This window comes from Corynebacterium sp. SCR221107 (genome assembly GCF_027886475.1).
In the GTDB taxonomy this organism is placed as follows: Bacteria; Actinomycetota; Actinomycetes; order Mycobacteriales; family Mycobacteriaceae; genus Corynebacterium.
Map to the genome: position 1 here is coordinate 2,818,641 of NZ_CP115670.1, position 57,671 is coordinate 2,876,311.

Sequence of the window (57,671 nt, forward strand, 5' to 3'; positions counted from 1 at the left end):
AGCGGATCTCGGATCCGAGCTCGAGTTCCTTGTACCAATCGGGCTTGACCCCCACCGGCAATGCCGGACGCCCGGGCAGTCCCGCTGGAGGCTTGGACGACTGACCCTCCGGATAAATCCACAGCTTGGCGTTGGCAATCACCTGGCCTGCCTCGTTGCGCTGCACGCGGGCGCGGGCCACCTGTGGTCCTGGGGTAATCTCGCCGGTGCGCAACTTAGGTCCCGCCAAGTCCATGCTCACCTTGATGCTGGCGCCTGCCTCGGCGGCCGCGGTGTGGACATTGTCGATCATCTTTGCCCACACCGTTTCGTCGTCGTGCGCGCAGTTGATGCGGGCCAATTGCATACCCGACTCGACAAACCCGCGAACGAGATCAAGATCGTCGGCCGCCTCGGAGGGCAAGGTAACCATGATGCGGGAATGTGCCTCCTGGCCACCCGCCCCCAGCAGCGTGGTTGCATGGTGTTCGAGGACTTCGTCGGCAAGCGCAAAAGCGCCTGCTACCTCGGAGTAAGGATAGACGAACCCCTCACCAATGATGGCTCCAAGGATATTGCGTGCGGCTTTCAGGCGTGAGCGGACGTCGGGTTCCGCCGTGGTCAGGCGGGTGGCGCCCAAATCGGACAAACTATCTTGCAGCTCGGAAAGGTCACGGGTGCGCAGGTAGGCGTAGTCGACGAGGTTACGCGCACCAAACGCATGAGACGGGGCAACCTTGGCGATGGCGTCCGCGAACTGTGCCTGCTGCGCGTCTAAGTTGGCCAGCAGCTGGTCAATTTCTGCAGCCAAGACCTTGGCTTGTTCTACTTCAGCCCCAGCCGTGTATGAGGTAGTGCGTGCGTCATCACTCATGGTTTGCCCTCTCCAATATTTATTAGCCATTTCCGTGCTCTGGTGGGCACGCTGCATGCATTTCTTCTCCTGCATTGTGCCCCGTATTGCCCACCTTGGCAGCTCGAGGAACTGCCAAGGTGGGAAAGTTGGGTTCGTCGCGGCCCTATCTTCTGTACTAAAACCGCAGCAAGGCTGTTTCACTTACCTCCTGAGCTGGAATTTTATTCATGAAAGCCCGTCTTAAACCCTCGAGCATACATCCGCTCATAAGACAGTGTCATCAGTCACGTTGCGCCACATCCTTCAAAGTGAACTCACCGACACAACGCAATGCATCGATAGTTCTTTCCCTCGGGGTCCATTGCATGGTTTGTTCACCTAGGTACCGGCAAGCGAAAAAGCGAAAAGGCGCGCAAGCTGCAACAAGATACAGCTCGCGCGCCTTAGAGTCAGGCCTCGCGTGTTAGCGGTTTGTTTGCGCCAATTACTTCTTCTTGGCGAACTCTTCGCGCACGCGAGCACCAAGCTCAGGATCGACGTTGGTCCAGTACTCGTAGACGCGAGCCTCAACGCCCTCGGAGATGCCGGCCATAGCGTTGGTGATGTTGTCTACCAAACGAGCCTTCGCACCGTCATCCATCACCTCGCGATAGAGGATGCCAGCCTGCACAAAGTCATCATCCTCTGCGTGCTTGACATAGGCCGCGCGCACGAGGTCGGTTCCGTGCGGATCCGGGTTGACGTACAGGTCTGCTGCCTGGCCGTAGCTCACGCCGGAGGAAGAGGTCTCGCCGTCATCCAGGTAACCCGCGTCCTTCTCGAAGCGGTTCGGGCTGTAGACCGGGGCGTCGGCCGGGTTGAACTGGTAGGCCATCGGACCCTGGTGCGAGTAGGTGTTGACCGGGTGGATCGGCTGGTTGACCGGCAGCTGGGTGTAGTTCGGTCCGATACGGTAACGCTGTGCGTCGGCGTAGGCGAACACGCGCGCCATCAGCATGCGGTCGGGGCTCAGGCCAACACCTGGGACGATGTTGGATGGGTCGAGCGCGAGCTGCTCGATCTGGGCGAAGAAGTTGCGCGGGTTGCGGTTGAGGACGAAGTATCCGACGTCAACCAGCGGGTAGTCCTTCTGCGACCAGGTCTTGGTCAGATCGAACGGGTTCCACTTGTAGGTCTCAGCATCCTCGAAAGGCATGATCTGCACCTTGACATCCCAGATCGGGAAGTCGCCACGCTCGATGGCGTCGTAAAGATCCTGGCGCTGGTAGTCAGCGTTCTTGCCAGCCATCTCCTGGGCCTCGGCGTCGGTGAAGGTCTCCCATCCCTGGCGGGTCTTGAAGTGGTACTTGATCCACACCGGGGTGCCTTCCTCGTTGATCCACTGGAAGGTGTGGGAGCCGAAGCCGTCCTGATGACGGGAGGTCTTAGGGGTACCGCGGTCACCCATCAGGTAGGTCACCTGGTGTGCGGACTCCGGGGTGCGGGTCCAGAAATCCCACTGAGCATCAGCCGAGCGCAGTCCGGAGGGGCCGACACGCTTCTGTGAGTGAATAAAGTCCGGGAACTTCATACCATCGCGCAGGAAGAAGGTGGGGGTGTTGTTACCGACGATGTCGTAGTTGCCATCCTCTGTGTAGAAACGAACGGCGAATCCGTGAACGTCACGCCAGGTATCCGGGGAACCCTGCTCTCCTGCCACGGTAGAAAAACGCACGGCCATCGGGGTGACGGTACCCGGCTGGAACAGCTTAGCCTTGGTGTACTGGGAAACATCGTTGGTGATGTGCAGCTCGCCGAAGGCTCCGTGGCCCTTTGCGTGTGGGTTGCGCTCCGGCACGCGCTCACGGTTGAAGTGGGCCAGCTTCTCAATCAGATGGATGTCATTGAGGACGTTAGGACCCTGCGGACCTGCGGTGATTGAAATGTTCTCGCTGGCAACGGGGGCGCCGTTGTGTCGGGTGGTGCCGCCGGTGGGGGCTGGAACCTCGCCGTTAGCAAGGATCCGATCGGCCGAGGAAGTCATGCAACTTCTCCTTCTAAAACTCAGTACTTCTGGGCATTCTTGGGTGATAGCCATCACTCTACATTCATTGATCAAACCTTGCAAGTGCTTTTTACAATTAATTATTTCCTTTCAATTGCATTAGCTTAACGACGCCACGGTGTCACACCCTCACCTGAAGGGAAATCCGTTTCCAAGGTGCTAGACTTGTTGCCCATGAGAAGAGGCGAGCACATCGAGGCGCATGACGCACACGTCACCGACCTCGCCCTGCGCGCCGGTCGCGGCGATCGCGCCGCACTGACCGAATTCATCAAGGCCACCCAGAACGACGTCTGGCGCCTGCTCGCCCACCTGGGCGGCGCCGATATTGCCGATGACCTCACTCAGGAGACCTACCTGCGCGTCATCGGGGCACTGCCCCGCTTTGCCGCCCGCTCCTCGGCGCGCACCTGGCTGCTTTCGCTTGCCCGTCGCGTGTGGGTGGACAACATCCGCCACGACATGGCCCGCCCGCGCAAGGCGGCGGCCGAGATCGAGTCGATGGACGCCCCCGCTGAGAGCACGTGGTCAGAGTGGGTTGACATGCGCATCTTGATCGACCAGCTGCCCGCCGAGCGCCGCGAGGCCCTCATCCTCACCCAGGTGCTGGGCTACTCCTACGAAGAAGCCGCCAAGATCGCCGACGTCCGTATCGGCACGATCCGCTCCCGCGTTGCCCGCGCCCGTGCGGACATCCTCGAGGCCTCCCGCGCCCGCAGCGCCGACGACGCAACAGCCGCTTCCTAACACTCTGCTAAGTAACAGAGGCATACCCCTACTGCACCGAGGATCGAAGCGCATTGAAGGCGCCGCCTCAGGAAAAAGAAAACCACCTACCCCGCACACAGACGAGATAGGTGGCAAGTGTCTCCTATGAAAATTTAGACCAACAATTCGGCGATCTGGATTGCGTTAAGCGCTGCGCCCTTGCGCAGGTTGTCGCCGGAGACGACGAAGACCAATCCCTTGTTGTCGGCTACGGTCTGATCCTGGCGGATGCGGCCGACGAGCGACTCATCGCGACCGGCGGCAGCAAGCGGCGTGGGAACGTCGACAAGCAAGACACCCGGTGCGGCCTCCAGGGCGGTCTTTGCCTCATCCACGGTGATGCTGTTTTCAAACTCAGCGTGGACGACCATGGTGTGACCCGTAAAAACCGGAATGCGCACGCAGGTTCCGGCGACCAGGAGGTCCGGCAGACCCAGAATCTTGCGCGACTCGTTGCGCAGCTTCTGCTCTTCGTCGGTCTCCAGCGAGCCATCGTCGACCAGGTTGCCAGCAAATGGCAGCGCATTGTAGGCGATTGGTGCCACATACGGTCCGAGATCAGCGGGCTGGACCACGGAGCCATCGTGGACGAGCTCAACAGCGCGGTCGCCGATCTCAGCGACCTGCTTGATAAGGGTCTCCACACCGGCCAGGCCAGAACCGGAAACAGCCTGGTAAGAAGCGACATGCATCTTCTTCAGGCCAGCCGCGTCGTGCAGTGCCTTCACGGCCGGCATGATCGCCATCGTGGTGCAGTTCGGGTTGGCGATAATGCCCTTGACGGTCTTATCCTTATCGGCCGGGTTGACCTCGGAGACGATCAGCGGGACCTCATCATCCTTGCGCCACGCGGAGGAGTTGTCCACCACGCGCGCGCCCGCGGCCGCGAACAGCGGAGCGTACTGCTTGGAGGTGCCACCACCTGCGGAAAACAGTGCGATGTCGATGTCCTTGAGGGACTCCTCAGTCTGCTGGGCGAGGTCCTCGACCACAATCTGCTCGCCGCGGAACTCCAGGGTGGAGCCTGCGGAACGTGCGGAGGCGAAGAAGCGAACCTTCTCGCAGGGGAAGGAGCGCTGCTCGAGGATGTCGCGCATGACGCGGCCAACCTGTCCGGTAGCGCCAACGACGGCTACGGTAACCATGAATTTTTCTCCTTGTTGATTGCTTTAGCGGCCAGTGCCTGCGTAGACGGTGGCCTCAGTCTCGCCGCCGAGTTCGAATGCCTCGTGGATGGCGCGGGCGGCCTCATCGAGATCGGATTCGCGGATGAGGACGGAGATGCGAATCTCCGAGGTAGAGATCAGCTCGATGTTGATGCCCTTATCGCGCAGCGCCTCGCAGAAGATGGCGGTCACGCCCGGGTGGGACTTCATGCCGGCACCAACCAGGGACACCTTGCCGATCTGGTCGTCGTAGACGATCTTTTCCCAGTCGTTCTTCTCCTTGAGGACCTTCAGCAGCTCAAGGGCGCGCGGGCCGTCGGTGCGCGGGCAGGTGAAGGTGATGTCCGTGCGGCCATCCTCGATCGAGGAGATGTTCTGCAGCACCATGTCGATGTTAATCTCTGCGTCGGCAAGCGCGCGGAACACGGTAGCAGCCGCACCAGGGGAATCCGGGATGCCCAGGACGGTGATCTTTGCTTCGGACTTGTCGGTGGCTACACCGGTCAGGACTGCTTCTTCCACAGGAATATCCTCCATAGAGCCGGCAACCAGGGTGCCGGGGTCATTGCTATAAGACGAACGAACACGCAGCGGCACGCCGAAAGCGCGCGCGTACTCAACACTGCGCAGGACAAGAATTTTCGAACCAACAGCGGCCAGCTCGAGCATTTCCTCAAAGGAGAGCTTTTCCAGCTTCTGCGCGTTAGGGACAATGCGCGGGTCGGCGGTGTACACGCCGTCAACATCCGAGTAGATCTCGCACACGTCTGCCTCAAGGGCGGCCGCCAGCGCAACCGCGGTGGTATCGGATCCACCCCGACCCAAGGTGGTGACGTCCTTGGTCTCACGGTTAACACCCTGGAAGCCGGCTACCAGGCAGATCTTGCCTTCATCAAGAGCCTCGCGCACACGCCCTGGGGTGACATCCACAATGCGAGCATTGCCGTGGCGCTCGGTAGTGAGCACGCCGGCCTGCGAGCCGGTGAAGGACTGCGCCTGTGCACCGAAGGATTCGATGGCCATGGCCACCAGCGCGTTGGAGATGCGCTCGCCTGCAGTAAGCAGCATGTCCATCTCGCGGGCTGGCGGAACTGGGTTGACCTGTGCTGCAAGGTCGAGCAGCTCATCGGTGGTGTCTCCCATTGCGGAGCAGACAACCACCACATCATGGCCTTGCTTCTTAGTGGCAACAATCCGTTCAGCAACACGACGGATGCGTTCTGCGCTTTCTAGCGAAGAACCTCCATATTTCTGTACGATCAGCGCCACGGGCTTCACCCTTTCTTCGACAGGCAGCAATCTTTCAACGCTTGGCAGAAATCTTACGGCACGCTCACTGCCACCGCTCGACTCCGCCAGTCAGTTCATTGTGTTGAACCCCAAAAGCAGGCTGCCTGTGTGATTGTTGTCAGTTGGGTTTTCAGTTTAGCAATACAAATAGCCATACCCCTATTCCGCACACTAAAACGTCATATCTCACATATTGAGATTATGATGGCGCTCTCCCCGCCTTTAACTCTCGCTTTCACCCCGTGCACAAATCCCCGTTACGCTGAAGGGTGTGCATTCGAACCTACTGGCAGCAGCTTTTGCCTTACTCTCCGCGCTGATCATCGCGTGGGGAACGGTGATTCGTCACCGCATTGCCGAACAAGCCCCCGCCGATGGTTCACTTTCCGGTTCCCCTTTTATTTCCGCCTTGTCTCGCCCCATGTGGTGGCTGGGCACCGGCTGCGCCCTGTTTGGTTACGCGCTGCAGGTGGTTGCGCTGGGATTTGGCACGTTGCTTGTGGTTCAGCCCATCCTTGTCTTATCACTGATGTTTACCCTTCCTCTTTCTGCGCGTTACGACGGAAAGAAGATGGCACGCGATGAACTTGGCTGGGCAACGGCACTGACCATCTCAGTCGGCGTCCTGGTCATCATGGGCGACCCCCTGCCAGGAAATCCGCAACCACCACTAGAAAGATGGCTGCCCGCACTGGCTGTGGGCGTCGCAACGCTCGGCATTTTCTACCTGCTATCGCGACGGGCCGAACCCAACAAACGCGCCTTGCTGCTAGGCACGATTACAGGCGGCATTTATGGCTACGTCGCCGTATTATCAAAGGCAACGGTAGATGTTATCGTTCACGAAGGACTTTTTGCCCTCCTCACCACTTGGCAGGGATATTCCCTGCTCGCGGGTGCGATGCTGGGGACGGTTGTACAGCAATACGCCTTTAATGCCGGGCAACTGAAAAACTCCCTTCCGGCCATGACGATCGTCGAACCCATCTTCGCCTTCGCGCTTGGCTACGCCGTTTTAGGTGAGAAATTCCAAGTCAGTGGATGGAATTGGGCATGGATGGCCCTGTCCTTGCTGGTCATGATTTTGTCGACCATCGCCCTGTCAAGCAGGCGCGTGGGTTAACTTTTTGTTTGCTTCCTGTTTTTGTTTAATTTTCCCATTTTTCGACGCTATTGGTATGAAAAATGCCACATTTAAGACTCAAACGGGCATATTCACATACATTCGGGCATAATGGGGTGCAAAGGCACAGCCTCTGTAGCCGGTGCCTGCACACTACTCACACGGCATTTAAAGGCAAATCGCCCGCAGGGAAGGTTCAACATGAAGGAAATCGTCGGAAACAAAGTCGTTCTCATCGGCGCCGGTGACGTCGGAGTCGCCTACGCATTCGCACTGGTCAACCAGGGTACCGTCGACCACCTCGCCATCATCGACATCGACGAAAAGAAGCTCGAAGGCAACGTCAAGGACCTCAACCACGGCGTCGTGTGGGCAGCATCGCGCACCCGCGTCACCAAGGGCACCTACGAGGACTGCCGCGACGCCTCCATGGTCGTCATCTGCGCTGGCGCCGCCCAGAAGCCTGGCGAGACCCGCCTGCAGCTGGTCGACAAGAACATGAAGATCATGAAGTCCATCGTCGACGAGGTCATGGCCAACGGCTTCGACGGCATCTTCCTGGTCGCCTCCAACCCAGTCGACATCCTCACCTACGCCGTCTGGCAGTACTCCGGCCTGGATTGGCACCGCGTCATCGGCTCCGGCACCGTGCTGGACTCCGCACGCTTCCGTTACATGCTCGGCGAGCGCTACGGCGTTGCCCCAAGCTCCATCCACGCCTACATCATCGGCGAGCACGGCGACACCGAGCTGCCGGTCCTATCCTCGGCTACCGTCGCCGGCGTTTCCATGCGCAAGCAGCTGGAAAAGGACCCCTCGCTGGAGCCAGAGCTCGAGCGCATCTTCGAGGAAACCCGCGACGCCGCCTACAACATCATCGAGGCCAAGGGTTCTACTTCCTACGGCATCGGGATGGGTCTGGCTCGCATCACCCGCGCCGTCATCCACAACCAGGACGTCGCCCTGCCGTGCTCCGCCCTGCTGGAGGGCCAGTACGGCCAGGACAACATCTACATCGGCACCCCGGCCATCATCAACCGCGGTGGCATCAACCGTGTCGTTGAGCTCGAGCTCTCCGATCACGAAAAGGAGCGCTTCGACCACTCCGCAGCCACCCTGCGCGCAGTCCAGGAGCAGTTCTTCCCGGCTAAGTAGCCCCTGCTCCTCGCAGCTTACCCACAAGACATAACACAGCTCCCGCGGTTCATCCAGAACTGGCGGGAGCTGTGTCTATTTGGGACAAACTGGCTGTCCCCAACGTCGATCCTGATCGACGCCCGCAATTGTCATCGCCTTGGGGAACACTCAATACAAAACCCGGGCCGCCAGCTATGGGTGGGCTGGCAACCCGGGTTCAATCAGGATCGACTACTTCAGGCCACGGTTGACGGCGGAAGTAATAGCCTTCAGGGATGCGTAGGTAATAGAACCGGCGATGCCCACGCCCCACACCTTGGCACCGTTAACATCGGCCAGGATGTAGGCAGCTGCCTCGGCGTCGTCGCCGGCGGTACGGGCATGCTGCTCGTACTCTTGGACCTCGACGTCGATGCCCAGCTTCTCTAGGGCATTGGCGTAGGCCGCGATCGGGCCGTTACCGTGCCCCTCGACGACCTTTTCCTCACCGTTGAACACCAGAGTGGCAACTACGCGAGCCTCTTCGTTTTGCGTCTGCGCATTTTCGACACGGATCGAAATCTGCTCCAGCGGGCTGGAGACATCCAGGTACTCGCGGGCGAAAATATCCCACATGTTCTTGGAGTTGACCTCGCCGCCCTCGGCGTCGGTGACCGACTGCACCACGCCGGAGAATTCGACCTGCATCGGGCGTGGCAGCGCCATGCCGTGGTCGGTCTTCATGATGTAGGCAACACCGCCCTTGCCAGACTGGGAGTTCACGCGGATCACAGCCTCGTAGTTGCGGCCGACATCCTTCGGGTCGATCGGCAGGTAGGGAACCTCCCAGACTTCATCGCGCAGCTCCTCCCACGCCACGTCGGTGTGGGTAGCTCCTGGGCGCAGGCGGGCGGCCATGGCATCCAGGCCCTTGTTGACGGCATCCTGGTGGGACCCGGAGAAGGCGGTAAAGACCAGGTCGCCGCCATAGGGGTGGCGCTCGGGCACGCGCAGCTGGTTGCAGTACTCCACCGTGCGACGGATCTGTTCGATATCGGAGAAGTCAATCTGCGGGTCCACGCCCTGGGTCAGCATGTTCAGGCCCAGGGTGATCAGGTCCACGTTGCCGGTGCGCTCACCGTTGCCGAACAGGCAGCCTTCGATGCGATCGGCACCGGCCATGTAGCCCAGCTCGGCGGTGGCAACGCCCGTGCCGCGGTCGTTGTGCGGGTGCAGCGACAAGATAATGGAATCGCGACGGTTCAGGTGACGATCCATCCACTCGATGGAGTCAGCGTAGACGTTGGGGGTGATCATCTCCACGGTGGACGGCAGGTTGATGATGATCGGGCTGTCGGGGGTCGGATCCATGACCTCGACCACGGCGTCGACGACCTCCTTGGCGTAGGCAACCTCGGTTCCGGTGTAAGACTCCGGGGAGTACTCCCAGCGCCAGTTGGTGTCCGGGTAATCCTTCGCGATCTCCTTGATCAGCTCAGCGGCGTCGGTAGCCAGCTTCTTGATGGCTTCCTTGTCCTTACGGAATACCACCTTTCGCTGCAGGATGGAGGTGGAATTATAGAAGTGAACGATGACGTTCTTTGCGCCCTCACAGGCCTCGAAGGTGCGGCGGATCAGGTGCTCGCGAGCCTGAACCAGAACCTGGATGGTCACGTCATCCGGGATCATGTTGTTCTCAATGATCTCACGGACGAAATCGAAGTCCGTTTGTGAGGCAGAAGGGAAACCGACCTCGATCTCCTTGTATCCCATTTTGACCAGCAGATTGAACATCCGGCGCTTACGCTCGGGGCTCATCGGGTCGATCAGGGCCTGGTTGCCGTCACGCAGATCCACCGCGCACCACTGCGGGGCAACGGTGATCTTCTTGTCCGGCCAGGTACGATCCGGCAGGCTGAAGTCCTCGACCTCGACGGCATAGGGCTGGTAGCGCTTGACCGGCATGGAGGAGTTACGCTGCTTATTCCACGCAGGCTGGCCCTCACCGAAAGGGCCAGAAGGGGTGGTGATGTCAGCGGGGGCAGAGATAAAGGCGTCGGATGGAGACATGGTGATTTACGTCCTCAGAAAAATAGATAGAAAAACTTCGCAGTGCATGATCGGGGTCTGAGGTGTTCATCAGACAGCGGGACTACTGCCACAACACACATCACACGATGAGGGGGCGGTAATCACGACCGGCGTACACCAAACTCCGCGACGGGATGCCGGCCGAAATTTTAAGCCTGTGACCCGCCGCGGCGAAGAAGGAGAAGTCGTCCGCGGTAATCGTTGAAATCCGCGCGACGCTCGAAACCGCGTTGCATGCGTCACATCATACACCGGGCTAACACAAATCGCCCACTCTACCCAAGCGGGTACCCCCGGCAATCAGGATCGACGACGTCCAATGTGATCTAGACAGCCGTCGGAAAGCTAAGATTTGCACGAGCTTGTAGAGGGGAACCACATGTCCGCAACAGTCACAACCGTAGGCGTCGATAAGCAAAAATGGGCGATCGCAACCGCACTATTCACGCTCACCTCCGCACTGCGGCTTTGGTTTGTCGCGTGGATGAGCGACAAGCCACTTCGCGAGGCCCTACTCAAATGGGACGCATCCATCTACGCCGACATCGCCAATTACGGCTACTTCCGTCACGATGGCACCGCCGCCGCCTCGGCAGAGGTCTGGGAGACCCGACTCGCATTCTTCCCCGGACTGCCCGGCCTCATGCGCGCCATTGGCCAGGTCACAGGGCTTGATGTCACCACCGCCGGATACCTCATCGTCACCGTCGCCGGCATCGCTATGACCGCGGCCGCAATCACGATCGCCGAGGAACTCGGCGCCGACCTCCGCGGGCGCTGGGTGACTGCGATCCTTATCCTCGGCGCACCGATGTCGATCACGTTCAACATGGTCTACACCGAAGCCCCGTTCCTTGCGCTTAGCCTCTGGGCTTTGGTTGCCATGCTGCGCAAGCAATGGGCCTGGGCGGCCTGCGCAGTGTTTTTCGCGAGCTTCTTCCGGCTGACCGCCATCGATTTGTGGCTGACTCTGCTGATCGTGATTGGGATCTACGCCCGCAGCAATATCCGCGCCTGGGCAATGGCGATCGCCTCCAGCCTGCCGCTATTTGCCTACCTCGGCTACGCCTCGTCCTACACCCGCGACGTCGGTGGCTATTTCGGCCTGCAAAAGAAAGGCTGGCATTCGAGCTTCGATTTCGGCGTGGCCACCTGGCGCTGGTCCACAAAGCAGCTGCAAACCACCCACGACGTCGGCTATATCGTGTCGATCCTCATCATCGTCGCCGCCGTAGGCGCCTGCTTTTTTGCTTTCCGACGACTACCGTGGGCGCTGTGGATTTTCGGCACGGGCGTGGTGGCCAACGTCGTGCTTTCCGACGGCATCATGCATTCACGCCCCCGCCTACTCCTGCCCGCCATCGTCTTGCTTCTTCCCGCAGCGCTGAGGGCCGCACGCCTGGCCCGGCGCGACCTTATATTAATTAGCATCGCGTGGTTGCTTTCTGGGGCGTGGATCTCGGCACACATGCTCGTCGTCTTCCAGTGGGCGATCTAGGACAATCGGAAGCGATCCCCATCGGCGAACACCGTCGGACCGCTCGCGTCGATCCCCCGGGCACCTCACTTATCCCCCATGCCTCGGCACGTAGACACTGCGCGCTTGGTCTGCACGAGGGGCAGATGCATGTTCTAATGCCACTATGCGATTGCGCCTGTCACGGAAGGGACGACTCGTCGATTCTCATTGGCTCGCACGGGTGCCGATCAGAGAATCAGAGTCGACTCCCTTGGTCAATCAGCTTCGACGCTTCAATCAGCTTCGACGACTCCATGTGCTTACCCAGCCGCGGTTCGTCCTTTCTCTCGGGCTATTGGTCACCGAGATCACCCCGGGATTACGCCTGCTCCGGCGCGGGCTCCTACCACGCAACTTACGCCCCGGTTTTCTAGGCGCCGAGATCGCAACCTGGGTAGCGCTGTCCCCCTCGCTGCTCCCACGCCCGTGGTGGTCGATCGCGTTGGGTGTCTCCACAGCCCAACTCCTGGGACATGCCACGGGCTCCCTCGTTGCTCACTCGGTCCACAAGACTCACGGCCCCATCACCAGGATTGTCCAATCAGAATCGACCAGCTCAGCTGATATTTTGCTCTCCTGCATGACGGGCGTGTTATGCGCCCGAAGTCTGCAACGTCAGCGTCGGCAAGCAAAAATGGTACAGGGACGCGCAACGGATGTACGGGCGGCACTTTTTGGAATGGGTGCCGGGACGATGGGGTACGGTGCCGGCCTGATCGCGGGAGAAGGCCTGCAATTCCTCTACGGGCAAGGTGCCCGAATGATGCGCACGCCGGTGAAAAGCGTAGCCATCCCAGCATGGGCTGCGAGCATAATCAGTGCAATCACGATCGCCGGCCTCCTCATGACGGTGTCGGACAAGGTCGTTTTTAAGAAAATCATCGAATACCTGACCCAGCGGGCCCAAGCGCTGAACATGCTCGTCTTCCAGGGCACGCGACAGCCCTGGGAACCTGAGCGATCCGGATCGCCGTGGAGCTTCGAGCCATGGACAGCCGTCGGATCCCAAGGGCGCGCGGTGCTTTCTGGTGGGCCACGCGCAAGGCATATCGCAAAGGTCATGAAGCGCAATCGGGTCCATGAGCCAATTAGGATCTACGCCGGTCTCATCCCCGGCCGCAGCATCGAAGCGGCGGTCGAGCAGATCATCCAAGAAATGTTGCGCACTGGGGCGTTGCACCGGGAGGTGATCGTGATCCATACTTCGACTGGAACCGGGTGGGTCAGCGATTGGCATCTCGATCCTGTTGAGTTTTTGACAAAGGGCAATTGCGTCAATATCTCCATGCAGTATTCCTATGTGCCCTCGCCGGTGGCGTATGTGACCGAGCGCGAGCTGCCAATCAGGGCGGCGAAGGCGCTTATCTCGACCATCGTTGATTTATTGGATGGGCTCGAATCGCGTCCGCGGATTTACATCGCTGGAGAATCGCTCGGGGCGTACGGCACCGCTTCCGCCTTCGACTCGCTCGAGGAGCTGCGCCATACAGTCGATGGCTGCGCGTTGTCCGGGCCGCCGTATTTTACGTCGCTTGTGCGTCAGCTCGCCGATTCGCGTGCGCCTGGTTCACCTGAGCGTTTGCCGCTTATCGACGACGGGCGTGCGGTTCGCTTTATTGCGCACCCGAGCCACGTCGATCGTGATTACCAAGGGCGCACCTACGGTGCCGAATGGGAGTTTCCCCGCGTCGCGATCGTCATTCACTCCTCGGATCCGATCGTATGGTGGGATCCGTGGCTGTTTATCCGCCGGCCGGATTGGCTTAAGGAAATCGGCGCCGCCGGGCGTCCCGCGCCGGGGCCGATGCATTCCGACGTCCCCTCAACGATGCATTGGATTCCGATCGTCACGGGCGTTCAGGTGGCATTGGATATGTTGATCGGCACCACTTGCGGCGGTGATCATGGACACAATTACCACCAGACAATGATCCACGTTTGGGCGGCGGTTTTGGGTAAGAAGATGAAGCCGAAGCGTTTTCGTCGGATAGCAAAATGGGTGCGTAACCATTCGGTCCAACGCTAGGCCACTCGTGTAAACAGCACAAATACAGCGAAAAACTACTTTCCAACCAATCAAAATCAAGGCTTTTCAAAAAAGCCCGTTTTGCACATAAAACCACAATAGTGATTCATATCCCCGTAAAAATGCCTATCAAGCTGGCCTTGACAGGTTTGCAAATGTGTAACTTTTGCATTAGCTTGATCTTTAATACCACATGCAAACGATTGCACTCCCTCCGGTTGTGCACGATAGGCAGGAGTGACTAGGAATGCCTCGTTCGACAACCCTCAAAGACGTCGCAGAAGCCGCCGGCGTCTCCATCTCGACCACCTCTCGGGCTTTGGCCGACAACCCGGCCATCTCCGAAGAGACGCGCAGGAGAATCAAAAAGCTGGCGAAACAGCTCAACTACAGGCCCAACGCCCAAGCCCGGGCGCTTCGCAAGGCGAAAACAAACACGATCGGCGTCGCGGTTCCAAGCCTTATCAACCCCTACTACGCGGAAATGGCTACCAGCATCCAGCAGGAAGCCGCTACCCGGGGCTTTGCCACCATCATCTCCAACACCAACGAAAACCCCGATGAGCTTCGCCGCAGCCTCCAGGTGCTGCACAATCAGCGTGTCGACGGAATGATCATCGTCCCCAATGAGGGCACCGAGGATCTCGTCGAAGAGCTACACAACTCGGGCGTACCGATGGTTGCAGTCGACCGTGGCCTCGACATTCCCGGGCTCATCTCGGTCGTCTCGGAGCCATCTCGCGGCATGAACGCCGCTGTGGCGCATCTCGTCGAGCACGGACACACCCCCATCGGCTACCTGTCCGGGCCAATGTCGACCTCCACTGGACGCAAGCGCCTCGACGCCTTCCACGAGGCCTGCAAGCTCGCCGGGCTCCCGCCGCAACCTGTTTACGTCGGCGGCTACAAGCAATCCGAAGGCCGAATGGGTGCAACCGAATTGCTCGGCCAAGGTGTCAAGGCGCTGCTGGCAGGTGACTCCATGATGACCATCGGCGTTATCGAGGCCTGCCAAGCGCGCGGCATCGAAATCGGAGTCGATATCGCCGTCATCGGATTCGACAACTACCCACTGTTCGAGTTGCTGCCGAAACCTATCACGATCATCGATCAGGATGTGGCAGCCATGGCCATTCGCGCCCTCGATCTGGTTCGCCAGCAGATCGAAGAACCTAATCGCCAGCGCCTCGATTCCACTTTCCGCGGCAAAATCGCGACCCCAACTCAGCTCATCATTCGCGCCTCTTCTGACTTCGATGCCAAGTAGCGCACACGACCGGCCAGCCTTTGCATGAGGGCTGGCCTCCTTTTATGACGAAGGGATACCCCATGGGTTTAATTACGATCGTAGGTTCCATCAACGCCGACCTCATTGCCCACGTTCACCGACACCCGACCCCCGGCGAAACGCTGCTTGGCACAACCGCTACCGTATCTGCCGGCGGTAAGGGCGCTAATCAGGCAGTAGCCGCCGCCCTGCTCGGCGCAAAGGTGGCGATGGTGTCCGCGGTCGGTCGCGACGCCTACGCAGGCCCGGCTACCGCTCAATTGCGATCGAGCGGTGTCGATCTGCGCGGCGTCAAGGAGGTCGACGGCCCCACGGGGCTTGCGATCATCACGGTTGCCGACGACGGCGAAAACTCCATTATCGTTATCCCTGGCGCGAATGCCACCGTCGATGCTAATTACGTTCACTCCCAACGGGCCGTCATTGCTGACGCCGACATTGTCGTGTTGCAAGGTGAGATCCCGGCCGACGGCTTCGCCAGCGCCGTGGCTCTTGCGAGTGGACGCGTGGTAATCAACCTGGCGCCGGTAATCGACGTCGATCGTGATCGACTCCTCGTCGCCGACCCCCTGATCGCGAACGAGCACGAGGCCGGCCTCATTCTGGACCAGCTCGGCGTTCCCCACCCCAATGATGCCCCAGCGGTCCTCATCAATCAGCTTCGCGAGGCTGGTTTTAGCAGCGTGGTACTTACTCTCGGAGCCGCGGGGGCATTGGTATCTGATTCCACGGGACTGACCCCCATCCCGACGCCCTCAATTACTCCAGTCGATACCACTGGTGCTGGTGATGCTTTCACTGGGGCGCTCGTCGCTCGGCTTGCTGCTGGCGATTCGCTTGCCGACGCCGCCGCCTTCGCAGCCCGCGTAGGGGCGTTTGCCGCGACAGGCCCCGGCGCGCAAAGTTCCTATCCCCATGCCTCCGATCCGTTGCCCGAGGTGTAGCATCCGCCTCTTGAGGCGACTCTTTCTGCTGCGATTATGATGGCTCTGGTCAGAATCTTGCTCGCCTCACCCGGATGAAGGAGTTGACACCATGACCGCTTCGATCCCTCTTAGCACCGTCGCAACGCTTGACCGTCTGCACGAATTTCGGGGTATCTTGTTCGATCTCGACGGCACCCTCATCGATCACGAGACCGCGGCATGGGTAGGCGCGCAGCGGTTTTCTGCGGAACAAGGCGTCGATCCTGATCCGCAACTGTGGATGGATATCGAAGCAAAGTGGTTCGCGGCCTTCGAACGCGGCGAGGTTGATCACGCGGGGCAGCGTCGCGCGCGCGTACGCGAGTACCTTCGCAAGCCTTCGCTTTCCGACGATGAGGCGATGGCACTTTTCGACGTCTATCGGCGCCATTACGCCGACGCCTGGGAGCGCTACGACGATGCACTCCCCGCCCTGTCCCGTGCCGTGGAGTTCGCGCGCCGCGCCTCAGGTACAGTCGCGGTCTTTACCAACGGCGCCGCTGAGCTTCAAACAGATAAGCTCGTTCGCTGTGGCCTCAACCTCGACGGAATTGTCATGATCGCCGCCGCTGAGCTAGGCGTAGCTAAGCCACAGCCACAGTCCTATCTCCTTGCCAGCCAAGCGATTGGAATCAGAATCGACGAGTGCGTCCTCATCGGCGACAATCCCACCAACGATGTCTCTGGTGCGCGCGAGGTCGGCATGGCGGCGATCTACCTCGACCGCCACCACGACACACCGGACTCCATTACATCCCTCGATGCCTTGCGTTGGCAGCGCTAGCAATTGGCATCGACGGCTACGGTCAACAACGATCACGCCGGCCTGTGGACGTCGGGAAGCTACTTTACGCTTCGGCGATCGACGATAATAGCCGCACCAGCAAACGTAATCCCGATCGTGATTGCGAGGATGAGCGCAGCGGTGCCTCGATCGTGATCGATGCCGGGGAACGAGCCAGATCCCAAGACACTGGCATTGCCCATCGGCAACAGTTCTGTGAGGCGTCGAACCCAATCGGCGCTCGCGAGCCCCAGCATGATTTCGAACACAAACACATCGGCCAACAAAACCATTGCGGAAAAGGTCCCACTGCGCAAGACGTAGGCCAGCAACGCAGCCAAAGGCGCAAATACTCCCCAACGGGCGAGAGCTATATAGATCGGCGTCCACGAAGAAAGATCAACATGCCCACCGAGCGCGGTTACCCCCAGCCAGGCAGCAAGCATGCCCACCACCCCGGCAAGGAGAAAAAACGCCGAACTGATAAAACTCGAGGCGGCGACCACACCAGCGCGGCGGTTGGTGTGAAGGAAGCTCCACGCCTGCGTGCCGCGTGTCATATCCGCGCCGATCGTATTCGCGACGGCGAAGATAATTACCAGCATCGCAAGATCTCCAGCAACGGTGACGGCAGAAGCATCGAACGGCGTATCCATACCTTGCACATAGGCACTGAGGATGGCACCTGCTGCCATCCCGATCGCGATGATCGCGGCATACACCCACGTCGCGCGGATGGATACGAGCTTTCGAATTTCGGAGGAAAAGATATTCATGGAAAAGTCCTTTGGAGTTGGTGCCGATCCGAGGGGCTAGCTTGCTTTGTAAACCACGGAGTTGGCCGTCGTGCTCAAAAACGCGTCCTCAAGGCTGAGGGTGCGCGCCTTCAGTCCAATGACAAGCAGTCGGTGTTCGAAGGCAAGCCTGCCGACGTCCTGCGGTGTCGCACCCCCAACCACCAGCTGCCCGGCGCGGTCGCCATCGGTGACATCAAGCCCTTTTTCGGCTAGTAGTAGCCTGGCGCGATCAGAATCGACAGGCATGACCTCAAGTAGGACCGAGGCTGAGCCGCCGACGAAGTCGGCTACCGTTCCTTCGGCTATCAGGGTTCCCTTTCCCACCACGACGAGACGATCGGCCATGAGCTCCATCTCAGAAAGCAAGTGGGACGATATGAGAACCGCGCAACCGTCGTCGGCAAGCGAACGAATCCGCTCGCGCATCCAGTGCACTCCCTCCGGGTCGAGGCCATTGACCGGTTCGTCTAGCAACACGTGTTTCGGGTTTCCCAGCAACGCGCAGGCCACGCCTAATCTCTGTTTCATGCCGAGCGAAAACCCGCCGACGCGCTTCCCAGCGACCCCTGCAAGTCCGACTGCTTCTAAGCACTCGTCGATCCTGTTTGCAGGAAGCCCCATCAGCGTGGCCTGAATGGCTAGATGCGAATAGGCGGTGCGTCCCGGGTGAAACCACGTGGCGTCCAACAGCGTACCGACCACCCTCCCCGGGTTTTTCAGCGATCGAAATGGCATGCCGTCGAATGTGGCGCTTCCCTCGGTTGGGCGTTCCAGACCGACCACCATGCGCATCGTCGTCGATTTTCCAGCCCCATTGGGCCCGAGGAAGCCAGTTACTTGCCCATCAGGGACGGAAAAGCACAGATTGTTTACTGCCGTTTGACCGCGGTAGGTCTTGGTGAGGTTATGTACTTCAAGCATGCATCCCATCGTCGCTGCTTCTCGCTAGGAAAGCATCGCCCTGCGGGTTGAAGTTTTCTCTCATACCAGGGGCTGACAATCACGATCGACGATAGTCATCGATCACTATTGATGCCCGAGCAATTCCTCGACGCCTACCAGCCCGGTTCGAAAAGCGAACAGCACAGCCTGAACACGATCGCGCGATCCGGTTTTCATAAGTATGTGGCGCACGTGGGTCTTTACCGTAGCCATCGATACGAATTCCGCGGCCGCGATCTCCTCGTTGTTATAGCCTTGTGCGATGAGGCGCAGAATATCTTGTTCGCGTGGTGTGAGTCCTACCTCGTCGTTTTTGCTTAACGACGCCTTCGGTTGCCACATCGCAAGCACCTGCGCGGTTACCTTCGGGGCGAGCACGGCGTCGCCGTTGTAGACCGTTCGCACCGCATGCAGCAGTTCCTCGGGGGTGGCATCTTTTAGCAGGAACCCGCTTGCCCCAGCCTCCAAAGCCCCACGAATGAACTCCGAATCATCGAACGTGGTAAGCATGATGACCTTGACTTGGGAATCAGCTTCGATGAGCTGCTTGGTTGCTGCTATGCCGTCCAAGCGGGCCATTTGCACGTCCATGAGCACGACTGTTGCGGTTGCATTTCGCACTCGTGCGTCCTGTTGCGCGGGAACGACTTCATCACCATCGCTTGCTTCCCATACGACTTCCATGTCCGATTGGGAGCTAATAAGCATCCCGAATCCCGCGCGGACTAATGGCTGGTCATCGGCGAGCCCGACTCGGATAACGTCGCCTTGACTAGGTGAAGTTCGAAAACTGTTCATAGGGGAATCTCTACCTCCACGATGAATACACCGTCTTCGATTCGCTGGTGCATCTTGCCACCATGGGCTTGAGCGCGTTCTCGAATGCCTCTAAGACCAAATCCGACGGATTTCTTCCTATTTCCCGGCTCACTGGGATTCTCGGCGTGGATTCGGATCGACCCATGTAGGGCATCGATCCTAATCATTCCCGGCCCCGAGGCGTATCTAAGCATGTTTGTCAACAGCTCCTGCAATACACGATACGTGGTAAATTGAACCAGCTCAGGAGCTTGTTCTGGGATGTCTTCCAGACCGTCGATCTTTACTTCCAACCCCGCCCTACGGGCTTCGGCGAGCAGTTGTGTCATCTCTTTGACACCAGGCGCTGCGTTGAGAGAACGCCCATTATCTTCTCGAAGGACGCTTAGAAGCCCCCTCATCTGTTTCAATGAGCTTCGCCCTTGGTCAGAAATAGTTTGAAGCGCATCAGTAGCTATCGTGTGGTTTTGCGCTGCGGCGTATCGAGCTCCATCGGCGAGAGCGATGATACCGCTGAGGTTATGGGCAATGATGTCGTGCATCTCGCGGGCGATTCGAGTACGTTCGACGATTCCCGCCATCTCGGCCCGCTCTCGGAGCAGCTCAAGATCTTCGACCCTTCTTCGCTTTTGAATCCCCAACAGCCAAAAGAACCCCACCCCCAGCCAGGAGCTCCCGATAAAAGCCATAACCGTTATCCACGGTGAAGCTTCGGCGGTTCCAACGGTGACTGTTAGCCCCACTCGACGAGCGTCCCAAACTGCCAATACACATACAAGCGCCACGCCAAGCAGCAGTAAAGCCAACCAAACTCGACGCCAAGGTGGTCGCGACCATGCACTAGCTAAGTACGTTGAATAGGCTGTGGGAATTACGACTTCAATCGATGTCCTGGCTATTGTCACTGCCAGGCACATGTACATCACCAAAGCGACGATGAACATTGACGATTCTCGAAAACGAGGATGCACGATCAGCGCGATCGTAATTACGCAACTCGCTATGACGCCGAACCAGCCTTGGTAAACCCCTTCGTCGAACATCCTTGGCAACAAAGAATTTACACAAGCAATCTCGAAGAACACGATCGCCGCTACTCTCCACCGAGAACCGACGATTTCCTCCGGCCATCGGAGTCCACGCAACCAATGCACACCGCGTGATGGTTGCTGTCCACGGTGGGCATGCTTGAGCTGCTGGGGTGTGTCCATCACTCCAGCTTAGAAAAGTGTCGATCGGCGCTCATCATCCCCAAGGATGAAGGCTTTCCACGAGGCGTCGACGCAGTTGTTGATCCCCTGCCTGCTGCTTGCAAAAGAACAATTCAGAATGCGGCGAGATGAACGTCGGCAAGCATCATCGGCGATTCAAGCCAGCAGATCTTCTCCATGGCACGTCCCACAGTGGGAACCAGCCGTCTGTTATTGCCCCGTATCCTTGTCTTCCCCGCATTGGACCTGCGAACTTACGGTGGTGGGACCAGTGACCTTCGATTCCCAACTTTGAACCCTTGACGACTTGTCCTATGGCTTGCCTTAAGGCCACCCCTAAAACCTTTCCGAAGAACTATCCCCTAGCCCGCCAGCCAGAAGCTTTGTTCACAGCAATGCTCACAGCCCATTTCCACAGCCATTCTCACAGCCTCCTTCGCCACAGCAGTGGGTAAGATCGACGTCCTCGGGCACGGTCACCGTTCGGTTGGCGACGATCTGTTCTGCCCAAGGGCCGTAAGGAATGGTGGTGACCTCGGTACCGTCTTGGAGGGTCCAGTAGTCGGTGCCGTTGGGTTTCATGGTGACGCGGATGTAGCCTTTTGTTTTGTTGTTGTGGCAGTGCCGACACAAAAGGTGCAGGTTGTCGAGGGTGGTGGTGCCGCCTTGGTCGTAGGGGATGACGTGGTCAACGTCGCACTTGCTGGCGGCAGCGCCACAGCCTGGGGCGCGGCAGCCGCCGTCGCGTCCGATGACGAGAGCACGCAGTGCCGCAGGGACCGCATATTTGTCGGTGTTAATCGTATCTTCCAGCAGGTCAGTGCTGGTGATGTTGATGCGGTTGAGTTCTTCCTTGCTCAGCCATCCATAGTCGCGGAGGTAGATTTGTCCGCCGGGGTGCTGGTAGAGGTGCAAAATGGCGTTGGGGCGTTCGATGTCGCCGTTGAGGATGGCATAGACCGCTTGTCCTAGACTCCAGCGTCTGGCCTTGGCGGTTTTTCTAATCTTTTCTTGCAACTGGGCGCCCTCGGGCCGAGACACAGTTAAGGTGATGCGGAAGTTGTTGTCTTCGTCGATGCGCATGGCTGCGCGGGGGGTGGATGCACGTTTGATGACAGTTTCCCAGTTTTTCTCGCGTAGGAATTTCTCGAGGCTGTTGCCCAGCGCTTCGGCTTTGACCAGTTCTTGCTTGCCGACGCCCGGACGTAGCAGTTGCGCAAGGTAGCGATCGCCGTGCGGTAGCTGTTCGGAATCGAGGTGGCCAAATAGCCGCCCGATGGCGTAGAGCCGAGACTCGTCGATATGGCCGTACTCAACGGCAAGGCTTACGCTGATGGGCATCTTCGTCATCACAGACAGCCCTCTGAGCAAGTCCCTGACGCTCGATTTATTCACGCTCATCGACGAGGTCCACTTGTCGACGATTTCCTCGAAGTCAACCCCGGCGTCGAGATCCTTTTCCAACGAGGGCATCAACACGGTGAAAAGCTCCTGATTGCGGTGCCTGCGAAACACCGCCGTTGCCTCTTCGTCGACGGTAATCCGGAAGCTCAACTCGGAATCGTCGACCACCGTGGGGCCGACATCGGTCATACTCGTCATGGCACTTGACCCTTCCTGCACCGCACGGTGCCTCCATACCCCGGCCAACCTTGCGGGTGCCCTGCTAAAACGTGTGTTGCCACCGCAGAGTAGGAAGGATGCAAACCTTTGTCATCCCGGCATCAAAAAAAGGCCCGAAATCTGTGGACAACTTCGCGACTTCGCGACTTATCCACAGTTCTGGGCCTTACCACCAGCAGGCGGTTGCGCAGACACAACAAAGCCTGTAGCCTGTTTGGCTTTTCTAAAAAGGCGACGATGGGGGACGAGAAGCCTGTAAGCGTCGGTAAGCAAAAATCGACGAAGGCTAGGCGGAGGGGATCCCGCACGCCACGCCGGTGGAGTGGTGCGGGCAATAGCCACCAGGATTTTTGTGCAGATACTGCTGGTGATAGTCCTCGGCCCGGTAGTAGATGCCGGCGGGAGTAGTCGCGAGGGTGCGCACCTCGGTGGTGATCGATCCCAATCCAACGGCGTGAAGCTTGGGCTGATAGAACGCGATGAGCTCCCGAACGCGATCGGCCTCCTCTTCGGTGTGGGTGTAAAACGCCGATCGGTATTGGGTGCCAACGTCGTTGCCCTGACGGAAGCCCTGGGTCGGGTCGTGAGCCTCCAATGCCTTCACCACAATCTCGTCGAAGCTAATTTGATTAGGATCGAAGACCACTTCGACGACCTCCGTGTGATTGGTAAGTCCAGTGCAGACCTCATCGTAGGTCGGGTTTGGGGTCACACCCCCGGCGTAGCCCACCGATGTCGACTCCACCCCCGGAGTCTCCCAAAACATCTTCTCCGCGCCCCAGAAGCATCCGATCCCTATGTAGACACTGGCCTGCCCCGGCTTCCAAGGGCCTGTAATTGGTGTTTCCAAAACCGTGTGGGGGCGGGGGTTGCTCAACACCGGCTCGTCTCTGCCAGGCAGTGCTTGATCAGGATCGACGAGTGTGGGATTTTGGAAAATCCAGCCCATTGTTTGCTCCATTCAATTAGATATCAATTAGATTCGCGCGCCCTAGCACGGGTGTCGTCGTGGAATCAGGTTCGACGAAATCTGCCAGTACTAGCCGCCACTGCATTCTGCAGCCAACCGCGATCGACGTGGACAGACGTACCCTCTTTCGTGGTCGATCGTAATCGCCGAGGGCCTGAGCTCCCAGAACGCGATCACACCAAACCATTTTGTTGATTTATCACATAAACCCACTGGTAATCATATCCCCGCCGACCACAATCGATGCCTACACACCCCCGAACAAAACAACTTGCCTATAAAATCCCGCGTACTCCATTAGCGAAATTTATAAAGAAAACGAAGGTTAGCCCTTGCTACTTTTCGTTTTTCCCCTATCATGGGTGCCAGTGCGTTAGATCGATTTTTCCGGCGCAATGAATTTCCTACGAAAGGACACAATATGGCTAAGTACGTTCTTCCTGAGCTCGACTACGCTTACGATGCCCTCGAGCCGCACATCTCGGCTGAGATTATGGAGCTGCACCACTCCAAGCATCACCAGAACTACGTCAACGGTGCCAACGCCGCTCTGGAGAAGCTTGAGGATGCACGCAAGAACGGCTACGTCGGCGTCGCAGTGACCGCCTTGTCCAAGGATCTGGCATTCAACCTCGGTGGCCACACCAACCACTCCATTTTCTGGAAGAATCTCTCCCCTAACGGCGGCGGCGAGCCGACCGGCGCTTTGGCTGAGGCCATCAACCGCGACTTCGGTTCTTTCGAGGCCTTCAAGGAGCACTTCTCCGCTGCTGCCCTCGGCCTGCAGGGTTCCGGTTGGGCTGTTCTTGGTTACGACAAGATCGGTGAGCGCCTCGTCATCGAGCAGATGACCGACCAGCAGGGCAACCTCTCCATCGACCTCGAGCCGCTGCTGCTTCTCGACATGTGGGAGCACGCTTTCTACCTTCAGTACAAGAACGTCAAGGCTGACTACGTCAAGGCAGTCTGGAACGTCTTCAACTGGGAGGACGTCGCAGCCCGTTACGAGGCCGCTACCAAGTAAGCACCCCTTTTAGCTTGAGCATCTCAAGCGATCCTCATTAGACCTGGCGCACTGTCGGCATTATGCCTTCTGGTTCGCCAGGTTTTTGCTTTCCGACGCCTACCGTCGCATCACTTGCGGTCGTCGATCACGATCACCCATGTCCGTCAGCAAGCACTACTCGCTCTTACACCCCGATAACGTGGCAGGCCCCACTGCCACCGATCACGACCGAACTATGTCTGATACCGCTTCCCGGCCCTCCGGATCACACGAATTACCTTCCGGTCTGCGCAAAGGTGAGCCCGCGTATAAAAGGGCCGTTATTGCGACCCTGATCGCGGGTCTCGCCACTTTCAATGCACTGTATAACACGCAGGCGATCTTGCCGACGCTCGTCGCCGACTTCCACATCGATGCAGCCACCGCCGCCCTCACCATTTCGGCGGCCACAGGAGCACTCGCGATCGCAATCGTGCCAGCCTCAATCCTGTCCGAAAAATTCGGGCGCGGCCGAGTCCTCATTATCTCCGCCCTCCTAGCCACCCTATGCGGACTCGCGATTCCCTTCTCGCCGTCGATCGGGATTCTTATCGCCATGCGCGCGCTCCAAGGTGGATTCTTGGCTGGGGTGCCCGCCGTTGCGATGACCTACCTTTCAGAGGAAATCGACGCTCGTGATCTCACGGCCGCAATGGGAATCTACATCGCGGGCAATAGCGTGGGAGGAATTACCGGTCGCCTCATCCCCGCCGTCGGACTCGAGTTCTTCGACTGGCGCATCGCGTTGATGTTATCTGCTGTCCCCGCTTTGGTCTTCGCGATCGTCATGGCGTTGATCCTCCCGAAACAGCGTCGCTTCCGACCACGCCCTATCAGTCCCAAGCGCGAGTTTCGCGCGATGACCACTCATTGGCGCAATCCGTCTCTTGCCGCCTGCTTTGTCACCGGCTTCGTGGCTCTGGGCGCCTTCGTTTCGCTGTACAACTACATGGGTTTCCGGCTCATCCATGATTTTGGCTTGTCGTCGGCCCTGGTTGGGGTCTTGTTTCTCATGTATTTCGCCGGCACCTGGTCGGCCGCGCGGGCTGGCCGCTGGACCACGCGCGTCGGCCGAGGGAATCTGATTGTCGCCGCAGCGTTATCAATGACGATCGGCGCATTGCTATTGCTGTGGCATAGCTTGCCGCTGACCCTTATTGGCTTATTCGTCTTCACGGCCGGTTTTTTCCTTCTCCATTCGCTTGCATCTAGCTGGGTGGGCATGCTCGCCGCCGATAATCGGGCAGAGGGATCGAGCATGTACCTGTTTTGCTACTACGTGGGTTCTTCCGTGGTCGGTTGGCTGTCCGGCTTGGTATTCACCCACGTCGGATGGCATGGGTTTGTCTGGTGGGATGTGGCTTGGACGATCCTTCTGATCGGGCTGGCCCTGTTTCTTCGCTCCCGCGCATCACGAAGCTAATTCACCTCGTCCAATGGCGATCGACCAGGTTGCCCTATGCTTTCCGACGCCCATCGGCTCCCTCACTCACCGCCTGCCACCCCGTAGCGGTGGCAGGAAAAGGCGATCGATGCCCAAAGCCGTCGATCGTAATGAGGTTTCCAGGGATCAAACGTCGGCAAGCATGGCTCCCGCCAGCACACCTGCTGCCTTAATGAGACAATTTTTGGAGGTGCACGAAAGCCAGAAAACCAAAAGAGTGATTGTGGATTCGGACATCCATCCGTTACCGTAAGAAAGTATGACTACCCCTCCGCCTTTAGGTGAACCTAGCCAATCAGGATCGACGAAGGAATTTCCCCTGGGCCACGGGCGAAGCTCGAGAGCCCGGATGTCGTGGCATCGAAAGGCGGGGAAGCCTGTCAGGGTGTGGATCGGAATCCTCATCGCGTTCAGCTTCGTGCATTTCCTCGTGCCGGATTATCGCTGGATCCTCATCCACATGTTCACGCTCGGCGTCGTGACGAACGCTATCATGCTGTGGTCACAACACTTCACGGAGAAGTTCCTTCACAATAAGCTTCCCGATTCTGATCGCGTGTGGCAGCTTCGTCGATTCTGGATCCTCAATGCTGGCATCGTCATCACGATCGCCGGTCAGGTATTGGGAAGCTGGTGGAGCTCACACTGGATAGTCACTACCTTCGGTGCGGCGGTGGTTGGCGGCTCCTTGGCCTTTCATGCTTTTTACCTCGGTAGGCAATTCCGCGCTCATTCCAAAGGCCAGCGGTTCGCACCCAGCGTAGCCGCCTACATTGCCTCGGCAGCGTGTCTTCCATTCGGAGCTCTGTTCGGTGCAATTGCTTCGGCACCCATCGATTCTGATTGGGAGACTCGTTTGCGCGTCGCGCACCTTGCAGTCAACATCTTGGGCTTCGTTGGCTTTGCGACGATCGGTTCGCTGGTCGTGTTGTTCGCAGCGGTGTTCCGCACTCAGTCCGGCAACGTTCGAATAGGATCGACGATTTCACTCATGGGCATCGGCGTCGTTGCTTCCGTGGCCGGTGGTCTCCTAGCGTCGAACGTGATTGTCGGCGCCGGCCTCGTCTTTTATCTGGCGGGTTTGTTGATGACTAGCGGATCCTGGATTCATTCGCTGCGCTTAGTGGCAGCCGACCCGCGCGATCGGATCACGTTCGCCTCAGCCAGCGTTGCCGCAAGTCTGGTCTGGCTTTTTGGCTCGTTGGCCGTCCTCACCGCACGAGTGTTCACCGTCGCCGATTTTGATGCCGTTCGCTTGCCGACGATGGCACTCCTGATCGGTTTTGCCGCCCAACTTTTGGCCGGAATGATGAGCTACCTTTTGCCTTCGACGATCGGCGGTGGCCCCGCGGCGACCCGCACGGGGATGGCCATTATGAACAAGGCTGGCTTGTTCCGCTTCGGTTTGGTCAACCTTGGTCTCGCGATCTGGCTCTACACTGACAATTCGTGGCTACGGGTTGGCACCTCAGTGTTATCTATGGGCGCAATAGCTGTCATCTTCTTCCTTATCCCTATGTCGGCCAAGGCACAGGTGGCAGTCATCCGCGGCAACCGAGAGCCCATCGCCCTAGCGCCGTCCCCATCATGGGGTCAGCTCACTGCGTCGGTAGCCGTTTTATCCCTCCTGCTCGCCTCCACCGGCGGGCTGGGAGCAACGGGCACCGCAGGCAATACCCAACTTGCTTCGAGCGCTCAATCAGAATCGACAGCCACTGGGGAGACCACTGAAGTCTCGATTGAGATGAAAGACATGCGTTTTAGCCCTGATGCGGTGTCGGTCCCGGTGGGCAATCAGCTCCGGATCACTCTGACAAACTCTGACGATCAGGCCCACGATCTAGTACTCGCGAACGGGGTCAGCAGCGGTCGAATCCAACCGGGCGAAACTGCGATCGTCGAGGCAGGAATCATCACCTCTGATGTGGAAGGTTGGTGTTCCATCGCTGGTCACAAGATTCAGGGGATGGTCATGCATGTACAAGCCGAGGGCGCCACACAGGATTCGTCGGCAAGCGAAAACGCCCATTCGTCCCACTCAAGCATGCAAGCTAGCGATTCCGATTCAATGGCGCTCGCCGACCCTAGCGATCTCAATCGCGATCTGTTCGTCGATCCGGTCCTCGCCCCGGCCGAGGAGTCAACCACTCACGCAATCACGATCGACATCTCCGAGCTGGATTTGCCGATTGCGAACGCCTCCGATCCCAATGCGGCAGGAACCATCCGTGGCCGCTGGACCTTTAACGGTGGCGTCCAAGGGCCTGCATTGCGGGGCAAAATTGGCGACAATTTTGAGGTGACGCTCGTCAATAACGGCACCATCGCGCACTCCATTGATTTCCACGCGGGAATGGTTTCTCCGGATGCAGTCATGCGATCGATCAATCCTGGCGAGTCGCTGCGCTACGTTTTCCGAGCCGAACACGCCGGCGCTTGGTTGTATCACTGTGGTACGGCGCCGGTGAGCATGCACATCGCTTCCGGCATGTTTGGTGCGGTGATTATCGATCCCCCTGCGCTTGCCGACGTCGATCATGAGTATCTCCTCGTCCAATCCGAGGTTTATGGATTGGAATCGACGAAGGAAATGCCTGTCGATGCTAATCGCCTCGCCGCCGGAACCCCATCAGCGACGGTCTTCAATGGGATCGAAAATCAGTACGTTGCCGCCCCGATCGAGATGAAGGCCGGTGATACCGCCCGTTTCTGGTTGGTCAATGCCGGTCCGAACCTGTCGGAGAGTTTCCATATCGTCGGCACGCAATTCCACACCACATACAAAGAAGGCGCCTACCTCCTTAAAGACGCCCAGGATGGCGGCGGTGCGCAAGCGCTCGATCTGTTGGCTGCCCAGGGCGGGTTTGTGGAGGCGTCCTTCCCCGAAGCCGGCACATACACTATGGTCAATCATCAGTTCATCGATGCCGAGCGCGGGGCGAAGGGCAAGATTGTCGTCAATTAGAATCGCCGCCTCTTACGGCTTCTTTTCGCGTTGGATTGTGCTTGCCGACGCCGCCAGCCTGTTCGCCGACCAGACCACGGTGCCCGGCACCGCAGTCCTCGATCCTGATTGACTAGCCGTCGCGATCAGTCTTGAGCAAAGGTGCACCGGGGGCTTGCTGGTCGAGCCACTCGCGCACGGCCCTGGTGGCCTTGCAGTCGTCGGCGTTGTAGCCCAGTAGCAGCCGGCGGGCGGTGGCAACATCGGCGGTTGTGTCTAGTCCGATTGCCTCCCGGTACAAAGTGATCGATTCCTCACCGTCGATCTCTTCCGACATCCAATGAAACCCAGCGGCGGGTCCGACCTGTTTGAGGCCGAGGCCGGCCGTGCCAATCACGTTCTTTTTGACAAGGGCGAAAACATCCACCCAGTGCCCCGAATTGATGAACTCCTGAATCTCTTCGGGACTTGGAGCACCTTCGATGCGACGGTAGAAGCGTTGTGCGCTGGAGCGGAGCCAATGGTTTTCACCGTGGGCGGAATAGCAGTACACTCCGAAACTCTTCCCCTCGGCGGCGGCTTGCTGACGACTCTCGCTCAACCATTTCCACATTCGGGCGAAGTTTTCTCCTTCACCGGACACCCCTTCTTGGTCGATACCGTCGAAGGTCACAAACGGCCGGTAGGTCTCCCCGTCGAATGTTCCCCACAGGTAGGCGCCCTGGTCAAGGTAGGCTTCGACGTCGAGGTCGATCTCGACGTCGAAACGGGGAATCACGATCGACGGTGACTTTTTAAGGAAAAGTATCCCCTTCCGCCAGGCGTCAGCCAGCCGCGAGGCCTCTCCGAGGTCAGCTTCGACGAGCCCCTCGACGGTGTCGATCCCCTTGGCACGAAAGGCAGCTGCGCGATCGCCGGGTAGATATAGGGAGATGTCATCACGTTCGACCAGCTCAGGCTCGCACACCTGCCAGAATCGGCAGCCGGCGCATTCTTTAATGCGCCGGGCTTCGTGTTGCGTCGGTACTGCAAGCGCTCGATCGAGACCTTGCTGGAGCATGTCGGTATCAAGCAGGAAGGTCAGTTGTCGATCCTGACCGATGAGCCCACCACGCTGACAGCCAAGGCCTAGGCTGTCGAGGCTGCGCGCCGCCAATGCGAGCGAATAGGAATCGATGGCGTGGCTCTTGAGCCTGAAGTTGGCCCAGCCGGAATTGCCGAGCCCGAGCCGAGAGGTGCCCACGACCTTGACCCGGCGCGTCGAATCGGGCCGCGCTACACGGTGGTTGGTCACCAGCACCGGATAGTAGGTTCCATTCTTGCGCCGTACCAGCGCATCCACGCGAACGTACCAGTTCACCCAGCGGACATCGCTGAGATTGCTTTCCGACGCCTCCAAGCCCGCAGTCGTCGATCCTAATTGCGTTCGCCCACCGTGGTCGTCGGAAAGCGTGCCAGAACCGGCGTCGATCATGATTGCACTGCGGCCCTGGAGCACAGCATTGTGGATGAAGTGCGCACCCGCCGCGAGTGCCTCCAGCGTTTCAAGCCAAGCTCGATCGATGTCATCGGGGTCAGTTTCGTCGACTGCTAAGAGGTCGATGCGGAAGAAGTGGCGATTGTCGCCAAGCTGCGGGTGGGAGGGAAACAGTGACGCAACCAATTCGCGGGCGGATTCAAGGCGCCGGCGTCGGTTGATGGCAGCCGCGGTCAATTCCAGCCCGGGATACCGACGTTTTTGAACCTGCCGATACCGGCAGCCAACAAGGTCGGACGGCGAAAGAAGTTGATCAGTTTCCACAAGTAATAAAGCCTATTTCAGTTTCCCAGGTAGTGTGGAATCTAGCAGATCGTCGATTGAAGAGGTTGAAAACAAACAATGGGTATCTGGAAGTCCATCCGCAAGGCTCGTACTCAGCGAAAGGCCGAGATCAAGGCCGCCAAGGCTCGTGCGAGGCAGGAGGTGAAGTCGGCTGCAAAGCTGGAGCTAAAGAAGGATCAATTGCTGGCTCGCCAGGAATCCCGCCTCTTGAAGGAGGAGAAGAAGGCGCAAAAGATTCAGCGCAAGCACGAGCTGGCTTTGGCGAAGACGGAGTTGGCACGGCGCCAGGCCGGCAAGTTCAATAAGGATCGAGTGCTGCGCTATGCCGCCGCTACTCGTGCCTTGGCACCGGTGGTGGTGCCACTGATCTATCGCGGCGTGACGACGGTTCGTGAACAGCTCAACGCACAGCGCGCGGCCAAGCTCGGGGTCAGCAGCGACGAACTTGCTTCCTTTTCCGGTTATGGTGCCCCCTTGCAGGCCCGGATCGCCGGCATGCGAAAGTCGGTGAGCGTGTCGTCGTTGCCGAAGGGTTTTATCACCGATTGCCAGGAGCGCCTCGACGAGCTTTCTGAGGCCGTCAACAATGCCGAGTTCATGGGCCCTGAGCAGCGCGTGCGGGCGCACCGTAGCATCGCTAAGGACTTGGATGCGCTTGGCCAGCAAATCCAGGAAAAAATTGAGAACTAGGGTTTGACCACCGCGTTCACGCATCGAAGCTTAGAAGCGATCCTCATTGCGATCCGCCTGCGCCGTTTGCCGGCCGGGCGGATCGTTTCTTACACACTCTCGGCTTTGCTCGCTTTCCGACGTCTACAGTATGTGGCCTTAATTATCGGGGCTGGTCGTCGATTCTGATTACATGGGCTAAAGGGCTAGCCGATTCCCGTAGAATTCTAAGCCACCAACCCACATAGAAACTTACTACTCCGATATTCCCGAGCGATTACCGCAGGCTCCCGCCCCGGATAACGCGCAAACCCTCGAACGGACAATATAGGCCGACTTCCATGCGCACCCCTTGGCCACGGCCTCAATGCCGATAATGTCTCCACGCGCTCGCCGGTGGCGAATTTATCCCCCAGAAAGGCTACCACCCCTTTTCCCAGGCATGCTGTACGCACACTCCCACATAAAGACTGCTCCACCTCTTTTATTCCCCTTTTCTCGCCAACTTCCCGCAGATCAGCACAGCAATTCCCCCAGCCCCTTTTTCGCGCTTTAATTAATATGTTCATTAATGGGCGTCATTTTTCATTCGAATTGGACGAGGCATTCATTTACCTCCTTTTTCTTAGCAATAATTCAGTGACGTTAATCCCAGGACGCCACAAAGACAGAGGAAACTTCAACTTTTAATCCCCACAAATGGGAAAAATTGAATATACTTCAAAAAGAATTCAAAATTCGCCGTTAACAGAGCCTAAAAGTTGAGAAATTGATAGTTCGCTTTTCTTCCAACTTCCACTTAATTGCGAGCATTGTCCAAGTTGCCCCCCCCTTATTTCTGGGGCATTAGAAAACTTCAGTTAATCAACCAATAGGATGGTACGAGCGATTCGATTTTCAATATTTATAACTATAAAACGAGTTTGTTGGCTGCAGAATAGAAAATTAGGTAGTACATAATGGCACGACGTGAAGTAACCCAAATCTTTGATGACCTCGACAACAAGCCTCTTGACGAGGCCGAAGTTCGAGTTATTCGTTTCGCCGTCAACGGCACCGACTACGTCCTCGATGTCTCGGAGAAAAACGCCAACCGCTTCTACGAAGTCATCGGTCCCTATGTTGAGGCAGCCCGCAAGGTACCGAGCATCCGAACCCATAAAGGTGGCGCGGTGGCCGCATATGATCCTAAACAGGTTCGCGAGTGGGCCACCCGCAATGGCTACGCCGTTGCGCGGCGTGGCAAGATTTCTCAGGAAATCATCGACGCCTACCTCGCAGTCAACAGCTAAGACCGCCAACGCCAAAGCTGTCCTCAATCCAGACCCAAGTGCAAGCCAATCCGGTATCCAATCAGATTCGACCAGCTAGACCCTGGTCGTCGGAAAGCATCCCCCACGTAAAACCACCGCACGCAAGTCCGTTAATGGAAGCACGTGCGGCGGCGTCGATCCTAATCGAGACGCACCCTTTATAAGACCCCTTGTTCACGGGCAGCAGCAACCGCCGACGTCCGCGAGCGCACACCCAGCTTGTCGTAGATGTGGACAAGGTGCGATTTCACGGTAGCCTCAGACAACAACAGCAGACGTCCAATATCTCGGTTGGATGACCCACCTGCAACGAGCTTGAGGACCTCGAGCTCGCGCGGGGTTAGGCTGGTGCGCGGGGTGCGTACGCGAGTCATAAGCCGGTTGGCAACGGTTGGCGACAGCGTGGAGTCCCCTTCCGCTGCCGAGCGCACGGCGGCGAGTAACTCATCCGGCGGGGCATCTTTGAGCAGGTATCCTAAGGCACCGGCTTCGATTGCGCCAAGAATGTCGGCATCAGTGTCATAGTTGGTGACTACGAGCACGTGTGGCGGCTTGTCCATGGTGCGCTTGATCTCAGCGGTGGCATCAGCGCCCGTGGCCAGTCGCGTGCCCTCCACGCCCGCACCAAAGCGCAGATCCATGAGGATGACGTCGATTCCCCCTGCTTGGGCCGCTGCGATGGCTGCCTCAGCGGTGGCGACTTCGCCAATGACTTCGATATCCTCGGCAGATTCAAGGACTGCGCGCAAGCCCATGCGGACGATCTCGTGGTCGTCGGCCAGCAACACTCTGATCATAGGACCCCGGTTTAGCCTTTCATGTCGATTCTCAACCCCACCCAGTCTAGCCTGATTCATACCTCAGATTGATAATCTCCTAACCTTTCGGAGGAAAATACCCCTCCCCTTTGAATAAAATCGATCAGGATCGAGTCCCGGCACATTCATCGTCACCGCTGGCGCGGTGCCTGGTGCTTACCGACGCCCCCAGCGCCGCACGCAGTCCCGGTTCTCCTGCCAGTCGCCGCTTCTTTGGCTTCCGCGCCATTGACCCAGCAGTTTCTAATAAGGATCGCCCGCAACTATTTTCCCTGCTCCGCGGTATTCACTTGAGCCGCGTAAGACGGTGCAGCGTTGGCTTGTTGATCGTCGATCGGGATTGAGATCGACAAGGCGGTCCCCTCTCCCGGGGCTGATTCGACCACGAGGATTCCCCCCTGCTCTTTGGCGCGTTGCCGCATGGCGTTGAGCCCGATATGGCCGAGACCGGCGGGGCGTTCGTCGATTTCCTTGGGATCGAAGCCATCGCCATTGTCGACGACATCGAGGCGGACCTCATCGTCCGCATAGGTCAAGGTGACATGGCAGCGTGTCGCGTTGGCGTGCTTGGACACGTTGCCGAGTGCGCCCTGGCCGATCCGCAGCAGTGCCGCTTCGGTGCGCATGGGCAGCTGACGTTCTTCGCCTTCGACCTCGATCGTAACTTCGGGCCCCACGATGTTTTCGGCCACGCGGTGGAAGGCTCCTTCGAGCGAGGTCTTCGACAACGCCGCGGGTTGCAGGGCGGCGATCATCGCTCGGGCTTCTTGGAGGTTATCCGCCGCTGTCTTGCGGGCAAGTTCCATGTGATTAAGGGGGCCTTGCTTTTCTTCCTCGCTAAGCCCCGTTTTTTCCACTTCTGATTCGGCCACTCGCAGCAGCATTTGGATGCTAGACAGACCTTGGGCCAAAGTGTCGTGGATTTCGTGTGCGATACGTTGGCGTTCAGCGGTCACGCCTGCCGCACGCTCGGTTTCGGCGAGCTGCTGCCGGGTTTCAATGAGCTCATTGATGACCTTCTCGCGGTCTGCGCTGGCCCGCCATAGGGCAAGGAAGGTCAGGTGGATGCCCACGCATACCATCGCAGAGACGGTTGGCCCCATGACCGATCCCATAGTGAAGTGCCCCCATTGACTACCTATGACAACGGCGTTGGCCACCAGTACGCCAACGATGCCCCAGGCCCCCGGCAGCACGCGCATGAACAAGAAGAACATGGAGAATACGAGGTAGAGGGAGACTGGCAGCATAACTACCAGCAGCACCCAGACGAAAAAGACCACGGCGAGGCTGGCGAGTTGCTGGAATCGTGGGGCTGAGAGCACCACACAGTTGCTGTATGCCGCAGCAAAGGATGCGAGCAGTAAGACCACCAGCAGCGCCGTGCGGCGTTCCATCCCGACGATGCCCCCGAGGCAGGTGAGAAGCAGCACGGCAGTAAAGACGTTGACGGCGGTGCGAAACGCGGCAGCGCCCGGTTGATTCTCATAGGCGCGGGATCCCGCAGGTACAATTGGCCTGAGATTTCGCAAAATTGTCTGAAGATCTAGGCTGAAATTCATGAGTCGTACCTTACCGTTTCGCCGTGTCCGTGTGGTCGTGGCCACTGTCATTGCCGGTGTGATCCTTACAGCATGTGGTTCCGGCAGCGAGGATGTCGCCTCCGATGCCACCGATGCCATTACAACCGATGCCACCGGCACGGGCGAGGCACCCGTAAGAGATTCCGGCCTGCCTTTTGATGCTATGCCGGAGGTTCCTGAGGGTAAAAATGGTTTCGTTGAGTGCCCCTATCTGGATAGCACCTTTGTCGCCGACACCAATGGTCAGCGCATGACCGCTCAAGGCATTGACACGCGCTTTGACACCCCGGCATGCGTGTTCTGGTCGTATCCCGATGATCCGCAGGCGACTGTGATCGTGCGCCACATGCCTTCGACCGAGGACGCGATCAAGGTCGTCGATTGGGCCGCCCCGATCAACTCGACCGAGCCAGCCGAAGAGCCCGCTGGCTGGTCCGGGGGTCGCATCGGCAACGAGCAAGGCGCGATCTATGCCGTGCAGAAGGACTCCGTGGCCGTGGTCGTATTCTCCAATCAGGAGCAGTCGCTGAAGGCCGAGTTGCTGGCCAAGCAGGTCATTGCCAATTTGGGCCTGTAGATCCTGATTACTACTCGCTTTCCGACGCCCGCCGGCGCACTTATCCGGCCATATTCTTAGCCGTTGCGGCCGCCGTACTTGAGACGTCGGCAAGCACGATCGACGCCCCTCCCCAGACAACCGTTACGGTTCAAAAGGGGCGCCGATCCTCATTGACCAGCCGCGCTAGACGGCGACCTCGTTGTACGGCATCAGCGCCGATACCCAGGGAAAAACAACCTCCATGAGCAGGAAGAACACCGCTACAAAAAGCGCCAAGAACACCATGGTCTTGACATACCACGGGCCGGGTATTGCCCGCCAAAGAAGTCCATACATTAGCTTTCCTCCAATACTGCCGGGCGGGTATTGCTGCCATCTTTAGGAATCTGTTCTGTGAGCATGCCGTGGACGATCATTCTCTCCGCGTTGGAGAACTGTGGGTGGCAGGTGGTGAGCGTAATAAGCTGCTGCCAGGTAGGATCCGGCGTTTGGTCGGTCTCTTGCCACAGGTCAGTTCCGGGGATAGCGGAGATGGTCGATACGTCACCTGGGGTGGTGATATACCTGCCGGCGACGTTCGCATACGCCCCCGTGGTCACCATTTCTTGCTGTTCTGGGCTTAGACACGAGGCGTCCGCGCGCCGCTGCTCGCCCGTGGAGTCGATCGGCAGGATTCGGTACACGTTCCACGAGGTTTGCGTTTCGACGACAATCGCGTCGCAGGTATGCAGGTTGCCCAGATCGTTAAACGGCGCCCCCTTTCCCACGCGGTGGCCGGCGACAGCAAAGTTGCCTGGCACCCCCGGCATCGGCGTATTGGTGTAGTGACCAGGTCCGATCTCAAGGTTGGCGTCTTCTACCCCCTCTACGATGGCGAATTGGAAATCCGAACCGAAGCTGGGAAAATACATGCGTGCGAACGCATCACCAAGCTCCGGGGTGATCTTCTGCCTAGGGTTGACCCGCTGCTGCCACTGTTCGTCGAGTTTTTCGTCAGCCTGGGCCTGCATCTTCCCGGATTCGATGTTGGTCCAATAGGACTCGTAGAAGGCAAACAGGAACACGATCACGCCGAGGGTCAAAAGCAGCTCGCCGAGAACCTGGAGAAAATCCGGCCGCCGACGCGTGGCCGTTCCGCCAGTAGGCGCGGCGCGCTTCGGGCCGCTGTCCGGTGCGCTATCAGTCAAAGTAGGTGTCCTTACCAATCATTTTCTTAAGTATTCCTCATCTATGGCTCTCCCCAAATCTTAGTCACAAGACCATTAATCACCACATCGATTCCAATTGCCAGGTGCTTCCCCACCGCGCGTAGCTCACCTTGTATGCCCTTGCTTGCCGACGCCGCCTAGGCTGCTGCCACTCCCATCTTCGGGCCCGTCACCGCTTCTTTATGTCTAGTGGCATGCTCATTCACTCACGCAGTCCTTTTCCTGTGTCTGCTGCGGGTTGGGAGGTCTCCTACCCCATTGGCTACGATTTCATTCGAGTGGTCGATCAATCAGGATCGACGACGATCACCAGTCATCGCACTGTTGCAAGTTGTATCCACGAGCCCCGCGCGAAAGGCGGCCTTACTGCCATGCTCGAGTTATTCATTTATCCCGTTTCTGCGGTGATGAAGGTCTGGCACCTTCTGCTGCACAACGCATTCGGCGTAGAGGAATCCATGGCATGGACGCTCTCACTATTTGGGCTCGTTATCACCGTTCGCGGCATTATCGCACCTTTTAGCTGGATGCAGGCAAAAACTGGCCGCTTAAGTGTCCTTATGCGCCCTAAGTTGCGGCAATTTGAGGAGGAGTACAACGCCAACCCCACGGCTGAGACGCTTGCGCACTATAACAATCGCAAGAAAGAACTTCGGGAGGAATACGGCTATAACGTGGCCGCCGGATGTGTCCCGGCACTGATTCAAATCCCCGTCTTCCTCGGCCTTTATCAGGTGCTGTTGCGCATTGCGCGACCAGCCGAAGGGCTCAACGCCGCCACCCACGAACCCATCGGGATGCTTTCTTCCCAGGATGTCACCTCGTTTACTGCCTCGCGCTTCGGCGACATCCCGCTGGCTGCTTATGCTTCGCTTGGCAACGAGCAACTCGCCCACATGGGAACGACTGCCGCCGCCGTCCAGGACTTCGTCCATCCGCTCGTCCTTGCAGCTTGCCTGTTCACGTTCACCAATATGGTGATCTCGGTGTGGCGCAACTTTTATTCCATCGATCACGATTCACCGTCGGCGATCCACATCAACCGGTTCCTCATTGTCAGCATCTTCCTGGCACCGTGGGCGATTTATTCGGCGGGCACCAGCGGTCCTATCCCGGTGGCGATCATCCTTTATTGGGTGGCCGGCAACCTGTGGACGCTGGTGCAGAACTCGATCGTGTTTGCTGGTATCCGCATGAAGTACCCCTACGATGACGAATACATGGCCTTTCACGCCGAGCGCCGCAGCGCCATGAAGCAATCACGATCGCTTCGTTTTAAGACTACATGGCGTAAGCGCATACTTCGCCTCACCAGCGCATTTAGTAGTTCAGCCCGGGAGCAACTGCTTGAACTCAATGAGCAACGTCGCGAAGAAAAACAGGCCGCACGCGACTTGCAGAAAAAAAAGTCTAAGGCACAGCGCGAGTATTCACGGCAGCTTCGTGACAAGCGCAAGCAGGAACGATTAGCCGTCGATCCTGATTCCACCCCGGGCCCTGCCAGCGACGAAACCGACGCCTCAGCGAAAGCAGCGCCCGGCGAAAAGCCGGAAAGCGCAGGGCAGGGGGATGCTCATCACGAGAATACGGGTACGGGGCAATTAGAATCGACGAACGATGACCTTGAGCAATACAAGGGTAAACACGCTACCGAATAGAGCGAAAACGCCGATGGGGATCGAGCAGTATCTAGATGGAATAGTCGGCAGGCGGTGCAGAAAGCAGCTGCACCGCCAGTTGGCGGGCGGTTTTCAGCGATTCGATCGAGCGGTTGAGTCGCCCACCTGCCAGACCGCCGTCGAGGAAAATCATTAACTGCTGAGCCTGCGTGTTTCCTGGGTAGCCATTCTTTTCCTCCAGCAAAGCGGTCAGCGTATCCAAACACCATTTGCGGTGTGCTAAGACTGCAGCGACAATTCCCCGCTCGGAATCGGTTTCCGGCCGTGGGTATTCGCTGGCAGCATTTTGAAAATGCGAGCCTCGGAAGTCCTTTTTGGGTTCTTCCTCAATACACTGATCAAAAAAGGCGAGGATCTTATCCGCCGGATCGTTCATCCCAGCGGTGCGAGCCGCGTAGTCCTCGCGCCACTTAGAATCGAGCGCCTCAAGATAGGCAATGACTAGCGCGTCCTTGCTCCCAAAGAGCGAATACAGGGATGCTTTCGCCACATCGGCTTCCCGTAGAATGCGATCGATGCCCACGACACGAATCCCTTCGGTGGTGAACAGCCTGGTCGCGCTTTCCAGAAGACGCTGGCGGGGGCTTGGACGGTTTCGCCTCTTCGTCGCGGTTTTCGCCGATTTGTTCGCCTTGTCCTCTGCCACAGTGCCCGATCCTTTCTTCAAATGACGCCCGCATTCGCGCGTGCTGCGCGCTGTCCTAAGCTGCACACTCCACTATATACAAACCGGTTGGTCTATTTCATCTCCACCAGTTTGCGCAAAAGAAATCCACCCCATTCGTGGATGGTGATCGCGATCGGCGCCCGTAGTCCCCGAGCGCCCAGCGAAACCGCTTGTGCTTCCCGACGCCCACAGGTTAGAAACACATTGAAGGGCCGTAGCCATCGATCCCGATCGCTACGGCCCTTACGACGCGTTAAAGCTTACTTCTTTCTGCCGCTTATCAGCTGCAGCAACCACAAGAAGATCACTGCACCGAACAGGCAGGTCAAGAAGCTGAAGAAGAACCCGCCGCCTTCGACGTCAAAGCCGAAAAGCTGCAGAACCCATCCGCCCAGCAGGCCACCAACGATACCCACCACCACGTTCGCCAGAATGCCCATTTGAGCATCTTTGCCGCGAATCTTGGAGGCGATCCAGCCGGCGAGCCCACCGATGATGATCCAGCCAATTATTCCAATAGATAGCATGTCATTCGCTCCACTCGTCGATTCTGATTGAATGCCCTGCGCGGGCAGCCATTATTTATCGGCGCCCGGGCGCACGACAACCATCGGGCACGGCGCGGACTGCAATAGTGCGCGCGAGGTCGATCCTAGCAGCATGCCGCGGAACCCGCCGCGACCGTGGGAACCGACCACGAGGAGCTGCGCCTCCTTGGAATTGTCGACAAGTGCACGGATGGGACGATCGCGGGTGATAACCATCTCAACCTCTACGTCCGGGTACTGCTCGAGTAGCGGTGCCAGACGCTGCTGCAGCAGTTCAGTTTGTTCACGCTCGATTTCGGTCCACTCCTGTTGCGCAGCAGCAAGTCCCGCTAGGGACGCTTGGACCTGCATATCCATCCACGTGTGCACGGCAACGACCTTCGCGCCGCGAGCCGCAGCTTCCGCGAAGGCGAACTCGGTCGCCTTTTGAGAGATGTCGGATCCGTCCACGCCCACGACCACAGGGCCATACTTGTTGGCCTCGGTGACGTGATTATCTTCGCGAACTACAACCACCGGGCAATGCGCGTGGCTGACCACTGCACCGGAGACCGAACCCATTACCATACCGGACAGGCCACCCAGTCCTCGCGATCCCATAACCAGCATGGTGACGTTGTCGCTCATCTCAAGCAACATGTCGATAGGGGAGCCTTCCGCGATGGTGTAGCCGATCTTGATATCCGGGGCTATTTCGTGGGCGATTGTGCGCGCCTCTTCGATCTTCTCCATTGTCTCGTTCTGGAGTTCATCGAAAAGCTCCTGCGGAGGCACCATTCCTTCGGCGTAGAGGAATTGTGGCATGGTGTAGGCTGCGGCGAGACGAAGCGGAACACCTCGCTTGAGTGCGGTGTTAGCCGCCCAACGCACTGCATTCTTGGAGGCGCTGGACCCATCGACAGCAACAACAACGATGTCTTCGACAGTCATTATTCGACCTTTCTTGTGTGCACCAGGCAGCGGCCCGAAGCAGAAACCCGCTTCGTTGGCCATGCCCGAACAGCGGGGGCGGAGACCGGGAGTAGAAGCCCCCGGCTAACTAGCACCTTCCATTGTATCGCCATATTTCCACCCATCCAGTCTGGTTATGACCAATTAGGGTATGTTCATACCAATTGCGGTTTTCTTTGCCCTTTGCTTCGCTGCTTACCGACGTCCATAGGCCGCAGGTTCCCCGAGCCCTTCACCCCCACCTGCGCCCAACCACGCAGGGGCCAGAACGCACTTGGGCGCCCATTCAGGATCGACGCCCTCCATGTCGGCGATCCTGATTGAGCGGCCCAGCGAAAGAACGAGACCCGTGCGTATTCTTATGCGCCCGGAGTCAACGAGGCAGCCTCTGCGTTGGCCGGGTACAGCAGGGCATAGACGACCTTCAAGAAGTCCGCAATCATGGCTCCAACGCCGGTGCTAAAGAATTCGAGGATGGGGTTCAAGATAGCATTAATGTCCATGAGCAAAAGGGTAGTACAGATTGCACGCGAACACCCACCTTTACCCATTAAGAATGGGCTCAATCCTTCGCGCGCGCGGGTTCCCGAGGAATTTGATGGGATCCCTGCATTGGATTTCCTGTGGCATTTGATCTCTACCCAACGCCGTCGCAACCCCAGCGATGATATTTCCGCGGCTCGATCGCGATTCAACGCCGATGAGGTGCTAGTGACCTCTGGGCACAGAGGGTGGATTATCGGCCCGACAACACCGCTCGAGGCCGGGCAGGACTTATGGTTTTATCGCACTCCTCTGGAAGAACCAGAAGTACCCTTTAGCTGCTCGATCCTATTCGAAAACGACCGCATTCTCGTAGTTAACAAGCCTCCGTTCCTTGCCACTATGCCCAGGGGCAAGCACATCACCCAGACGGCAACGGTGCAAATGCGCCGCTCGACCGGGATTGAGGATCTTGCCCCAGCGCATCGCCTCGACAGGCTCACCTCAGGCATCCTCGTGTTCACCAAGGAACGCAAGTACCGGGGCGCCTACCAAACGCTTTTCGCGGAGCGAAAGGCAAAGAAGACCTATGAGGCCATAGCACAATCAGATTCGACGCTTGTACCAGGCACCCACTGGCGTCACCGTATGGAAAAGATCGCAGGCGTCATGCAGGCCAGCATCATCGATGGCGAACCAAACGCCGAAACAGTCCTCGTCGATCAGCAACTTCTTTCCCCATCCGATCAGAAACGACTACAGAAGGCACACGGCGTCGATTACGATCTAGCGCGCTATACGCTTGCACCTTTGACCGGCAAGACGCACCAATTGCGCCTCCATATGTTCACCGCCGGAGTTCCCATTCTCGGCGACCCAGCGTACCCGATCCTTCTTCCGGACGTTCCCGACGATTTCACCAAGCGCATGCATCTGCATGCGTGTTCCTTGACGTTCATCGATCCTTATTCAGACGAGCCAGTTGAGTTTTGTGCTGGGGATGTTTGGTAGTGGGGTGGGGCCCGACCCCCGGATAGTAGACACAGAGGATTTAATCAGGAAGCAGATTTCAGGATAGCAGGGCCGCGTTCCTCAAACACTGCAGGAGTGAGATATTTACACCAGGAATGCCGGCGAGTGGTGTTATACCTGGTGCACCAGCGGAAGACATCCCGGCGGCAGATCAACTGGTTGGCAAAGGTCCTGGAATCTTGAAGGACTTCTCTCTTCAGGGCCGCGTTGAACGACTCCGCCAACGCGTTATCTGCACTGGTACCAACTGATCCCATCGACTGCCTGATCCCCAACTTTTTGCAGGTGTCCTGGAACGCGTTCGACGTATAAACACTGCCGTGGTCCGAGTGGAAAATCGAACCCGCAAGGCTCCCGCGCTGGCCCTTAGCCATGGTCAGCGCATCCTGGACCAAGCTCGTGCGCATGTGGTCCGCGATAGAAAACCCCACCAGCCTGCGGGAATAGCAGTCAATGACCGTGGCCAGGTACATATTCGACCCATCCGCGATCGGCAGATAGGTAATGTCGCCGACATAGAGCTGGTTAGGCTTGTCGGCGGTGAATTTCCGGCCCACCAGGTCAGGAAACACCGGGGTCTTTTGATTCGAGACGGTGGTGGTGACCTTGCGTTTCTTCGTGTATCCGAAAAGCTTCAAGGACTTCATGATCCGTGCGATCCGCTTGTGGTTCACAGGAGTCTGATCATCCTGGTCTTTGAGTTCAGCCGTGATCCGTTTCGCACCATAACAACCGCGTTCGGCGGTGAAGACCGTCTTGACCCGAGCACCGAGGATCGCATCGGACATGAGACGTTTTCTACGAGTTGAACTGCTGTTTTTCCATTTGTAATACGAGGACCTGTTGAGCTCCAGGACCTCACATAACCGCTTGACCGAATGGTTTTTCTGGGCGTCATCAACGAACCGGAAGCGGATCACCAGTTCGTCTCTTCCGCGAAATATTCCGCAGCTTTCCGCAGGATGTCACGTTCTTCTTGCAAGCGTTTAACTTGGCGTTCCAGCTGTCTGATCCGTTCGGCTTCGGTCACCGACATCGACATGGATGCCTTCGTGGTGGCTTTGCTCCGGACTCCCGTCCCGTACTTCTTCAGCCAGTTATGTAGGGTAGCGCGGTTGATCCCGAGATCTGCGGCGATGGTTTGAATCGAGGCGCCCGGGGAGTTCTCGTAGAGCGCGACGGCGTCGCGTTTGAACTCCTCTGTGTAGGTCTTGCTTGGCATGGTGTGGAGATTACCTTTCAGTCCCAGATTGTTGGGATGTTAGGTGTCTACCAAACGGGGGTCAGGTCCGTGTTTGCTTTCCGACGGTTCAAGTCACCGGTCACCATGGTGTTGTGGGTCTAGGTGGGTTTGTTGGTGCCTGGGGTGGATAAGTCGTGGGTTGTGGAAGTTGGGAGGGGTCAACAACGTTTACGTGGTTGATTCTTGGGCTTGCATTTTTGGCTGGGGGGTGTGCGGGTGGGTATGCGAAAAAAAGGGCCCTCACCGAGTTGTGTTCGGTGGGGGCCCTTTTTTTGCTTTTTTGAAGTTTTAGTGTCGGCGGTGACTTACTCTCCCACACCCTCCCGGGTGCAGTACCATCAGCGTGATTGGGCTTAGCTTCCGGGTTCGGAATGGGACCGGGCGTGTCCCCAATGCTATGACCACCGACACGTGTTGTTGGAACTATAGGTTGTTTGTTGGTGTTGGTGTTGTGTTAGATACTGCATAGTGGACGCGGTGTTTTTGTTGTTGTTTTGTTTTTAGCAGGATGTTTGTTGTTTGTTGGTAAATTAGTACCAGTCGTCTGCACATCTTGCGATGCTTCCAACTCTGGCCTATCAACCCCATAGTCTGTGGGGTACCTCGAGTGAAACCTCATCTTAGAACAGGCTTCCCGCTTAGATGCTTTCAGCGGTTATCCCTTCCGTACGTAGCCAACCAGCGCTGCTACTGGCGTAACAACTGGCACACTAGAGGTACGTCCGTCCCGGTCCTCTCGTACTAGGGACAGCCTTCTTCAAGTTTCAACGCGCGCGGCGGATAGAGACCGAACTGTCTCACGACGTTCTAAACCCAGCTCGCGTGCCGCTTTAATGGGCGAACAGCCCAACCCTTGGGACCTACTCCAGCCCCAGGATGCGACGAGCCGACATCGAGGTGCCAAACCATCCCGTCGATATGGACTCTTGGGGAAGATCAGCCTGTTATCCCCGGGGTACCTTTTATCCGTTGAGCGACACCACTTCCACACGTAGGTGCCGGATCACTAGTCCCTACTTTCGTACCTGCTTGAGCTGTCACTCTCACAGTCAAGCTCCCTTGTGCACTTACACTCAACACCTGATTGCCAACCAGGCTGAGGGAACCTTTGGGCGCCTCCGTTACATTTTAGGAGGCAACCGCCCCAGTTAAACTACCCACCAGGCACTGTCCCCAACCCAGATCATGGGCCAAGGTTGAGGTGCTCAATCCGATCAGAGTGGTATTTCAACTTGCGACTCCACACCACCTAGCGATGATGCATCAACGTCTCCCACCTATCCTACACAAACCGAACCAAACACCAATACCAAGCTATAGTGAAGGTCCCGGGGTCTTTTCGTCCTGCCGCGCGTAACGAGCATCTTTACTCGTACTGCAATTTCACCGGGCCTGTGGTTGAGACAGCAGGGAAGTCGTTACGCCATTCGTGCAGGTCGGAACTTACCCGACAAGGAATTTCGCTACCTTAGGATGGTTATAGTTACCACCGCCGTTTACTGGGGCTTAAATTCTCCGCTTCGCACACCGCAAGGGTGTGCTAACAGGTCCTCTTAACCTTCCAGCACCGGGCAGGCGTCAGTCCGTATACATCAACTTCCACGTTTTCGCACGGACCTGTGTTTTTAATAAACAGTCGCTTCCCTCTATTCTCTGCGACCACCACCAGCTCAATCAGTCTGTCACCAGCAGTGGTCCCCCTTCTCCCGAAGTTACGGGGGCATTTTGCCGAGTTCCTTAACCACAGTTCACCCGAACGCCTTAGTATTCTCTACCTGACCACCTGTGTCGGTTATGGGTACGGGCCATGTACACACTCGCTAGAGGCTTTTCTCGACAGTATAGGATCACCAACATCCCCAACAATGGGTACGCATCACGCCTTACCCTTATATGTGATACGGATTTACCTATATCACGGGCCACACGCTTACACCACAATCCAATAAGTGGCTTGGCTACCAACCTGTGTCACCCCATCACTTGGCTACTACCAGATCAGGTCCCACGCACGCCCACCACAGATACAACAAGTTGCATATTGTGATGCTTGTGGGTGGTTAGTATCCCCGATTCACCATTGGGCGCGTATACACGGGTACCAGAATATCAACTGGTTGTCCATCGACTACGCCTGTCGGCCTCGCCTTAGGTCCCGACTCACCCTGGGAAGATTAGCTTAACCCAGGAACCCTTAGTCATCCGGCGGATATGTTTTCCACATATCATTCGTTACTCATGCCTGCATTCTCACTCGCACACACTCCACACCATCAAGTTACCCAGGTGCTTCATCGTCGTGCACGACGCTCCCCTACCCAACCAACAAACAAATGTTGATTGCCGCGGTTTCGGCGGTGTACTTGAGCCCCACTACATTGTCGGCGCAGAACCACTCGACCAGTGAGCTATTACGCACTCTTTCAAGGATGGCTGCTTCTAAGCCAACCTCCTGGCTGTCTTCGCGATCCCACATCCTTTCCCACTTAGTACACGCTTAGGGGCCTTAACCGGCGATCTGGGCTGTTTCCCTCTCGACCAACGGAGCTTATCCCCCGCAGTCTCACTGCCGTATTCTGACTTCACTGGCATTCGGAGTTTGGCTGACATTGCTAAGATTGTGGTCCCGCTCAACCAACCAGTAGCTCTACCTCCAGGAAGAAACACACGACGCTGCACCTAAATGCATTTCGGGGAGAACCAGCTATCACGGAGTTTGATTGGCCTTTCACCCCTACCCACAGCTCATCCCCTCAGTTTTCAACCTAAGTGGGTTCGCGCCTCCACAGCATCTTACTGCTGCTTCACACTGGCCATGGGTAGATCACCCCGCTTCGGGTCCAGAACATGCCACTAAAAACACCCTCGTTAGGATTCGCTTTCGCTACGACTACCCCACACGGGTTAACCTCGCGACATGCCGCTGACTCGCAGGCTCATTCTTCAAAAGGCACGCCATCACCCCACAAAAGAGGCTCTGACGGATTGTAAGCACACGGTTTCAGGTACTATTTCACTCCCCTCCCGGGGTACTTTTCACCATTCCCTCACGGTACTATTCCGCTATCGGTCAACTTGAGTATTTAGGCTTACCGGGTGGTCCCGGCAGATTCACAGCAGATTCCACGAGCCCGCTGCTACTCGGGGACACCAACAACACAACCAACACCACCTTCACGTACGGGACTCTCACCCTCTACGGCAGGTCATCCCAAACCACTTCCGCTAACAGCATTGACATTGCGCACCCAGCTGGCAGACCAGGAACAGTTGAACCCCACAACACCACACACACAACCCCTGCCAGGTATCACATGCACATGGTTTAGCCTCATCCACGTTCGCTCGCCACTACTAGCAGAATCACAATTGTTTTCTTCTCCTACGGGTACTGAGATGTTTCACTTCCCCGCGTAACCCCCACACCAGCTATGAATTCACCAGTGGGTAACCGCACATAACCACGGCCAGGTTTCCCCATTCGGACATCCTCGGATCAACGCTTTATTGGCAACTCCCCGAGGCTTAACGCAGCCTTACACGTCCTTCATCAGCTCAAGCTGCCAAGGCATCCACCGTGTGCCCTTAACCAAACAACACACACACAAAAAATTGCCAAAGACAAAAAATACTAAAAACAAAGAACAAGAAAAAAAAATTAATTCTCACCCCACCCACACAACACACAGTCATGCAGGCACAATGAAATTACATCGCGTCCACTATACAGTTCTCACACAACACACCCCACCACCACCAACCACCCACACCCCACAAAAAAAGAGGCACAAAAAAAGGCAGCAGTAGCAGCAAGGCCACCAGAAACACACACATGCATGTTCCAGACACCCAACAGCACACCAACACACACAGTTTGAGAAACACAAAAAACCAGGACTGCAACACACAAGGTGGTGCGTATCATCCAGTCGATGCCACAAACCCCAACACCAGCCACACCCACCGTGTGGCACACATTCGTGTCGGGGTGGCGTGTTCCACCCGGATTAGAAAAAACAAATGGTGACTAACCAGCCACCAACACAAAAAAATATATGCTCCTTAGAAAGGAGGTGATCCAGCCGCACCTTCCGGTACGGCTACCTTGTTACGACTTCGTCCCAATCGCCGATCCCACCTTCGACCACTCCCTCCCCACAAAGGGGTTAGGCCATGGGCTTCGGGTGTTACCAACTTTCATGACGTGACGGGCGGTGTGTACAAGGCCCGGGAACGTATTCACCGCAGCGTTGCTGATCTGCGATTACTAGCGACTCCGACTTCATGGGGTCGAGTTGCAGACCCCAATCCGAACTGAGGCCGGCTTTCAGCGATTCGCTCACCCTCACAGGCTCGCAGCGCGTTGTACCGACCATTGTAGCATGTGTGAAGCCCTGGACATAAGGGGCATGATGATTTGACGTCATCCCCACCTTCCTCCGAGTTAACCCCGGCAGTCTCTCATGAGTCCCCGGCCGAACCGCTGGCAACATAAGACAAGGGTTGCGCTCGTTGCGGGACTTAACCCAACATCTCACGACACGAGCTGACGACAACCATGCACCACCTGTATACAAGCCACAAAGGGAAAGACCATCTCTGGCCCAGTCCTGTATATGTCAAGCCCAGGTAAGGTTCTTCGCGTTGCATCGAATTAATCCACATGCTCCGCCGCTTGTGCGGGCCCCCGTCAATTCCTTTGAGTTTTAGCCTTGCGGCCGTACTCCCCAGGCGGGGCGCTTAATGCGTTAGCTACGGCACAGAAGTCGTGGAAGACCCCTACACCTAGCGCCCACCGTTTACGGCATGGACTACCAGGGTATCTAATCCTGTTCGCTCCCCATGCTTTCGCTCCTCAGCGTCAGTTACTGCCCAGAGACCTGCCTTCGCCATCGGTGTTCCTCCTGATATCTGCGCATTCCACCGCTACACCAGGAATTCCAGTCTCCCCTACAGCACTCAAGTTATGCCCGTATCGCCTGCACGCCCGAAGTTAAGCCCCGGAATTTCACAGACGACGCGACAAACCACCTACGAGCTCTTTACGCCCAGTAATTCCGGACAACGCTCGCACCCTACGTATTACCGCGGCTGCTGGCACGTAGTTAGCCGGTGCTTCTTATACAGGTACCGTCACCAAAGCTTCGTCCCTGTCGAAAGAGGTTTACAACCCGAAGGCCGTCATCCCCCACGCGGCGTCGCTGCATCAGGCTTGCGCCCATTGTGCAATATTCCCCACTGCTGCCTCCCGTAGGAGTCTGGGCCGTATCTCAGTCCCAATGTGGCCGTCCACCCTCTCAGGCCGGCTACCCGTCGACGCCTTGGTAGGCCATTACCCCACCAACAAGCTGATAGGCCGCGGGCTCATCCCTAACCGAAAAAACTTTCCACAACCGACACTAAACGATTGTCCTATCCGGTATTAGACCCAGTTTCCCAAGCTTATCCCGAAGTTAGGGGCAGATCACCCACGTGTTACTCACCCGTTCGCCACTCGAGCACCCAGCAAGCTGGGCCTTTCCGTTCGACTTGCATGTGTTAAGCACGCCGCCAGCGTTCGTCCTGAGCCAGGATCAAACTCTCCACAAAAAACAAGAAAAAACATTCTCATTCAAAAAAGGTCAGGAAAGCCTGAAACCAGACAAAAAACAAACAACCAGCCCACAACACAACAAAATGTGTCGCAAAAATGATTGTCCAAAAAAATAGATGAAAAAACATGTGTGCCGCCATCCGACGAGGAAAAACACGACACACAAACACGTCAAAGAAACAAAAACCATTCCCCAACATGCATCATCAACCAGCATTAATATTTCACAAGCAAGCAACTACTCGCCGGCCACACCAACACCAACCAACAACACACACCACAAGAAACAATCCCTGCTCCCCAAACAAAGCAAACCACAAAAAAGTGATTCACCAGTGCATTGGTACACTATTGAGTTCTCAAACAACATGAACACACGACAAACACGAAACAAAAACTCATTGAAACCCGTTTGAACGCGGTAAGAAAAAACCTTACACAAAACAGCTTCACACTGTCAAACACTGTGCTAAGGAACTTTCCTCGACCTTACGGTCATCCATCCCTACCAGCGCCTTCCCGGCTGCCGTAGCGACTCGCACTAAGTTACACACCACCACGAAACTTCGCAAACCCCCAGCTCACACTCCACAATGCATAGCACGCCACCCTCACCCCACACGTCGGAAAGCAAAAAGACCGCTATCGATACAACCCGCGCGACTCAGCAACCCGATCAAGTAACTCATGAATATCTGCACGCGGAAGCTCCAATCGAACGGCTTCATCGACAAGTGGCACCAGAAAATGCTGCGTAAATTCTTCGCGGCGGCGCCCCTGAATCTTGGATGCAGCATCTTTTGCCACGAACATTCCGATCCCTCGGCGCGGTTCGAGGGTCCCCTCGGCCACAAGGAGTGCTAGACCTTTGCGCGCGGTGGCGGGATTGATGGAATGGAAGCGAGCAAGCTCGTTGGTCGATGGTGCCCGTTGGCCAGCTTTCAGTTCTTGACTGACAATCGCATCCTCAACAAGGGAGGCGATCTGCCTATACAAGGGTGCTTCTATAACTACCGGTGACACTTGACTGTTCCTTCACTTGTCCGAGCACTCTTTTCACCACGCCGGACATGCGGGTGCCATGTCATCTCATCGCCTATCGACACGGCAGGGACCTCCACATCCTGGAAGGAGTTTTCTAGCGGTCTAACACCTATCTGGGTTGGTTAGTTACAAGTGTAACTAACCCTGCTCAACCTCGGAGCACCTCCTTCTAAGTCAATATTTCGACGGTCCTGCTTGAGTACTGGCGGAAGGCAATCCGTATTTTGCCTATCCGTGCCATGAATCCCATGAGTGTGCACGGCAATCACGAAGCATTGTCTCCTCCGTTTTTCGCCCCTCACCTTGACGCCGCATTTTGACAGCTAGCGCCCGCGGATTCTTACACCCGTCCATTCCCCTTAATTGTTCTCCATTTGCCTCACAGTACTTCGTTGAGCTGGGAGTTTGCTAAGCCTATCGACGTAGGCCACCTAAATAGGGCATGCTAGAAAGCGCATAAACCTACTTTATTTTTAGATTTTGAAACGGAATATCAGGAGCCATGCTTGAACGCACACAGATTTTTGTGGATACCAGTTATCTACTCGCTAGCTTTTACAACTCATGGGAGATTGGCGCCCGCGCGCAATTAGAAATTGACCTACCCGAGGTCGTGGCCACCTTGGGATTAATGGTCACCAACCAGCTCGGCCAGCCGGTACATCGTCAGCTTTGGTATGACGGCATTCCTGATTCTGGTCCGCACCGCTATCAGCGCGCGCTTCGCACCTGCGAGGGTGTGCAATTGCGTGCGGGTCAGCTTATTGAATGGGGGGATCGTCGTACGCAAAAGGCGGTCGACACCCGCCTCGTTGCGGACATGGTTCTTGCCGGTGTGCGCCGCGATTTCACCGATCTCGTTCTAGTCTCGGGCGATGCCGACATGATTCCTGGGGTGCAGGAGGCCGTCAACGCCGGCGTCCGGGTCCATCTTTATGGCTTCGGCTGGGATTCGATGTCTTCGGCGCTTCGTCACGCGTGCGATTCAACGACGATCCTGGATCCGCGCGAGGACTTTGCCGAATGCATGCAGCTTGAGGTACTCGAAGGCCCGCTGCCACCGGTTATTCGAATGCCGGACAACGAAGGCCCCCAAGACAATTGCGAAGCGAAGGATTCCGAAGAAAGCCCTGCAGAGCGAGCTGCGGATCTTGGTTCGCAGCGTCCGGCCGACACCAGCGAGCCGGCCGGGGCACCCAGCCCCGGCGTTATCAAGGTGGCCGCCGAAAAGCCTACGCTTTCCGACGTTAACCTGTCCGAAGACGAACTGATTTCTGCCGCCCGCCCGGTCGCACCGCGTCCTGGTGAGGAGGCATTGAGCGCGGAAGACTGCACGGCCGAGCGCCAACAAACCGCGCCTTCTTCGGTGCCGAAGCCGGGTGCACACCGCACCATCACGGTGACGTCGACGCGGGAAGAGTCCCTCGAGGTCTCCGTCGAGACCGAGACCGGTGATGCAGACCCCTCTGCTTCTGGTCAGCAACCAGGCGAAACCCATTCCGGCGAGGATTCCACGGAACACGCACCCGCCGAACAGGCCAAGCCGACACCACCGAGCAAGCCCACGCCCAACCCATCGATGATGGCTCCTCGGCGCAAACTCCGCTCACGCTATGTCCCGCTGCCCAACGAAGTGTGGTCATCTGCCGGTTTTCAGACACCTTTCGACGTCGGGCAGCAATATGCGGTGTGGTGGTATGAAAACGCCGCTACCAGTGAGCAGCGCGATTCCGCTCATCTTTTATCCGGTGGCGGCCTCCCGCCGGAGATCGATCGCCCGTTGCTGCAGTTTGCCTGCGAGACCCTTCACGAGTACACGCTTACCGAGAGTCAGCGCGTGAGCCTGCGCGACGGCTTCCACTCCGGCATCCGCGGGGTGCTGCTTAGCGGTCGCTAAGTCATAAGCCAACACCAAACCCCCAGTTCTCTAGACATCAAAACGGGTGTCGAATCGGGGTTTTTGGTTTGCTTGGCCACCTGTTACTTCTTGTCTTCCTCGACCGGCTGCGCCTCGATAACATGTTCGTCGGCATCGGGATCGGCTGGCTTGTCGAGGGCTGGTGCGTCCTTCTTACCTTCGAGGGCCTGGCCGCCAGCGGTCTCGTTGCGCATCGCTGCACGGATCTCCTCGAGGCGACTGGCTGCCTTGAAGTCTGCACCGCTTGCTTCGATTTCGGCCATGCGTCCATCCATTGTGTGCTGCGTCAGTTCTTGGGCACCGAGCGCGTTGGAATAGCGACGCTCGATCTTTTCGCGAACGGCATCGAGGGTGGGGACGTCATCGTCGGGTGCGAGGGCGTCCATCTGGTTCATGGCCTTATTTGTGGTCTCTTGCATCTTGGTCTGCTGGACTTGTTGGGTCAGCTGGTCGATCTGCGCCATATGCTCTGCCAGGCGGGCCTCGGATTGCTTGACCTGTTCGCTAGCCTGCTTCGCGGCCTGGACAGCCTGGCCGTGCAAAGTCTTGGTTTCTTCAAGCTGCTGTTCGACATTAACCAGCTGGCTGGCATAGATCTCTGCGGCATTGCCGAACTCGGCAGCCTTGGCGGCATCACCCTCGAGGTTGGCTTTGTCGGCTAGCTGGAGGGCTTGGCGGGTGCGGTCGGTAATACTCTTTTGCTCCTCGAGAAGGCGATTGAGCTTCATCTCGAGTTGGTTGCGGTTTCCGATCACAGCCGAGGCCTGCTGTGCAATCTGCGCATGCTGCTCTTTAGCGGCGTCCGCTGCTTGCTTAATCTGGATGAGCGGATCCGCGTTCTCATCGATCTTCTGATCAAGGGAAGCGGTCAGATATTTCCAGCCTTTGGTAAATGGGTTTGCCATGGTGAGCCGTCCTTGAGGTGTTGGTGCCGTTTTGTTGGGCTTCGCCAGTTGAAGCAAGTCAAAACCAGGCGTCGCTGTAACAACCAAGCTTAATGACTTATGAGCATAGATGTCGGAAAGCAAGAAAATTATGTGTGCCTAAAACCGGCCAGCCGCTGGCCTCGTGCACCCCCAGTTGGCCAGATTGATAATGCTCCCCCACCTTGGCGTCGGAAAGCGAAGCAAAGCGCAACCCCGGTGCCACCGCAAACAACGACGGTGACACCGGGGTAAAGGAAGGCCTTTTTATGCCTGGTTCTGCTCAGCAACCTTCGCGCGAACCTCATCCATATCCAGGGCCTTGACCTGGGAAATCAGATCCTCAAGTGCCGCCGGGGGAAGGGCGCCGGCCTCGCGGTAGACGAGGATGCCATCGCGGAAGGCCATCAAAGTAGGGATGGACTGGATCTGCAATGCCGCAGCCAGACCCTGATTTGCCTCGGTGTCCAACTTTGCAAATACCGCGTCCGGGTGGTTTTCCGAGGACTTCTCAAAGGTCGGTGCGAATGCGCGGCACGGGCCGCACCACGATGCCCAGGCATCAACGAGGACGATGCCGTCCTGGGTCACGGTGTTTTCAAAGGTGTCCTCTGTAACAGCAATGGTTGCCACGAATTTGCTCCCTTGGGTTGTAGTAGTTGGGCCTATTGGTCCGTTCTATAGAAGCCTAACCATACAAGACTGAAACTTATTCCCCACCTCTTTTCCTCGTATTTCGCGGTCGTGTGCTTCGCCGCCGCATGCCGGAGTGGCCATACGCGAGGAGCCTATGCAACGCAGCTCTACTACCTGGTTCGATTTTTGGTCGGGTGTGGCGAAGATGACGTTTAAAGACCCCCGGACACCACGCGATAATAGGTATGCGCGCTAAGCTGTTGTGGTTATTAACCTATGAGTTAACCCCGTGAAAGGACCTCACATCATGACCAAGAATTACTACGTGGAGGGCATGACCTGCGAACACTGTGTCGCAGCTGTTACTGAGGAGCTGGAAAACGTCGCTGGCGCCCAGGGTGTAGAGGTCGATCTTGCCAGTGGCCGCGTTACCGTCACCGGCGAGGACTTCTCCGATGCTGATGTCGCGGCAGCCGTCGCGGAGGCCGGATACGCGCTCAAAGAGTGAGCGAGCTTTCTTATTGTTTATTTCAGCCACGATCGGTTCCCGCCGGTCGTGGCTTTTTGCTTTCCGACGCACACCGCCCCAGACCGACCCAGCGCGTGCCAGGCGGATAGCTCCACCTTGCTGCTACCCCCGAGTCTTAGGATGAACATGTGATGAGCTCACCAAATCTAACTGGGCGCAGCGCGCGCCTGGATAACCTCCCCCTCACCCCTAAACACAAGCGCATGCTATTTGGATCCGGCCTCGGCTGGGCGCTGGATGCGATGGATGTCGGCCTTATTTCCTTCATCATGGCTGCCTTAGCCAAGCACTGGGGACTAACCGCCACCGATACCTCCTGGCTAGCCTCAGTCGGTTTCATCGGCATGGCCATCGGCGCGACGTTCGGCGGCCTGCTTGCTGATCGCTTCGGCCGCCGCCGCATCTTCGCCCTCACCTTGTTGACCTACGGCATCGCAACTGGTGCTTCGGCCCTATCGACGGGCCTAGCGATGCTTATCGTCTTAAGGTTTATCGTGGGCTTGGGGCTCGGTGCTGAGCTCCCCGTTGCCTCAACTCTGATCTCTGAATTCGCTCCGGTTAAAGTACGCGGCCGCATGGTCGTGGCATTGGAGGCTTTTTGGGCACTGGGCTGGATTGCGGCCGCTGCCATCGGCGCCTTCGTGGTCTCTGCCAGCGACAACGGCTGGCGCTGGGCCTTAGCGCTAGGTTGCGTGCCTGCGCTGTATGCCCTCTACGTGCGCCTGGGCTTGCCGGAATCCGTGCGCTTTCTGGAATCCCGCGGCAGGCTCGCCGAGGCCGAGCAGGTCGTACGTTCTTTCGAGGAACAGGTCCCCGTAGAAGAACTGAAACGCATCCGCGCGCAGGCAAACGGCCTAGACAAGAGCGCGCCTGTGAGCGTCGGGAAGCACGATGACTCAGAGGCGGAAACCGCGACCTCGATCTGGGCACCCGCGCTGCGCGGACGCACCGCCGCACTGTGGACGGTTTGGTTTTGCATCAACCTCAGCTACTACGGCGCCTTCATCTGGATCCCTTCCCTGCTCGTGCAAGACGGCTTCAGCCTCGTCAAATCCTTCCAATTCACCCTCATCATCACTTTGGCGCAGCTGCCCGGTTACGCAGCGGCGGCGTGGCTCATTGAGGTGTGGGGAAGGCGCACAACGCTGGCGGTGTTTTTGGCTGGCTCCGCGATCGCCGCGGGTCTTTACGGCTTCGTCGACACCACGGCGATGATCATCGTCGCCGGATGCTTGCTCAGCTTCTTCAACTTAGGCGCCTGGGGTGCGCTGTATGCCATCGGACCGGAGCTGTATCCCACCAAGGTGCGCGGGGCCGGCACCGGGGCGGCTGCGGGATTCGGACGCATCGCCTCGATCATCGCCCCGCTCATCGTGCCGCTGATCATCGGCGCCGCCGGCCGCAACGCCTTGTTCCTACTCTTCGGCGCGGCCTTCGTCATCGCTGCGATTGCTGCCTGGACCTTGCCGGAGCAAAAGGGCAAGGTCTTGCACTAGCGTTAAGCTGCTGAAACTAGCCGCGAGCCATGTCCACGAAGCGCGAGTAGTGCAACTGGTGTGCCACCTGCACGGTGTCGATGGGTCCGCCGCGGTGCTTGGCTAGGATAATGTCCGCCTCACCGGCACGCTCGTTGTCCTTGTCCTGAGAGTCAGGGCGGTACAAGAGCATGACCATGTCGGCGTCCTGCTCCAGCGAGCCGGATTCACGCAGGTCGGCGATCTGCGGGCGCTTGTCGGTACGGGATTCCGGACCACGGTTGAGCTGCGAGATGGCAATCAGCGGGACATCGAGTTCCTTGGCCAAAAGCTTGAGCTGGCGGGAGAACTCGGAGACTTCCTGCTGGCGCGATTCCACGCGCTTGCCTGAGCTCATCAGCTGCAGGTAGTCGATCACGATCATCTGCAGATCATGCTTCTGCTTGAGCTGGCGAGCCTTCGAGCGAATCTCCATCATGGTGAGGTTGGCTGAGTCGTCAATAAACAGCGGGGCGTTTTCGATTTGTCCCACCCGCGTGGCCAGCTTGGCCCATGCCTCATCGTTGAGGCGGCCCGCGCGCATGTCGGAGAGCTTGACCTCGGTCTCAGCGGACAACAGGCGCATGACGATCTCTGACTTCGACATTTCCAAGGAGAAGACGACAGCGGTCTTGCCGTGCTTGATGGAGCACGACCGCACAAAGTCCAAAGCCAGGGTGGACTTGCCCACGCCGGGTCGGGCGGCCACGATGATCATCTGACCGCCGTGCAGGCCGTTGGTCAAGTTATCCAAGTCGATGAAGCCGGTTGGAATACCCATCGCCAGGCCACCGTTGGTGGTGATCTCATCGAGCTCATCCATCGTCGGCTGCAGCAGATCCATGAGCACGGAATAGTCTTCCGTCTTTGACTTCTTGGCGATATCGAAGACCTGTTGCTGCGCCATGTCGATCACGGCGTCGATCTCCGCGCCTTCGGTTCCCTCATAGCCGAGCTGGACGACGCGAGTGCCTGCGTCGACAAGCTTGCGCAGCAGCGCCTTTTCGGCAACGATTTCTGCATAATAGCGGGCGTTAGCGGCTGTCGGCACGCTCGAGATAAGCGTGTGCAGATACGGCGCACCGCCAGCGCGCTCAAGATCGTTATTGCGATCGAGGCGCGCGGCGACGATCACCGCGTCGATCTCCTTGTTATCCGCAAACAGGTCAATGATGGCCTGATAGATCAGCACATGCGCCGGACGGTAGAAGTCCTCGGGGCTGAGCAGCTCGATGATGTCGACCACCGTGGACGGGGACATGAGCATAGCACCCAACACGCCCTGCTCAGCCTCATTATCATGCGGTGGCTGACGAAACTCGCCGAAAGGATTGAGATTGGCATTCCGGTTGGCGCCACCGCGCTTGCGATCCCCGCCCCGCCACTGTTGACGCGGACGCGATTGGGCAAACGCCGGGGTGAGCTCAGTGCCAAAATCCGGTGGGTAGTCCAAATCATCGGGCACTGGGGGCTCATCATTGACGATTGGTGGTACGAAGTCATCGTCAAAGCTTGCATTGCTTGCGCCATCTAAACCTGCGGACACAATACCCCACGCCTTCCATGTATCGTTTTCACCCCGTTGCGCCAACGCACAACGAATAAAGACGCGCCCCGAAAGGCGCCCTACTGATTGTAGGACTAAATGCGGCGCGGGTGGGTTCCCTCTCCCCGCAACAAGGTGATCACCACGAAACGGCAGGGCTCCACCCGCAAGGATGCGCCTGCGACCTCTGGTCTTTGTAGTTAGCTGGCCTGCTCTTTTTCCTTCCGGGCGATGGCATCGGCGGCGCGAATAAGCGCAAGGTGGGAAAAGGCCTGCGGGAAGTTTCCCGCCAGGCGCTTATTGATGGGATCGTATTCCTCGGCCAGCAGGCCGACATCATTAGCAACGCCTGCGACCAACTGCATCTTCTCTTTAGCCTCCGCCAGCCTCCCGGAGGCGGCGTACTGCTCGATGAGCCAGAACGTGCAGATCAAAAACGGACTCTCGTCGCCGGCAAGCCCGTCGACACCGCCCTCGGTGCGGTAGCGGAAAACGAACCCGTGCTCGTCCACGAGCTCCTTTTCAATCACCGCCACGGTAGCCAGCATCCGCGGATCCGATGCCTCGATAAACCTGGTATGCG

General features: G+C 57.7%; 46 protein-coding genes and 3 rRNA genes (2 of these 49 cut by a window edge). 20 read left to right on the plus strand and 29 right to left on the minus strand.

Going from position 1 to position 57,671, the window contains the following annotated elements:
* A protein-coding gene (locus PAB09_RS12300; protein WP_271033924.1) for a pyruvate kinase crosses the window boundary here: on the minus strand, positions 1 to 853 show its 5' portion. The gene continues 1,010 nt to the left of window position 1, outside the view; 853 of the gene's 1,863 nt are visible here — the first part of the coding sequence; it begins with the start codon at positions 851 to 853; its stop codon lies beyond the left edge, outside the window.
* 466 nt (positions 854 to 1,319) lie between these two features.
* Positions 1,320 to 2,858 (minus strand): catalase, encoded by a 1,539-nt coding sequence (locus PAB09_RS12305; RefSeq protein WP_271033925.1) that lies wholly within the window; start codon positions 2,856 to 2,858, stop codon positions 1,320 to 1,322.
* 195 nt (positions 2,859 to 3,053) lie between these two features.
* Between PAB09_RS12305 and PAB09_RS12310 the strand changes: the two genes are divergently transcribed.
* A complete protein-coding gene (locus tag PAB09_RS12310; protein WP_271033926.1) occupies positions 3,054 to 3,626 on the plus strand; it encodes an RNA polymerase sigma factor in 573 nt (190 codons plus the stop codon).
* 134 nt (positions 3,627 to 3,760) lie between these two features.
* On the opposite strand, the gene PAB09_RS12315 is transcribed toward PAB09_RS12310, so the two are convergent.
* Both PAB09_RS12315 and PAB09_RS12320 read right to left on the minus strand, forming a co-directional pair.
* A complete protein-coding gene (locus PAB09_RS12315) occupies positions 3,761 to 4,792 on the minus strand; it encodes an aspartate-semialdehyde dehydrogenase (protein ID WP_271033927.1) in 1,032 nt (343 codons plus the stop codon).
* Positions 4,793 to 4,816: 24 nt separating this feature from the next.
* Positions 4,817 to 6,082, minus strand: a complete 1,266-nt coding sequence (locus tag PAB09_RS12320; protein ID WP_271033928.1) for an aspartate kinase — start codon at positions 6,080 to 6,082, stop codon at positions 4,817 to 4,819.
* A gap of 292 nt (positions 6,083 to 6,374) precedes the next feature.
* On the opposite strand from PAB09_RS12320, the gene PAB09_RS12325 reads away from it, so the two are divergent.
* Both PAB09_RS12325 and PAB09_RS12330 read left to right on the plus strand, forming a co-directional pair.
* On the plus strand, positions 6,375 to 7,226 hold the full coding sequence (locus PAB09_RS12325) for a DMT family transporter (RefSeq protein ID WP_271033929.1): 852 nt from the start codon (positions 6,375 to 6,377) through the stop codon (positions 7,224 to 7,226).
* A gap of 201 nt (positions 7,227 to 7,427) precedes the next feature.
* Positions 7,428 to 8,381, plus strand: coding sequence for an L-lactate dehydrogenase (locus PAB09_RS12330; protein WP_271033930.1), 954 nt, complete (start codon positions 7,428 to 7,430; stop codon positions 8,379 to 8,381).
* A gap of 213 nt (positions 8,382 to 8,594) precedes the next feature.
* Here PAB09_RS12330 and leuA read toward each other — a convergent pair whose 3' ends face one another.
* Entirely contained in the window at positions 8,595 to 10,412 is a 1,818-nt protein-coding gene (gene leuA / locus PAB09_RS12335; RefSeq protein ID WP_271033931.1) for a 2-isopropylmalate synthase, read from the minus strand.
* 400 nt (positions 10,413 to 10,812) lie between these two features.
* Here leuA and PAB09_RS12340 point away from each other — a divergent pair, with 400 nt between their 5' ends.
* The 5 genes from PAB09_RS12340 to PAB09_RS12360 all read left to right on the plus strand — a co-directional run bounded on the left by PAB09_RS12340 (position 10,813) and on the right by PAB09_RS12360 (position 17,015).
* On the plus strand, positions 10,813 to 11,931 hold the full coding sequence (locus PAB09_RS12340) for a hypothetical protein (protein ID WP_271033932.1): 1,119 nt from the start codon (positions 10,813 to 10,815) through the stop codon (positions 11,929 to 11,931).
* A 232-nt stretch (positions 11,932 to 12,163) separates the two neighbouring features.
* The gene (locus tag PAB09_RS12345) at positions 12,164 to 13,978 is read left to right on the plus strand and encodes an alpha/beta-hydrolase family protein (RefSeq protein WP_271033933.1); all 1,815 of its coding nucleotides are present in this window, start codon (positions 12,164 to 12,166) and stop codon (positions 13,976 to 13,978) included.
* A 247-nt stretch (positions 13,979 to 14,225) separates the two neighbouring features.
* The gene (locus PAB09_RS12350) at positions 14,226 to 15,245 is read left to right on the plus strand and encodes a LacI family DNA-binding transcriptional regulator (RefSeq protein WP_271033934.1); all 1,020 of its coding nucleotides are present in this window, start codon (positions 14,226 to 14,228) and stop codon (positions 15,243 to 15,245) included.
* A 62-nt stretch (positions 15,246 to 15,307) separates the two neighbouring features.
* A complete protein-coding gene (locus PAB09_RS12355; protein ID WP_271033935.1) occupies positions 15,308 to 16,210 on the plus strand; it encodes a ribokinase in 903 nt (300 codons plus the stop codon).
* 91 nt (positions 16,211 to 16,301) lie between these two features.
* Entirely contained in the window at positions 16,302 to 17,015 is a 714-nt protein-coding gene (locus PAB09_RS12360; protein WP_271033936.1) for an HAD family hydrolase, read from the plus strand.
* Positions 17,016 to 17,074: 59 nt separating this feature from the next.
* Here PAB09_RS12360 and PAB09_RS12365 read toward each other — a convergent pair whose 3' ends face one another.
* The 6 genes from PAB09_RS12365 to msrA all read right to left on the minus strand — a co-directional run bounded on the left by PAB09_RS12365 (position 17,075) and on the right by msrA (position 23,356).
* Positions 17,075 to 17,791: an ABC transporter permease gene (locus PAB09_RS12365; protein ID WP_271033937.1), complete on the minus strand. Its 717-nt coding sequence runs from the start codon at positions 17,789 to 17,791 to the stop codon at positions 17,075 to 17,077.
* Positions 17,792 to 17,827: 36 nt separating this feature from the next.
* Positions 17,828 to 18,733 carry an ABC transporter ATP-binding protein gene (locus PAB09_RS12370; protein ID WP_271033938.1) on the minus strand — a complete coding sequence of 302 codons (906 nt, stop codon included), beginning with the start codon at positions 18,731 to 18,733 and terminating at the stop codon, positions 17,828 to 17,830.
* A gap of 105 nt (positions 18,734 to 18,838) precedes the next feature.
* The gene (locus PAB09_RS12375; protein WP_271033939.1) at positions 18,839 to 19,552 is read right to left on the minus strand and encodes a response regulator transcription factor; all 714 of its coding nucleotides are present in this window, start codon (positions 19,550 to 19,552) and stop codon (positions 18,839 to 18,841) included.
* Positions 19,549 to 20,658 carry a sensor histidine kinase gene (locus tag PAB09_RS12380; RefSeq protein ID WP_271033940.1) on the minus strand — a complete coding sequence of 370 codons (1,110 nt, stop codon included), beginning with the start codon at positions 20,656 to 20,658 and terminating at the stop codon, positions 19,549 to 19,551. The genes PAB09_RS12375 and PAB09_RS12380 overlap by 4 nt, the downstream gene beginning before the upstream one ends.
* 525 nt (positions 20,659 to 21,183) lie before the next feature.
* Positions 21,184 to 22,386 carry an HNH endonuclease signature motif containing protein gene (locus PAB09_RS12385; RefSeq protein ID WP_271033941.1) on the minus strand — a complete coding sequence of 401 codons (1,203 nt, stop codon included), beginning with the start codon at positions 22,384 to 22,386 and terminating at the stop codon, positions 21,184 to 21,186.
* 307 nt (positions 22,387 to 22,693) lie between these two features.
* Entirely contained in the window at positions 22,694 to 23,356 is a 663-nt protein-coding gene (gene msrA / locus PAB09_RS12390; protein WP_271033942.1) for a peptide-methionine (S)-S-oxide reductase MsrA, read from the minus strand.
* Positions 23,357 to 23,798: 442 nt separating this feature from the next.
* On the opposite strand from msrA, the gene PAB09_RS12395 reads away from it, so the two are divergent.
* The 4 genes from PAB09_RS12395 to PAB09_RS12410 all read left to right on the plus strand — a co-directional run bounded on the left by PAB09_RS12395 (position 23,799) and on the right by PAB09_RS12410 (position 28,943).
* Entirely contained in the window at positions 23,799 to 24,401 is a 603-nt protein-coding gene (locus tag PAB09_RS12395) for a superoxide dismutase (protein ID WP_271033943.1), read from the plus strand.
* A 217-nt stretch (positions 24,402 to 24,618) separates the two neighbouring features.
* Positions 24,619 to 25,845 (plus strand): MFS transporter, encoded by a 1,227-nt coding sequence (locus tag PAB09_RS12400; RefSeq protein ID WP_333780199.1) that lies wholly within the window; start codon positions 24,619 to 24,621, stop codon positions 25,843 to 25,845.
* Between the two features lie 406 nt (positions 25,846 to 26,251).
* Positions 26,252 to 28,831 carry a cupredoxin domain-containing protein gene (locus PAB09_RS12405; protein WP_271033945.1) on the plus strand — a complete coding sequence of 860 codons (2,580 nt, stop codon included), beginning with the start codon at positions 26,252 to 26,254 and terminating at the stop codon, positions 28,829 to 28,831.
* Positions 28,818 to 28,943 carry a hypothetical protein gene (locus PAB09_RS12410; protein ID WP_271033946.1) on the plus strand — a complete coding sequence of 42 codons (126 nt, stop codon included), beginning with the start codon at positions 28,818 to 28,820 and terminating at the stop codon, positions 28,941 to 28,943. The genes PAB09_RS12405 and PAB09_RS12410 overlap by 14 nt, the downstream gene beginning before the upstream one ends.
* Here PAB09_RS12410 and PAB09_RS12415 read toward each other — a convergent pair whose 3' ends face one another.
* Entirely contained in the window at positions 28,944 to 30,611 is a 1,668-nt protein-coding gene (locus PAB09_RS12415) for a TM0106 family RecB-like putative nuclease (RefSeq protein WP_271033947.1), read from the minus strand. It abuts the gene before it with no gap.
* Between the two features lie 78 nt (positions 30,612 to 30,689).
* On the opposite strand from PAB09_RS12415, the gene PAB09_RS12420 reads away from it, so the two are divergent.
* On the plus strand, positions 30,690 to 31,322 hold the full coding sequence (locus PAB09_RS12420) for a DUF6474 family protein (protein WP_271033948.1): 633 nt from the start codon (positions 30,690 to 30,692) through the stop codon (positions 31,320 to 31,322).
* Positions 31,323 to 32,260: 938 nt separating this feature from the next.
* Positions 32,261 to 32,593 (plus strand): histone-like nucleoid-structuring protein Lsr2, encoded by a 333-nt coding sequence (locus PAB09_RS12425; protein ID WP_271033949.1) that lies wholly within the window; start codon positions 32,261 to 32,263, stop codon positions 32,591 to 32,593.
* A gap of 179 nt (positions 32,594 to 32,772) precedes the next feature.
* Here the strand turns inward: PAB09_RS12425 and PAB09_RS12430 are convergent, their stop codons facing one another.
* Together PAB09_RS12430 and PAB09_RS12435 are read right to left on the minus strand one after the other, a co-directional pair.
* Positions 32,773 to 33,411 (minus strand): response regulator, encoded by a 639-nt coding sequence (locus PAB09_RS12430; RefSeq protein ID WP_271033950.1) that lies wholly within the window; start codon positions 33,409 to 33,411, stop codon positions 32,773 to 32,775.
* A gap of 284 nt (positions 33,412 to 33,695) precedes the next feature.
* Complete coding sequence (locus PAB09_RS12435; protein ID WP_271033951.1) at positions 33,696 to 34,994, minus strand: sensor histidine kinase; 1,299 nt, start codon at positions 34,992 to 34,994, stop codon at positions 33,696 to 33,698.
* On the opposite strand from PAB09_RS12435, the gene PAB09_RS12440 reads away from it, so the two are divergent.
* On the plus strand, positions 34,993 to 35,592 hold the full coding sequence (locus PAB09_RS12440; RefSeq protein ID WP_271033952.1) for a DUF2020 domain-containing protein: 600 nt from the start codon (positions 34,993 to 34,995) through the stop codon (positions 35,590 to 35,592). The two genes, PAB09_RS12435 and PAB09_RS12440, sit on opposite strands and share 2 nt — an antisense overlap.
* Before the next feature lie 165 nt (positions 35,593 to 35,757).
* Here the strand turns inward: PAB09_RS12440 and PAB09_RS12445 are convergent, their stop codons facing one another.
* Both PAB09_RS12445 and PAB09_RS12450 read right to left on the minus strand, forming a co-directional pair.
* Entirely contained in the window at positions 35,758 to 35,910 is a 153-nt protein-coding gene (locus PAB09_RS12445) for a hypothetical protein (protein ID WP_271033953.1), read from the minus strand.
* Positions 35,910 to 36,761, minus strand: a complete 852-nt coding sequence (locus PAB09_RS12450) for a class E sortase (RefSeq protein ID WP_442873675.1) — start codon at positions 36,759 to 36,761, stop codon at positions 35,910 to 35,912. The genes PAB09_RS12445 and PAB09_RS12450 overlap by 1 nt, the downstream gene beginning before the upstream one ends.
* A gap of 245 nt (positions 36,762 to 37,006) precedes the next feature.
* Between PAB09_RS12450 and yidC the strand changes: the two genes are divergently transcribed.
* Complete coding sequence (gene yidC, locus PAB09_RS12455; protein ID WP_271033954.1) at positions 37,007 to 38,440, plus strand: membrane protein insertase YidC; 1,434 nt, start codon at positions 37,007 to 37,009, stop codon at positions 38,438 to 38,440.
* Between the two features lie 31 nt (positions 38,441 to 38,471).
* Here yidC and PAB09_RS12460 read toward each other — a convergent pair whose 3' ends face one another.
* The 4 genes from PAB09_RS12460 to PAB09_RS12475 form a co-directional block, all read right to left on the minus strand.
* Positions 38,472 to 39,107: a TetR/AcrR family transcriptional regulator gene (locus PAB09_RS12460; protein WP_271033955.1), complete on the minus strand. Its 636-nt coding sequence runs from the start codon at positions 39,105 to 39,107 to the stop codon at positions 38,472 to 38,474.
* A 281-nt stretch (positions 39,108 to 39,388) separates the two neighbouring features.
* Entirely contained in the window at positions 39,389 to 39,655 is a 267-nt protein-coding gene (locus PAB09_RS12465) for a GlsB/YeaQ/YmgE family stress response membrane protein (RefSeq protein WP_271033956.1), read from the minus strand.
* A gap of 51 nt (positions 39,656 to 39,706) precedes the next feature.
* The gene (locus tag PAB09_RS12470) at positions 39,707 to 40,606 is read right to left on the minus strand and encodes a universal stress protein (RefSeq protein WP_271033957.1); all 900 of its coding nucleotides are present in this window, start codon (positions 40,604 to 40,606) and stop codon (positions 39,707 to 39,709) included.
* A gap of 380 nt (positions 40,607 to 40,986) precedes the next feature.
* Positions 40,987 to 41,130, minus strand: a complete 144-nt coding sequence (locus tag PAB09_RS12475; protein WP_271033958.1) for a hypothetical protein — start codon at positions 41,128 to 41,130, stop codon at positions 40,987 to 40,989.
* On the opposite strand from PAB09_RS12475, the gene PAB09_RS12480 reads away from it, so the two are divergent.
* Complete coding sequence (locus PAB09_RS12480) at positions 41,123 to 42,121, plus strand: pseudouridine synthase (RefSeq protein ID WP_271033959.1); 999 nt, start codon at positions 41,123 to 41,125, stop codon at positions 42,119 to 42,121. The genes PAB09_RS12475 and PAB09_RS12480 overlap by 8 nt on opposite strands.
* Before the next feature lie 44 nt (positions 42,122 to 42,165).
* Here PAB09_RS12480 and PAB09_RS12485 read toward each other — a convergent pair.
* The 5 genes from PAB09_RS12485 to PAB09_RS12505 all read right to left on the minus strand — a co-directional run bounded on the left by PAB09_RS12485 (position 42,166) and on the right by PAB09_RS12505 (position 50,001).
* A protein-coding gene (locus tag PAB09_RS12485) for an IS3 family transposase (RefSeq protein WP_271033960.1) occupies positions 42,166 to 43,364 on the minus strand; the annotation gives its coding sequence in 2 pieces (ribosomal slippage) (positions 42,166 to 43,073 and positions 43,073 to 43,364; 1,200 coding nt in all).
* A 313-nt stretch (positions 43,365 to 43,677) separates the two neighbouring features.
* Positions 43,678 to 43,794, minus strand: a 5S ribosomal RNA gene (gene rrf, locus PAB09_RS12490).
* Positions 43,795 to 43,896: 102 nt separating this feature from the next.
* Positions 43,897 to 46,984 (minus strand): 23S ribosomal RNA (locus PAB09_RS12495).
* A 467-nt stretch (positions 46,985 to 47,451) separates the two neighbouring features.
* Positions 47,452 to 48,974: ribosomal RNA gene (locus PAB09_RS12500) — 16S ribosomal RNA — on the minus strand.
* The 16S, 23S and 5S rRNA genes sit together here, the layout of an rRNA operon.
* A 646-nt stretch (positions 48,975 to 49,620) precedes the next feature.
* On the minus strand, positions 49,621 to 50,001 hold the full coding sequence (locus PAB09_RS12505; RefSeq protein WP_271033961.1) for a GntR family transcriptional regulator: 381 nt from the start codon (positions 49,999 to 50,001) through the stop codon (positions 49,621 to 49,623).
* Positions 50,002 to 50,524: 523 nt separating this feature from the next.
* Here PAB09_RS12505 and PAB09_RS12510 point away from each other — a divergent pair.
* Positions 50,525 to 51,919, plus strand: coding sequence for an NYN domain-containing protein (locus PAB09_RS12510; RefSeq protein ID WP_271033962.1), 1,395 nt, complete (start codon positions 50,525 to 50,527; stop codon positions 51,917 to 51,919).
* Between the two features lie 83 nt (positions 51,920 to 52,002).
* On the opposite strand, the gene PAB09_RS12515 is transcribed toward PAB09_RS12510, so the two are convergent.
* Both PAB09_RS12515 and trxA read right to left on the minus strand, forming a co-directional pair.
* Positions 52,003 to 52,845, minus strand: a complete 843-nt coding sequence (locus tag PAB09_RS12515; protein WP_271033963.1) for a PspA/IM30 family protein — start codon at positions 52,843 to 52,845, stop codon at positions 52,003 to 52,005.
* 285 nt (positions 52,846 to 53,130) lie between these two features.
* Positions 53,131 to 53,496 (minus strand): thioredoxin, encoded by a 366-nt coding sequence (gene trxA / locus PAB09_RS12520; protein ID WP_271033964.1) that lies wholly within the window; start codon positions 53,494 to 53,496, stop codon positions 53,131 to 53,133.
* A 310-nt stretch (positions 53,497 to 53,806) separates the two neighbouring features.
* On the opposite strand from trxA, the gene PAB09_RS12525 reads away from it, so the two are divergent.
* Together PAB09_RS12525 and PAB09_RS12530 are read left to right on the plus strand one after the other, a co-directional pair.
* The gene (locus PAB09_RS12525) at positions 53,807 to 54,007 is read left to right on the plus strand and encodes a heavy-metal-associated domain-containing protein (RefSeq protein ID WP_271033965.1); all 201 of its coding nucleotides are present in this window, start codon (positions 53,807 to 53,809) and stop codon (positions 54,005 to 54,007) included.
* 290 nt (positions 54,008 to 54,297) lie between these two features.
* Positions 54,298 to 55,524 (plus strand): MFS transporter, encoded by a 1,227-nt coding sequence (locus PAB09_RS12530; RefSeq protein WP_442873764.1) that lies wholly within the window; start codon positions 54,298 to 54,300, stop codon positions 55,522 to 55,524.
* A 16-nt stretch (positions 55,525 to 55,540) separates the two neighbouring features.
* Here PAB09_RS12530 and dnaB read toward each other — a convergent pair whose 3' ends face one another.
* Both dnaB and PAB09_RS12540 read right to left on the minus strand, forming a co-directional pair.
* Positions 55,541 to 57,088, minus strand: coding sequence for a replicative DNA helicase (dnaB, locus tag PAB09_RS12535; protein ID WP_271033967.1), 1,548 nt, complete (start codon positions 57,086 to 57,088; stop codon positions 55,541 to 55,543).
* Positions 57,089 to 57,288: 200 nt separating this feature from the next.
* Positions 57,289 to 57,671: the 3' portion of a glycoside hydrolase family 15 protein gene (locus PAB09_RS12540; RefSeq protein ID WP_271033968.1), read on the minus strand. 1,702 nt of this gene lie beyond the right edge of the window; only the last 383 of its 2,085 coding nucleotides appear in the window; the start codon falls outside the window, past its right edge; the stop codon is at positions 57,289 to 57,291.

Coding starts and splice junctions, on each gene's coding strand:
- PAB09_RS12305 (WP_271033925.1), bottom strand. CDS start 2,858: ATGACTTCCTCGGCCGATCGGATCCTTGCTAACGGCGAGGTTCCAGCC.
- PAB09_RS12310 (WP_271033926.1), top strand. CDS start 3,054: ATGAGAAGAGGCGAGCACATCGAGGCGCATGACGCACACGTCACCGAC.
- PAB09_RS12315 (WP_271033927.1), bottom strand. CDS start 4,792: ATGGTTACCGTAGCCGTCGTTGGCGCTACCGGACAGGTTGGCCGCGTC.
- PAB09_RS12330 (WP_271033930.1), top strand. CDS start 7,428: ATGAAGGAAATCGTCGGAAACAAAGTCGTTCTCATCGGCGCCGGTGAC.
- leuA (WP_271033931.1), bottom strand. CDS start 10,412: ATGTCTCCATCCGACGCCTTTATCTCTGCCCCCGCTGACATCACCACC.
- PAB09_RS12340 (WP_271033932.1), top strand. CDS start 10,813: ATGTCCGCAACAGTCACAACCGTAGGCGTCGATAAGCAAAAATGGGCG.
- PAB09_RS12350 (WP_271033934.1), top strand. CDS start 14,226: ATGCCTCGTTCGACAACCCTCAAAGACGTCGCAGAAGCCGCCGGCGTC.
- PAB09_RS12355 (WP_271033935.1), top strand. CDS start 15,308: ATGGGTTTAATTACGATCGTAGGTTCCATCAACGCCGACCTCATTGCC.
- PAB09_RS12360 (WP_271033936.1), top strand. CDS start 16,302: ATGACCGCTTCGATCCCTCTTAGCACCGTCGCAACGCTTGACCGTCTG.
- PAB09_RS12365 (WP_271033937.1), bottom strand. CDS start 17,791: ATGAATATCTTTTCCTCCGAAATTCGAAAGCTCGTATCCATCCGCGCG.
- PAB09_RS12370 (WP_271033938.1), bottom strand. CDS start 18,733: ATGCTTGAAGTACATAACCTCACCAAGACCTACCGCGGTCAAACGGCA.
- PAB09_RS12375 (WP_271033939.1), bottom strand. CDS start 19,552: ATGAACAGTTTTCGAACTTCACCTAGTCAAGGCGACGTTATCCGAGTC.
- PAB09_RS12385 (WP_271033941.1), bottom strand. CDS start 22,386: ATGACGAGTATGACCGATGTCGGCCCCACGGTGGTCGACGATTCCGAG.
- msrA (WP_271033942.1), bottom strand. CDS start 23,356: ATGGGCTGGATTTTCCAAAATCCCACACTCGTCGATCCTGATCAAGCA.
- PAB09_RS12395 (WP_271033943.1), top strand. CDS start 23,799: ATGGCTAAGTACGTTCTTCCTGAGCTCGACTACGCTTACGATGCCCTC.
- PAB09_RS12400 (WP_333780199.1), top strand. CDS start 24,619: ATGTCTGATACCGCTTCCCGGCCCTCCGGATCACACGAATTACCTTCC.
- PAB09_RS12420 (WP_271033948.1), top strand. CDS start 30,690: ATGGGTATCTGGAAGTCCATCCGCAAGGCTCGTACTCAGCGAAAGGCC.
- PAB09_RS12425 (WP_271033949.1), top strand. CDS start 32,261: ATGGCACGACGTGAAGTAACCCAAATCTTTGATGACCTCGACAACAAG.
- PAB09_RS12430 (WP_271033950.1), bottom strand. CDS start 33,411: ATGATCAGAGTGTTGCTGGCCGACGACCACGAGATCGTCCGCATGGGC.
- PAB09_RS12440 (WP_271033952.1), top strand. CDS start 34,993: ATGAGTCGTACCTTACCGTTTCGCCGTGTCCGTGTGGTCGTGGCCACT.
- PAB09_RS12435 (WP_271033951.1), bottom strand. CDS start 34,994: ATGAATTTCAGCCTAGATCTTCAGACAATTTTGCGAAATCTCAGGCCA.
- PAB09_RS12445 (WP_271033953.1), bottom strand. CDS start 35,910: ATGTATGGACTTCTTTGGCGGGCAATACCCGGCCCGTGGTATGTCAAG.
- PAB09_RS12465 (WP_271033956.1), bottom strand. CDS start 39,655: ATGCTATCTATTGGAATAATTGGCTGGATCATCATCGGTGGGCTCGCC.
- PAB09_RS12470 (WP_271033957.1), bottom strand. CDS start 40,606: ATGACTGTCGAAGACATCGTTGTTGTTGCTGTCGATGGGTCCAGCGCC.
- PAB09_RS12480 (WP_271033959.1), top strand. CDS start 41,123: ATGTCCATGAGCAAAAGGGTAGTACAGATTGCACGCGAACACCCACCT.
- PAB09_RS12475 (WP_271033958.1), bottom strand. CDS start 41,130: ATGGACATTAATGCTATCTTGAACCCCATCCTCGAATTCTTTAGCACC.
- PAB09_RS12510 (WP_271033962.1), top strand. CDS start 50,525: ATGCTTGAACGCACACAGATTTTTGTGGATACCAGTTATCTACTCGCT.
- PAB09_RS12515 (WP_271033963.1), bottom strand. CDS start 52,845: ATGGCAAACCCATTTACCAAAGGCTGGAAATATCTGACCGCTTCCCTT.
- PAB09_RS12525 (WP_271033965.1), top strand. CDS start 53,807: ATGACCAAGAATTACTACGTGGAGGGCATGACCTGCGAACACTGTGTC.
- PAB09_RS12530 (WP_442873764.1), top strand. CDS start 54,298: ATGGCTGCCTTAGCCAAGCACTGGGGACTAACCGCCACCGATACCTCC.